Raw genomic sequence first — 49,770 nt, forward strand, 5'->3', positions numbered from 1 at the left:
CGCCGAATTTCGTGCGGGGCGGGTTTTACGCGCTGGTCCATGTCCTGCTTACCTGTCTGCCTTGTCTGGTTCGTCACTTGTTGAGGATCAGCTTGCCCTGACGGGTGATCTTCAGCCGATAGAGCGCGCCATGGTGCTCGATGCCGATCTCGTGCTCGCCCTGGAACAGCGTGTTGGACGACAGCGTCCTCACCGCCAGCGGCACCCGATCGAAACGGGTCGGCGTCTCCTCGGAACGGCGGACGCGGTAACGGAAGTCATTGGGATTGTGGGTGTTCATTTCTGTCTATCCCTTTCCTGTGCCGGGCGTCTGGCTAGGCGTTGCAAAATGCCGATTCATTTCTTGACTTGAATAATCATGTTTAATAGTCAGTGCAATACCGGACTAAATGAGTCAACATTTAAGACGCCGGACAGAATGAAAAATGCCAGCGAGCGCCGCCGCCAGCCAGCATCGAACCTGGATTTGGAGTTGGGGCAATGGGGTTGGCAAATCGTGGACGACTGGGTCTGGCAAATGCCGATCCGGTGCATCGGCCTATGGCAAAGGCGATGGCAGCCTTGCTCGCGGGAGTGGCAGCGGTCGCGCTGCTGACGCCGCCGGCCAGCGCTCAACAAGCCGCTGATCAGCAGCAGGCCGACCAGACCAGGAAAACCGAGGACACCGAGCCCGCCCCTGCCGGCGTCACGTTGCTCGACAAGATCCTTGTCATCAGCCGCACCGGCGAGACGGCGATCGAATCGCTGGCCTCGGCCAGCCATGTCGACCAGGAACAGCTCGACCGTCGCATGGCGACGACACCAAACGAAATGCTGCTCGGCGTGCCGGGCGTCACGGTGCAGGCCGATGCGCGACGCGTCAGCTCCAGCATCAACATTCGCGGCCTGCAGGATTTCGGTCGCGTCGCGGTCATCGTCGACGGCGCCAGGCAGAATTTCCAGCGCTCAGACCACGGCACGCAGTCGACATTCTATGTCGATCCCGAGCTCATCAAATCCGTCGACGTCATCCGCGGACCGACTGCCAACACCTATGGCTCCGGCGCCATTGGCGGTGTCGTCTTCTTCGACTCCAAGGATGCTGAGGACTTCTTGAAGCCCGGCGAGACCTGGGCCGGCTCTGTCACCGGACGCTATGAAAGCAATGGCAAGGGCTGGACCACCAGCGCCAGCGGCGCCTACAAATTCAACGAAAACTGGGATGTGCTGGGCAACATCGTCTATCGCGACTACGGCGACTACAAGAACGGCAGCGGCGACACTGTCGCCGGCACCGGCTTCGACGTGCTGAGCGGCCTGCTCAAGACCACCATCCGCCCGAGTGAAAACAGCGAGTTGAAGCTCGGCTGGGTCGGCTCGAGTGATGGCTGGACGGAAACCAGCGGCAGCGTACCGGCAAACGACGTCGACCTGAAGTCGAACACCTTCACCGCCCGCTACAACATCACCGACGACGCCAAGAGCTGGCTCGATCTCCACATCAACGCCTCCTACAACAAGACCAATCTGGACCTGACGACGCTCGTGCCGCAAAACCGGTTCGATCCGGTCACCGGTCTTCCCGTGGTGCTGCCGGCAGGCTCGACATCGACCTTCGATGTCGGCACCACCGGCATCGACATCTGGAACACGTCGCGCTTCGAGACCGCCGGCATCGCGCACGAGCTGACTTATGGCGGCGACTGGGTCGGCGACAATGTGGAGACCGGCGGCACGTCGGGCGGCGACAGTTTTTATACGCCGTCGGGCAAGCGGAACGTTTCGGGCGCCTATATCCAGGACAAGCTGAGCTGGGACTGGCTCGAAGTCATCACCGGCCTGCGTTACGACAATTACAGCCTGAAGGATTCGGATAACGAAACCTCAGGCGACAGGCTGTCGCCGCGCATCACCGTCGGTGTCTCGCCCTTCGAAAGCGCCAGCCTTGCCGGCCTGCAATTCTACGGCACCTACGCGGAAGGCTACCGCTCGCCGTCACTGACCGAAACGCTGATCAGCGGCAACCATCCGGCCGGCGTCACCTTCCCGTTCTTGCCCAACCCGAACCTGCGGCCTGAAACCGGCAAGACCACCGAATTCGGCATCAACTACAAGCTGAACGACATCATCGAAGCCGGCGACGCGTTTCGGCTCAAGGCCGCCTACTTCCACAACGATGTCGACGACTACATAGAAGGCGTCACGCTGTCGCCATTCGACCCGGCCAGCGGCTGCCCGTTCGGCCCGGGTATCCCGATTTGCTTCCAGTACCAGAACTTCGCCCAGGCCAAGATCAGCGGCTTCGAACTGGAAAGCGTCTACGATGCCGCCTGGGGTTATGCCGGGCTATCGGCCTCGATCATCAACGGCCACACCATCTCCTATGAAGGTGAGCGCGCCGACCTTGCCACCATCCCGTCCTCGCAGGTCACCGGCCAGCTCGGCTTCCGCTTCCTCGAAGACAAGCTGACCGTCGGCGGCGAGGTGCAGTACAACGGCAAGCCGAAGGGCAATCCCGTGGCCAAGGATTATACGCTGGTCAACGCCTTCGCCAGCTACCAGGCGACCGGCAATTTGAAGGTGGACTTCCGCGCCGACAATTTGTTCGATGTCAAATACACCAACCCGCTGAACGGCGGCACCACCGCCGTCGTCTACGAACCCGGCATCACGCTGAAGCTGGCCGCAACCATGCGCTTTGGAGGCTGACGTCAATGACCAGCTTGACGGCATCGCTTCGTCTGTTGACCTCGACGCTGGCGATGTCGCTCGGCTCGGTGCCGGCGTCGGCTCAGTCCGCGCCGGCTCCGCAACTCAGCCTTGAACTCAATGCCGCGCAGCCTTCCGACAAGGGCTGCCGGCTGACCTTCGTCGTCAACAATGCGCTTGGCGCCGATCTTTCCAAGGCGGCCTTCGAGATTGCGCTGTTCAACGAGGCTGGCGTCGTCGACCGCCTGAGCGTGCTCGACTTCAAGGACCTGCCGGCCGGCAAGACCAAGGTGACCCGCTTCGATCTCGCCGGCACCGACTGCACCAAACTCAGCCGCGTGCTGATCAACAGCGCCACCGAATGCGCCGGCGCCGGTGTCGAGCCGGGAGCCTGCATGCGCGGCCTGAAGACGCAGACCAAGACCGGTATCGCATTCGGCGTCTGAGGTGGGCCTGCATCCCGCCTTCCTGCAAGATAGTTCGGCGCGGACCGTCCCGGACCAGCGTCATGGCCGGCAACCGATCTTGATTTGACAATCCCACCGCACTCGCGGCAGGTCTCGCCGCGAGACATGCAGGACATCACCCCCCTCCCCAACGCTGGCAGTGAACTGGCGATTACGCCAGCCGAGCCACTTGCGCAGCCATCGGCCGCGGACCGCAAATGGACGGTGGCGATCATCGCGTCCTGCCTGCTCCATGCCGCCGCCGCGGGAGCGTTCCTGATCGCACCCGCCGGGACGTTCGATACCGGGGATGCGATACAGTCCGAAGGCACCGATCAATCGGGCGCCGACGTCCTCGGCACCGCTTTGAAAAACCCGGCACCTGACGCGATCGATGTTACCCTGGTGGCCGATCCGCAGCCGGCCAAACCCGAGGCCGTTCAACCCGCGCCGTCTACCGAGGCCGCCCAACCTGTAAGGCAGGAGGCAACGCCCGAGCCTCCCTTGGAAGCCGTCAAAGAGGCAGCGCCGGACACACTGACGGCCGCCATCCCGAATGACCAAAGTGTTGCCCCAGAGGCTGAGACGTTGGCTCCGTCAGCCGTTCAAACGCAGAGTTCAGAAGCGCCTCCCGCCGATGAGCCTGCTGTTGATTTGCCCGCCGCAAGGCCACCGGTCCCAAGCCCGAGGCCAAGCGCGCCAATATCGGGAGAGACTGGCGGCACCGCAGATGGCGAGGAGCGCGAAGCACCGGCGGTTGCCAGCAGGGGTGAAAAACAGGGCGCGGCCGGCAATGCGATGGAATCCGGCTATAGCGTTGAAGTTCAGAACAAGCTTGTCCGCGCCAACCGCCACGTTTCGAAAAAGATTCAAGAGAAGGCTCGCAACAATGCCAGGGTCGTTTTCGTCGTCATGGCCGATGGCAGCATCAGCGACTTGCAGCTTGCCGAAAGTTCAGGGTCCGCCGAGCTTGACCAATTCGCTTTGAAACTGGTGCGCCAACAAGCCCCGTTCCCGCCCATTCCACCCGAGACCGGACTATCAAGTTGGGTGTTCAGGGCGCGGATCGGTCCGTTTTAGGCGCCTCGTAGTTCACCAAATGTCGCCATCCACCAATTCGAGAGGACGCCAATGTACATCGCCATGAACCGCTTCAAGGTCCAGAACGGCTCGGAGACTGCCTTCGAGGATGTCTGGAAGAACCGCGATTCCAGCCTCTCGGAGATGAAAGGCTTCAGGGAATTCCACTTGCTGCGCGGCCCGGTCAACGAGACCGAGGGCTACACGCTGTTTGCCTCGCACACGGTGTGGGCAAGTCACGAGGATTTCGTCGCCTGGACCAAATCCGAGAATTTTCGCGCCGCCCACCGCAACACCGGCACCTCGAAGGTGCACTATCTCGGCCATCCGCAGTTCGAAGGCTTTTCTGTTGTCGAAGGCGCCTGACGCCCGGCGAGGCAGTCCTCTACGCCGCGGCCAACAGGCTGGCATTACCGCCGGCAGCCGTCGTGTCGACGCAGACGGCGCGTTCATGCGCATAGGCCGCGGGATTGAGCACCTCGCTGACCAGCGGCACGATCGGACCGCTCCGATTGGCGATCACCTTGCGCACGATGCGCGCCGCTTCCGGCTTACCCGAAAAGGCAACCACGTCAACGCGCAGCGAACGCGCCTCGACCGGATCGGGTCGGCCGTCAATGGCTGCCAGCGGCAGTCCCTTGCCGGTCAGCGCCGACAGTGCTGACGGCGCACCCGGTGCCACGGCCAGCACGGCATTGCCGGCGGCAAGCGCCTGGATCGCCTGAGCCAACAACGTGTCGGCGTCCGGCCCGAGGCACAGCACCCGGCCGCGCGGTGACAGCGACAGCGTGTTGGCCTCGCCGGTCGGGCCGGGCAGGTCGACCTGGCCGAAATCGATGCCGGCGGCAGCGCCGATCGCCGCGGCGCCCTTGCCGCGCAGATGTTTTCTGAGGATGGCGATACGGTCCGGCCGCGTCGACCAGCCGCCAAGTGTCGGATCGGGCAGATTGTCGGCGAGTTCGGTCGCCGTCACCTTGTGGCCCTCGGCAATCTCGGTGCCGGCCTCCGGCCCTTTGCGGAACCGCCGGAGATAGTTTGGACCGCCGGCCTTCGGCCCGGTGCCCGAAAGCCCCTCGCCGCCGAAGGGCTGCGAACCGACAACGGCGCCGATCTGGTTGCGGTTGACATAGATGTTGCCGGCATGGATGCCGTCGACGAAATGCTGGACACGGCCTTCGATGCGGGTGTGCAGGCCGAAGGTCAGGCCGTAGCCCTTGCGGTTGATGGCGGCGATTACGGCGTCGATCCCGTCGGCGTCGAAGCTCGCGACATGCAGCACCGGCCCGAACACCTCGCGCTCCATCTCCTCGATGCCCTTGACCCGGAACACATGCGGCGCCACGAAGCGGCCATCCCCAGGCGCCTCGAGCTTCGCGATCAACCGGCCCTGCAGGCCCATCGTGGTGCAATACTCGCGGATCGAGCTTTGCGCCTCGTCGTCGATGACCGGCCCGACATCGGTCGAAATCTGCCAGGGATCGCCGATGGTGAGCGCCTCCATGGCGCCCTTCAGCATCTCCAGCATTTTCTTCTCAACGTCCTTCTGCACATAGAGCACGCGCAGCGCCGAGCAGCGCTGGCCGGCACTCTGGAAGGCAGACGCCAGTATATCGCGCACCGCCTGTTCGGGCAGTGCTGTGGAATCGACGATCATGGCGTTGAGACCACCGGTCTCGGCTATCAGCATGGCGTCCGGCGCGGCTGTCTCGGCCAGCTGTCTCTCGATCAGCTTTGCGACCTCCGTCGAGCCGGTGAAGCAGACGCCGGCAATGCGTGGGTCCGCAGTCAAGGGCGCGCCGACTGACGGGCCGTCACCCGGCAGAAGCTGGATGACATCCTCCGGCACGCCGGCCTCGCGCAGCAGTTCGACGGCGCGGAAAGCGATCAGCGGCGTCTGCTCGGCCGGCTTGGCGATGACGGAATTGCCGGTGACGAGTGCCGCCGCGATCTGGCCGGTGAAGATGGCGAGCGGAAAATTCCATGGCGAGATGCAGACGATGGCGCCGCGCGCTTCAGTACCCGCTTCGTTGTTCGCCGCTTCGGCCGCGTAATAGCGCAGGAAGTCGACGGCCTCGCGCACTTCGGCGACGCCGTCGGCCAGCGACTTGCCGGCTTCCCGCGTGGCGAGCGCAAAGAATTCGACGGCATTGGCCTCATAGAGATCGGCGGCGCGGTTGAGGATCGCGGCGCGCTCGGCGACGGGGCGTTTTGCCCAGGCCGGCTGCGCCTCGACCGCAAAGCGGACGGCCGTCGCGACCTGCTTGGCGGCGGCTTCGGCGACCGTGCCGACGATTTCGGCAGGCTTCGCCGGATTGACCACCGGGCGCTGCTTGCCGTAGCCGGCCGCACGCGTGATCGGCTTGGCATGCCAGCGCTCAGGCCCGGCGAAGGCCGCCTTGGCCTTGTCGATCGCCGCCAGCGTCACCGGATCGGTAATATCGAACCCTTTCGAATTGCGGCGGCCAGCACCGAAGATCGTCGCGGGGCGAGCGATTGCCGGATTGGCGGCAGACCCCTGGCTCTCGACCGTTTCGAGCGGATCACGCGCAATATCCTCCGGCTCGACGTCCTCGTCCGTCAGTTGATGGACGAAGGAGGAGTTGGCGCCGTTCTCCAACAGGCGGCGAACCAGATAGGCCAACAGATCGGAGTGCGCGCCGACCGGCGCATAGATGCGGCAGCGCGTGCCTTCGCTCTGGCGCACCGTCTCATGCAACGCCTCGCCCATGCCGTGCAGACGCTGGAATTCGAAGGCGTCGCGATTGTCTGCCATCGACAGGATGGCGGCGACGGTATGGGCGTTGTGGGTGGCGAATTGCGGATAGATGCGGTCGGTCATGCCAAGCAGTTTTTTGGCGCAAGCCATGTAGGAAACGTCGGTGTTGGCTTTGCGGGTGAAGACGGGATAGCCGGAAAGCCCGAGCGTCTGCGCCCGCTTGATCTCGGTGTCCCAATAGGCACCCTTGACCAGCCGCACCATGATGTTGCGGTTGTACTTTTTCGCCAGCGCATAGAGCCAGTCGATGGTGAAGGCCGCACGCGGGCCGTAGGCCTGCACGACGACGCCAAAGCCGTTCCAGCCGGCAAGCTCCGGTTCGGCCAGCACGCGCTCGATCACATCGAGCGAGAGGTCGAGGCGATCGGCCTCCTCGGCGTCGATGTTGAGACCCATGCGCGAATGCCGCGCGGCGAGCGCCAGCGACAGCAGCCGCTCGGCCATCACCGGCAGCATCTTTTCCTTCTGCGCCTCTTCATAGCGCGGATGCAGCGCCGACAGCTTGACCGAGATGCCGTGGTTCTGCCTGATATCGGGACCGTTCGAGCCTGAATCGAGCGAGGAAATCGCGTCGGCATAGGCCTTGAGGTAGCGCAGCGCATCGGCCTCGGTGCGGGCCGCCTCGCCCAGCATGTCGAAGGAATAGAGATAACCTTTCTGGATCATCGCCTTGCCGCGCTTGACGGCTTCCGCAATGGTGCGGCCGAGCACGAACTGCTCGCCCATTTCGCGCATGGCGGCGGCGACCGCCTTGCGGATCACCGGTTCGCCCAGCCGGCGCACCATCGAGCGCAGCGTGCCTTCGATGCCGCCCTCGCCCTCGTCGAGCACGCGACCAGTCAGCATCAGCGCCCAGGTCGAGGCATTGACGAAGATCGAGCTCGAACCGCCTGAATGCGCCGACCAGTCGTGCGGCGCGATCTTGTCGGCGATCAGGTCGTCCATGGTCTCGGTGTCCGGCACGCGCAGCAGCGCCTCGGCCAGGCACATCAGCGCCACGCCTTCCTTGGTGGAGAGGCCATAGGCCGAGAGAAAAACCTCCATCAGCCGTGGATCTGAGGAGCCGCGCACCGCCCGCACCAGATCGGCGGCACGGGCCGAGATCGCGTCGCGGTCTTCGGTGGAAAGCCCGGTTGCTTCGGCCAACCTCTTCACCGCCGCGTCTTCGTCGGGCAGGTAGTTGGCGCGGATCTGCTGGCGGATGGTGTCGAGCGGCATGGCGGTCCCTGCGGAGCGAGCATCTGGGAGCGGGCCGGCGGTCGCCGGACCGAATGGCGCAAGCTAGCACAGAGCCGAATTTTCGGTCGGTCCAAAGAAATCGACAAGGCAAGCCGAACGATCTATGATTGCGTCCAATTCCACATCAATTGGACTGCAATACCCGTGACAGAAGACCCATTGGACCGCATCGATAAAAACATCCTGTCGTCTCTGGCGCGCGACGGACGGTTGTCCATGTCGGAACTGGCCGGCAAGGTCGGCCTGTCGAAGACGCCGGTGCAGGCGCGGGTAAAGCGCCTGGAAAAAGACGGCTATATCAGGGGTTACCAGGCCATCATCGACCGCGAGCGCATGGGTGAAGGCCACGTTGCCTTCGTCCAGGTCAAATTGTCCGACACGCGCTCGGCCGCCCTCGACGCCTTCAACCGCGCGGTGCAGGCGGTGCCGGAGATCGAGCAGTGCCACATGATGGCATCGAGCTTCGATTATCTCCTGAAGGTCCGCACCACCGACATCGCCGCTTATCGCCGCGTCCTCGGCGAGCGCATCTCGGCACTCCCGCACGTCGCCCAGACCTCGACCTTCGTGGCGATGGAGACGGTGAAGGATCGGTAGATTTTCAGTGACCGGTGCGCGACTTCGGCTTGCCAGTCTCGAAGCTAATGCGAAGCCTCGATCCTGTCGCCTTGGCGAAGCGCTGCAGTGTTCTGGTTGAAGGCATGTTTCGACCGCTCTCCAGCCGGGCGATCACAGCCTGTGTCGTCCCCATGGCGGCGGCAACCTCTTCCTGCGTCATATCGGCTTCGCCGCGAGCCCTGATCAAGGCTTCGGCGATGGCGAACTCCTCCTCCAAGGCTTCGTATTCGGCAACGAACTCCGGATCCTTGAACCAGTCCTTGGCGGCTTCTTCCACGGGAATTGCTTTCCGGCTCATAGAACCTCCTTTGCTCTCTTCAGAGCCAGTTCGATTTCGCTTCGTGGCGTTTTCTGGGTCTTCTTGGTGAAGACCCGCACGATAACCACGCGGCGCTCTCTCGCCGTCACATAGACCGCGCGCACAATGCCGTCGCGGCCCTTCATCCGCATTTCCCAAAGCCTGCCTTCCAGATGCTTCACATAAGGCTCATGCACTTTCTGCAAGCCATGAGCTTCGATCAAACGCGATATCCGCAGAAAGCTGGCAAGAATGTCTTTCGGCTGAGCCTCAAGCTCCTGACGAACTTCGACATTGAGAAACTCGACCACCCATCCCATCGAGTTGGAATATACCTTTTTTGCAATATTCCTTCAACGACAATTATTGGACGAATTCTGACTCACTCCGACAACGTCTTCAAAAATGCCACCAGCGCCGCGCGCTCGCGGTCGGACAGTTGCAGCGGGTGGACTTCGGAGGTGCCTTCAACGGCCGCCTCCGCTTTCGCGTAGTGCGCCACCACCTCCTCCAGCGAGGAGAATTGTCCGGCATGCATATAGGGCGGCCGTGTCGCCGCGCCCCTGAGCGAGGGCGTCTTATAGGCGCGCATAAGTTCGGGGCCTGCCTTGACCATGAAGCGCAGTTCGCCGCAGGCGCCCGCGTCACCATCGCGGAAGGCGCCGAAGCAGTTGAACGGGTCGGCCTGAACTTGAGCCACGGCATCGAAACGGCCGCGATCCAGCGGCAAATCCTTGACTGGCGGCACGCCGGTGTTGTGGAAACTGTTGTCGGTGAAGCGCGGACCGTTATGACAGGTCACGCAATTGGCCTTGCCGATGAACAGTTTCAGCCCGAGCATCTCCTCAGGCGAAAAGGCATCGTCGGCTTTCGGCTTGGCGCCCGATGCCAAATCGATGGCAAAGCGGTCGAAGCGCGTCTGCGCCGGTTCGATCGACCGTTCGAAGGCAGCGATCGCCTTGCCGATGTTGGAAAAGACGCGATTGACGTCGTCCATCTGGGCCGCGCTCATCGTCTTCCATGCCGCCTGCTCGGCCTCATTGCCGAGCGGGCTGGCATTGGCCGGCACGGCGGAAAGGTCGGGCAGCGGCCCGAAGATGCGCTCGTAGCGCGCGCCGAACCGCTTCTGGATGTAATGCGCGAAGGCGACGCGGTTTCCCGCCTGCTCGAGCGGGTTTTCCAGCGGCGTCAGCGCCTGCGCCCACAGGCTGTCGCGCCTTCCATCCCAGAAGAACCATGGATTGCGCGCCACGCCGGCCAGCGGCATGCTACGCCTGTTGGTGCGGCCGACGCCGACGGCCTGCGGCAGGTCGTCCTGGAACTGGCGGTCGATCTTGTGGCAGGTCGAGCAGGACACGTTGCCGTCATGGCTCATGCCCTGGTCGAAGAACAAAGTGGAGCCCAAAGCCGCCGCGGCCGGCACGTCGGCGAAGCGGTTGGTGGTGTCGGGCTTCAGCGCCGGCAAAGCGTTCAGCGCCAGCGAAGCAATGGTCTTCTTCTCGGCGTCGGAAAACTGCGGCTTGCCGCAGCCGGCAACCAGCAAAACCGCCGCCAGTGCCAGAAGACGCAACAGGTTCATCTGGTCACAGCACCACGTTGAAGACGACCGTATCGGAACCGGCTGCCGCCGAAATGGCGAACCGCAACTGCCACACGCCGCTCATCGTGAATTTCAACCCTTCGATGCGGTAGCGTCCCTCGCCCAGATAATCGGTCGCCTGCGGACTGGTCGGCAGGCCATGATTGTGCTGCGGCATGCCGCCGGAGACCGAGATCGCCGCACCTTCCACGGGGGCGCCGGCAACCGTCTTCAGGGTGAGCAACCAGGATTGCAGCTCGCCTTGTTTGATAATGCCCCGCTCCGGCTGAAAGCTGGCGACAAACAAGCCGTTCGCCGTTTTCTTCGAGCGCGAAATATCCGGACCCGGCGCCGACTGCGGCGCGGTCAGATAGACGATGGCCAGTATGCCAGCCAGCAAGGCGGCCAGACCAAGGCCCGCAAGAAGATAACGCCATAGTGATGCCAAACCGGTTCCTCTTCCAAACATAACGTCTCGGGAAGCAATTCGCGTCCCGCCGCTTCTGTGGGAAAACGCTTCTGGCGCAAAAATCCGCCGCCGCCAAGCATGGCGCTGCCGCTCGCAAAAAGCTACAGGACCGAAACCAAGCCCCGAGGGAGAGTTATGGCAGCAGACGGCGTCGCTTCGATCGGTGAATGCATGCTCGAACTGTCCGGCCAGGCCGGACCGAACTGGCGCATGGGCTTTGCCGGCGACACGTTCAACACGCTGTGGGCGCTGCACGCGCTGAGCGGCGAGAGACCCGCCACTTACGTCTCTGCCTTCGGCGACGATCCGTTCTCGCAGGGCCAGATTTCCTTCTTCGCCGAAAACGGCATCGGCATCGGCGCCAGCCCGGTCATTTCGGGCGCGCGGCCCGGCCTCTACGCCATCATTCTGACCGGCGCCGAACGCGCCTTCACCTATTGGCGCAGCGATGCGGCCGCCAGGCGGCTTGCCTCGGACCCAGCGGCCTTGGCAAAAAGCCTTGAAAACCAGGCGCTTGTCTATTTCAGCGGAATCACTTTGGCAATTCTGGACGCCGCCGCTCGGAAGACACTGCTGGCAGCCGTCGCCAAGGCGCGCGCCGCCGGTTCGCGCATCGCCTTCGACCCCAACTACCGGCCGCGCTTGTGGCAGAGCCGCGACGAGGCGCAAGCGGCGATCCTCGATGCGCTTGCCATCACCGATATCGCGCTGCCGACCTTTCCCGACGAGCAGATGCTGTTTGGCGATACGGCACCCCAGGTGACCGCCGAGCGGATGGGAAAACTGGTCGGCGAAGTCATCGTCAAGAATGGCGAGGAACCGGCGCTGATCGCCACTGGCGGAACCCTGCAGCCGGTTCCGGCCCAGCATGTCGCCACCCCCGTCGACACCACCGGCGCCGGCGATTCCTTCAATGGCGGCTATCTCGCCGCCCGGCTCGCCGGCGATGCGCCAGCCGAGGCCGTGCAACGCGCGCATCGCGTTGCCGCCGCCGTCGTGCAGGTGCGCGGCGCGCTGGCGCCGTTCGAGGTTCTAAGAACCGCTTTCGAGGGCTAAGACCTTAAGGAAGTCGGAAGCGATATTCCGTGACCTGATGATAGATCTGCCCCGGCCATAGCGTGGCCTGCGGGAAATAGGGCCGGTTCGGCGCGTCGGGCCAGGCCTGTGCTTCGAGGCAAAAGCCTGAAAACGCCTTATAGCGCCGTCCGTCCAGGCCGCCCGGGGTCGGCGCGACATACTGGCCGGTGTAAAGCTGGAGGCCGGGCTCGGTGGTCCAGACTTCCATCTCGACGCCTGAATTGGCGCCTTGCGCCCACGCCACCTGATGAAGCGGCCCTCGGCTGGATGCCAAGCAGAAATTGACATCGTAAGGAAGCTGCTCGCCTTCCGTTTCCATGCGCAGCGGCCGCGCCTGGCGGAAGTCAAACGGCGTGCCGTCGACAGGCTTGACCACGCCGGTCGGGATCATCTCGGCATCGACCGGCGTGTAGGCGCCGGCATTCAGCATCAGCCGGTGGTCGAGGATGTCACTGGCGCCGCCATCGTCGAGATTGAAATAGGAATGCTGCGCCAGATTGCACAGCGTCGGCTCTTCGCAGGTGGCGGTCAGCTCCATGCTGAGCGTCCCGGGAATCTTCAGCCGGTAGGTGCAGGTCACGTCGAGCGCGCCGGGAAAGCCCATCGTGCCGTCGGGATCGTGCAGCGTCAGCGTGACAAAATCCCTGCCGTGCAGCGAAACCGTCCATGGACGGTGGAAATAGCCTCGCGAACCGCCATGCAGCGTGTGCTTGCCGAGAAAATTGCGCTCGGTCTGGTAGCGCTGGCCGGCGATGGTGAAGCGGCCGTCGCGGATGCGGTTGGCATAGCGGCCGACAACCGCGCCGAAGAAGGCACGGTCGGTCTCGTAGGGTTCGAAGCGGTCATAGCCGAGCACCAGCGGCGCATCGTGACCGGCAAGCCGAAGATCCTGAATGATCGCGCCGAGCCCGATGATGTTGGCGCTGATGCCGCCGCCACGGATGGTGAACCGGCGGACGGGTTCGCCCGCCTGCGTCGTGCCGAAGACTTCGCCGTCCTTCATCGCTATGCCCAAACGTTGGTTCGTCGATCTATGGACTTAGAGCAATTCCGGGAAAAGTGTGAAGCGGTTTTCCGACAGGAATTGCGTCGAAACAAAAAGATAGAGCGGTTCGGCGTTTCCTTGAAACGGTGAACCGCTCTAGGCCGGCTGAATGTCGTCTGGCAAGGCGCGGCCTGCCCCACCTGTCTACGCTGTCAGAGGCCGAGGCCGCCGATGCAGACATATTTGGTGTCGAGATAATCCTCGATGCCCTGATGTCCGCCTTCCTTGCCGAGGCCCGATTCCTTGACGCCGCCGAACGGCGCTTCCGGCGTGGTGATGAGGCCTTCATTGACGCCGACCATGCCGTATTTCAGGCCTTCCATGACGCGGAAGGCGCGGCCGAGATCGCCGGTGTAGAAATAGGCGGCAAGGCCGAACTCGGTGTCGTTGGCGAGTGCGATGGCTTCTTCCTCGGTCTCGAACTTGAACACCGGGGCGATCGGGCCGAAAATCTCTTCCTTCATGAAGCGCATGTTAGGCTTCGCGTTGGCGATGACAGTCGGCTGGAAGAACGAGCCGCCAAGCGCGTGGCGCTTGCCACCGGCAACAACCTTGCCGCCCTTGGACGTGGCGTCGGCGATGAACTCCTCGACCTTCTCGACCGCCTTCACGTCGATCAGCGGTCCCTGCTGCACGCCCTCTTCCAGGCCCGAGCCCACCTTCAGGCCATTGCTAGCGGCGACCAGCTTCTCGACAAACTTGTCGTAGATACCGGCCTGCACGAGGAAGCGGTTGGTGCACACGCAGGTCTGGCCGGAATTGCGGTACTTCGCTGTGATGGCGCCGGCGACAGCGCGATCGAGGTCAGCGTCGTCGAAGACCACGAACGGCGCGTTGCCGCCGAGTTCCATCGACACTTTCTTGACAGTCGCGGACGATTTCTGGATCAGGAGCTTGCCGACCTCGGTCGAGCCGGTGAAGGTGATCTTCGAGATCAGCGGGTTGGCGCAGATCTCATCGCCGATCTCACTGGCCGAACCGGTCAGGATGTTGACGACGCCCTTGGGGAAGCCGACTTCCTCGGCCAGCGCGCCCCAGGCAAGACCGGAATACGGTGTCTGCGAGGCCGGCTTGACCACGGCGGTGCAGCCGGCGGCGAGCGCCGGGCCGAGCTTGCGGGCAAGCATCGAGGACGGGAAATTCCACGGCGTGATAGCGGCGATGACGCCGACCGGCTCCTTGGTCACCAGGATGCGGCGGTCGCCCCACGGCGACGGCACCACGTCGCCATAGGTGCGGCGACCCTCTTCCGCGAACCACAGGATGTAGGACGCGGCTGAGCCGATCTCGCCCTTGGATTCGGACAGCGACTTGCCCTGCTCGATGGTGAGCAGTTCGGCCAGCACGTCCTGATTGTCCATCATCGCGTCATGCAGCTTGCGCAAGAGCTTCGAGCGTTCGAGCGCAGTGGTCTTGCGCCAGGTCTTGAAGGCTTCGGCGGCGGCCTCGATGGCGCGGCGGGTTTCCGCCTTGCCCGACTTCGGCACGGTGCCAATCTTGAGGCCGGTGGCCGGATTGTTGACGTCGACTGTCTGGCCGCTGTCGGCCTGCACCCATTCGCCATTGATGAGATTGGCCTGGCGCATGAAATGGCTGGTTTTCTGAAGCATGGTCTAGCCTCCGTTCGGCGCGCTGACGGGCCGTCGCTGGATTTGATCGATGAGCGTGCGCATCGGTGCCGGCACGCCAAGTCATGAATTCATGACTTTGAGCCACTGCTCTTTACCTAGGGCAAGCCCCGCAAGCAATTGCAAGATGGCATATAGGGGTTGGGCCAGCGCAAGACGAGAGCCAGTTGGCAAGGTATGTTGAGATTCACGTCAGGCCGAGCCGAGAGCGACGGATGCCGAGAACCGGAACGGAGCGGACATTTGGTCCGTGAGTACCGGAAGCGCAGGAAGCCTTCGCTCGCAGGCCGGCATCACCTGAATATCGACATACCTTCAACCGAAGACATGAACCACCACCGCCAGCCAGAAGGTCGTGGTGAGAGCGGCACAGGCGGTGGCAATGGTCATCTGGTTCGACGCTAGCGCCTGGCCGGTGTTGAACTGCACCGCGATCAGATAGGAATTAACGCCGGATGGCATCGCTGCCACCATCACGGCCACCTTGGCCGTCAAGGGCGGCAGGCCGAGCAACCAGACGAAGACCAGCACCAGCGCCGGCATCAGGAACAGCTTCAGCGCCGAAAGCACCAGCGCTGGACGGACGTTGCCCGAAATGCCGAAGCGGCGCAGGCTGAGCCCCATGGCGAACAACGCCACCGGCCCCGCCGTACCGGCCAGCGCATCGACCAGGCGCGTGGCGACATCAGGCAGCGGCGCACCGGTGATGCGCCATGCAAGCCCCGCCAGAATGCCGATGACCAGCGGATTCATGAACAGCCGCCTGAGGAAGCGACGGATAACGCGCAAAGGATGCACGGGGTCGCCGCTGCCGCGCCCGAATATCTCGAACAGCACGATCGAGGCCATCAGCATGATCGGCAGATGCACCGAGACCAGCAGCGACAGGACCTCGAAGCCATCATTCCCGAATATGCCCAGAATGAAAGGCGCGCCGAGCAGCACGACGTTGGAAAACGCCGACGACACGCCGCCGACGACACCGGCGCGGGAATCCCGGCCGAAGACACGGGTGGTGACCAGATGGCCGGCGGCCCAAGTGATGGCGACCGCCGCGAAATAGGCGAACCACAGCGGCCATGGCGCCACCCCGTGGAAGTCCGACCTGACCATCGTCTGGAACAGAAGCAGCGGCATCGCCACGTTGACGGCGAATTCCGATATGCCCTCGCCGCTTGCCGGCCGGAGATAACCGGTCCACCCTGCGATATAGCCGAGCGCGACGAGGCTGAAGACGAAGAGAACGGTTTCGATAAGCGGCGACATTTCCCGAGGGATAAGCGAGCCATGCTCGCGGCGCAATCGCGCCCGAATTTGATCATCGTCGGCTGGCAGGCTTATAGAGGGTTTGGATCATCGGGCGGACGACGCGACAAATGGCCTTTGTCGGCATCTCGAAAGGCAATCTTGTCCGGCGGCTGGCGGCTTTCGTCACCGTGCTGCTTTGCTTTGCCGTATCAGCGGCTCAGGCCGCCGAGACGAGAAGCCTCAAAGGCGTGGCGCTGATCATCGGCCAGTCGAAATACGAACACATCGCAGCCTTGGCCAATCCGGCCAACGACGCCCGCGACATGGCCAAGATGCTAACCGACCTCGGCTTCGACGCCCGCAACGTCACCGATCGTGATGCCGCAAAGCTGAAGCGCGACCTCGACCGCTTCGTCGAGGATGCCGAAGGCGCCGACGTCGCCTTCATCTACTATTCCGGCCACGGTATCGAAGCCGGTGGTGAGAACTATCTGGTGCCGGTCGACGCGGATGTTTCGTCGCTGAAGAATGCCGGTGAGGCGCTGGTGCCGATTTCCGCCGTCATGGATGAATTGAAGAAGACGGTGCCGGTGACGATCGTGCTGCTCGACGCCTGCCGCACCAACCCGTTTCCGCCGGACGCGGTCGTGCGCCAAGCGCCGACGGCTTCGGCCGAACCCATCGGCGCCGGCGGGCTGGAACCGGTGCGCGGCGCCAAGGCGCTCGGCAATGCAACGGCGGAGGATGCCAGCCTCGGCACAGTGGTTGGCTTTGCCGCCGAACCGGGCCGCCCGGCGCTCGACGGCGCCGCCGGCGAAAACAGCCCCTACGCGGCTGCGCTGCTGCGTCATCTCACGGCGATGAAGGGCACCGAATTCGGCTCGGTCATGCGCATGGTGACCGAAGAGGTCTATCTCGACACCAAGGCAAGACAGCGCCCCTGGGTCAGCGAGAGCCTGCGCCGGCTGCTCTATTTCGGCGTTGCCCCACCGGAGCCGACCGGCGACGACGGGCTGATCACAGGTGAGCGGCGGCAATTGCTGCTGACCATTTCCGACCTTCCCGATCCGAAGCGCGCGCAGGTGGAACTGGCCTCGCTCAAGGACGGCGTGCCGCTCGACGCGCTCTACGGCGTGCTCAGGGCGCTCGGCACGGAAAAAATCCCCGAAGATCCGAACGACCTGCAGAAGGTGCTGGATGGCCAGGCCGAGCGCCTGAAGAAGATGATGGCCGAACGCGCGGCGCTGCGCACCGACGACCCCGAAATCTCGCGCCTCGTCGCGTCCGCCGACAAGGCCATCAGCCAGGGCGCCATGGTGACGGCGCGCAAATTCCTTGATGACGCTGTCGGCCGGGTCGAGCAAAACAGCGCTGCGGTTGACGAGGCCGAGGATCTGGTCAAGCAAAAGCGCATCGCCGACGCCGCCATCTATGCCAAACGCGCCGACGCCGCCGCGCTGGTCTTCGACTACAAATCGGCCGCCAACGACTATGCCAAGGCGTTCTCGCTGGCCGAGAAGTGGGACGACAAGCTGCGCTGGAATTACAAGAACCAGGAGGCCGAAGCGCTGAACGCTTATGGCTATGCCTCGGGCGACCTCGATGCCCTGCAACAATCGATCGAAGCCTATCATGTCATCCTGAACCTCATCCCCAACGGTGAACAGAATCGCGATTGGGCAATCACTCGCAACAACATGGCTGTCGCGCTGCAAACCATCGGCGAACGCGAAACCGAGACCGCGCATCTGGAAGAAGCGGCGCAGATCTTCCGCGATTCGCTTGTCGTCTTCGAGCGCGAGAAAGACGATCGCAACTGGGCCGCGGCGCAGAACAACCTGGCCAACGTGCTCTTGAAGATCGGCGAACGCGAAAGCGACCCGAAGCGCTTGAACGATGCGGCGGCGGCAATGCGTGCCACGTTGGAAAAGCGTCCGCGCGACAAGCTGCCGCTCGACTGGGCCGCGTCGCAGAATAATCTCGGCCTGGCACTCTATGCCCTTTCCGAGCGTCAGCCCGCCGGCGAGCATCTGAAGGACGCGGAAGCCGCCTACCGGCTGGCGCTCGAGGAGTACACGCGCGACAAAACGCCGGTGGAATGGGCGATGGTCGAGAACAATCTCGGCAACACGCTGGTGACGCTTGGCATCCAACTCAACGACAAGGCCAAGATCAATGAGGCGGCCGACGCGTTCCGCGCCGCACTCGAAGTGCGAACCCGCGAAACCTTTCCGGTGTCGTGGGCCACGAGCCGCCTCAACCTTGGAAATGCGCTGAGCGGTGTCGCCCGCTACGATATGGGCACGGCTATGCTCGAAGAAGCAGCGGCTGCTTACGACGACGCGCTGACAGTGTTCACCCGCCAGCGCTTCCCGATGGACTGGGCGTCGGTGCAGAACAATCTCGGCTCGATCTACCAGACGCTGGGCCAGCGCACGCGTGATGCGGCCAAGCTGGAACAGTCGGCGGCAGCCTTCCGGGCGACACGGCAGGTCTATCTCAGGCGGAAGTTCCCGCAAGACTGGGCGATGAGCTACTACAATCTCGGCAACACGCTGCAACTGCTCGGCGGCGTGACCGACAAGCCCGAGCACTATAGCGATGCGGTCGACGCCTACGGCAATGCGTTGCGCGAGTACAAGCGCGAGACGAACCCGCGGCAATGGGCACTGGCCCAGGCTGGCCTGGGCTCGACGCTGCACTGGTTGAGCATGAGCAATGGCGATGCCAAGACCTTGCAGGATTCGATCGCGGCACGGCGGGCAGCGCTCGAAATACTCACCATCGAGGCCGCACCGGTCGACTGGGCCAATGCTCAAAATGGCATCGGTATGAGCCTGCTCAATCTGGGCAATCTCCAGCGGACCGACAAATATCTCAACGACGCCGAAGCGGCGTTCACGGCGACGCTGAAGGTGTTTACGCGCGAAAGCCAGCCGCTTCAGTGGGCCTTCGAACAGAACAATCTCGGTGACGTCCACTGGAACCGCGCCAGCTATGGCGCAGGCAAGCCGGAATATCTCAAGGCAATCGAATTCTTCGAGAACGCCAAGCAGGGCTTTACCGAAGCCGGCTACACGATCCCCATCCCGCTCACCGACCAGAAGATCGATCTGGCGAAGAAGCAGATGGCGAAAAAGTGAAGCTGCGGGCGCCAATGCATGTCGCCCAAAAGTGACCCCGGTTTTGGGACAACGACATGCATAAAAACAAAATCCAAAGCGCGTCGCATGAATCCGTTTCGGGCGCGACGCGCTTTGGTCCGCCTTTCGCTTGTCTTTGTGCCGGCTTTCCGATCCCTATATGCGAATAACCGGGGCCGACATCCGGCTCTCGGAAGGTATCAGATGATTCGATTTTTGCTGGCTCTGTTCCTGATTGCCGTTCCTGCCGTCGCCCATGCGACGGACGCCGGCTGGGCATTGCTGCGCGACGGCGGCCGTGTCGTGCTGCTTCGCCATGCGCTGGTCACCGGCACCACCGACCCCGCCAATTTCGACATCGGCAACTGTGCGACCCAGGTCAATCTGTCGGCACGCGGCAAGCAGCAAGCAAACAAGATTGGCGCCTTGTTCGGCGCTCGTTCCGCCCCCGTGGAGCGCGTGCTGTCCAGCCGCTATTGCCGCTGCCTCGACACCGCCCGCATTGCCTTCGAAGCGGAACCGGAGCTTTTTGCACCGCTCGACCTCCTGAAGAACGATCCCACTGAAAAGGCGGCGCAACTCGACGCGGTCATGAAGGAAATCCGCAGCTATTCCGGTTCCGACAATCTGGTCATGGTCACGCATCTCGAAAACATCCAGGCGTTGACCGGCGTGTCGCCGCGCGAAGGCGAAGCGGTGGTGGTCGAACCGCAAGGCGACGGCCTGCGCGTGCTTGGCCGCGTCACCTTCTGAGCAGCCCGTCAGCCCCCGCGCACTGTTGCCGAAATACCACCGCCGAAAGAAGCCGCAAAGTCGCCGCCACAATGCCGCTTGCGACAACCCGTCGCAGGGTCTATAGGCGCGCTCCTGGTCACGAAAACCGAAGCGAGCACAACGGTTGGAGCTTTCGTCTCCGCCCGTGCAGGCGGCTTTGCCGCCCTGTATACGGCGCCGCTTTGGGGATTGGGATCGCGGATGTAGCTCAGTCTGGGAGAGCGCCGGATTTGGTTCCGGAGGTCGCAGGTTCGAATCCTGCTGTCTGCACCACGGATAGCTCAGTTTGGGTAGAGCATCAGACTCATAATCTGACGGTCGAAGGTTCGAATCCTTCTCCAATGGCTGACAGGCCACCACCCTTTCACGGTGTTATCTGAAAAACGGTCCGGGGACCGGAATGCTGAAGACCTGACGAGCCGCCGAAGCCCACGGGCCAAGGCCGGTTCGAAACGGTCTGACGCCATCGGCTCGCGGCCAGACCCGCGGTGATGGTCAAGGCGCAGTGTCGCCGGCAAGGGAGGCCAAGGCCTCCGGCGCCCGCTTCGCTGCCCCGCGATCCGCTCCCGAAGGTCCGCCGCGAATGGACGCCACCGGTCCCCGGATCATTCGTGCCGGGACGACGACGAAGTGAAACGAGAAACGAAGGGAAGATCGACGCATGACTTGACGCCTCGCATGGGGCCATGCCCGACAGGAGTAAGACAATGACGACTATTCTCGACAAGGTTCTTGGACGCGAGCGCGTCCTCGTAAAGGAAAACGAGCGTGCCCTCACCCTCCACAAGGGGGAGATCAAGGCTGTCCTGCTGCCGGGCGAGCATTCGCTCGCCAACCGGCGCGGCAACCTCGAAGTGTCGCGGCACGACCTGAAGAACCCGGAATTCGTTTCGGCGTACGAGAAGGCGTTGTTCGACAAGCTCCCGGATGTGGCCGCGCGTCATTTCACCATCGTTCGCACCGGACGCACCGACGTCGCCGTCATCGAGCGTGACGGCAACCTGCATGCCGTTCTGGCGCCGGATCGCAAGCTGGTGCTGTGGACGGATGCCGGTCCGTGGAAGGTGGCGTCGGTCGACACTGCGACCGATCTTGCCATCGACCCGGCGCTGATGCGCCGGCTCGGCCAGGCCCGGAAGACGGAATTGATGTCCGTCCATCCGGTGGTCGATGGTCAGGCCGGACTGCTGTTCGTCGACGGCGTGCTGGTGCGCACGCTGGCCGCGGGCGTGCATGCGTTCTGGAACGTCGGACGGATGGTGCAGGTGAAGGTCGTCGACCTCAAGCGCCAGTCGCTCGATGTCGCCGGGCAGGAAGTGCTGACCAAGGATCGGGTCACGATCCGGGTCAACATCGCCGCTGAGTACCAGGTCGTCGACCCGGTCAAGGCGGTGAGCACGGTGAAGGACTTCTCGGAAGCCCTCTACCGCGCTCTCCAGTACGCCTTCCGCAAGACGCTTGGCGCGCTGACGCTCGACCAGATCCTTGAAAAGAAGGTGACGGTCGACGAGGAGGCGGCGGCCAAGGTCCGTGCCGACATGAGCGCGATCGGGGTCGAGGTCAGCGATATCGCGCTCAAGGATGTGATCCTGCCGGGCGAGATGCGCGAAATCCTCAACCAGGTGGTTTCGGCCGAAAAGCAGGCCGAAGCCAACGTCATCCGCCGCCGCGAGGAGACGAACGCCACGCGTTCCCTGCTCAACACGGCCAGGGTGATGGCCGAAAACCCGGTGATGCTGCGGTTGAAGGAGCTCGAGGCTCTGGAAACCATCGCCGGCAAGGTCGAGCGGCTGACCGTCCACAACGGGACGGGCGGACTGCTCAACGACATCGTCAAGCTCCGCGAAAACTGAGCTGACGTGACGTCAATCGGAAGGGCCGCCGGCTTATCGGGCGGCCCTTCTTGTCTTTATGGGAAGGCCATCCCATCTGCGCCCGGCGCATCAGGCCTTTTCCTGCCGGGAAAAACCGATTAGACAGCGCCCAAACCAGATGCGGACAGATTCCGCCCGCAACCGAAGGAAGAGCCCTTGTCCACCACGTTCGAGAAAGTCGCCAAGATCATTGCCGACACCAGCGAGATCGATATCGACACCATCACCCCCGAGAGCCACACGATCGACGATCTCGGCATCGACAGCCTCGATTTCCTCGACATCGTCTTTGCCATCGACAAGGAATTCGGCATCAAGGTGCCGCTGGAAAAGTGGACCCAGGAAGTCAATGACGGCAAGGCTTCGACCGACGATTACTTCGTCATGAAGAACCTGTGCGCCAAGATCGACGCGCTGGTCGCCGCCAAGACCGCCTGAGATCGGGCAAGCGCGCGGCCTTGACGGGCTGCGCCGCCTGACCCACAAAGCCGCTCATGAGCAGCCCCCGCGACGTCGTCATCACTGGTATTGGCCTTGTCTCCTCGCTGGGAGAAGGCCCTGACGCACACTGGCAGAAGCTGGCGCAGCCAGGCCTGCAGCCGGTGATTGAGGCTGCGCGCTTTGCGCCCTACACCGTGCATCCGTTGCCCGAGATCGACTGGAACCTGCAGATCGCCAAGCGCGGCGACCAGCGGCAGATGGAAACCTGGCAGCGGCTCGGCACCTATGCCGCCGGCCTTGCGCTGGACGACGCCGGCATCAAAGGCAATGACGAGCTCTGCACGACCATGGACATGGTGGTGGCCGCCGGTGGCGGCGAGCGCGACGAGGCGGTCGACGCCGCCATCCTCGCCGCTTCGGAAAGCCGCAACGACCGCGACGTGCTGCTCAACGAGAAGCTGACCACTGAGTTGCGGCCGACGCTTTTCCTGGCACAGCTCTCCAATTTGCTCGCCGGCAACATCTCCATCGTCCACAAGGTGACGGGATCGTCCAGGACCTTCATGGGCGAGGAAGGGGCTGGTGTCGCTGCCGTCGAGACGGCCGCCGCGCGCATCCGCTCGGGACAGTCGACGCACATTCTGGTCGGCGGCGCCTTCCAGACCGAACATTCCGACATGCTGCTTGGCTATGAGTTGGCCGGCTATCTGCATCGTGGCCCATGGAAGCCGGTCTGGCAAAGACAGGGCGCCGAGGGCGGCGGCCTGGTCTCCGGCTCCGGCGGCGCCTTCCTGGTGCTGGAGCAGCGCGAGCACGCGCAAAGCCGTGGCCGCAAGATCTATGCCGAGCTTGGCCCAGTCGTCTCCGGTCGCGCCCGGCGCTCGCGCGGCGAACTCGACGCCGAGATCGCGGCGCTGCTCAAACAGGCGGCGCTCCCCAACGGCAAGCTGCTTGCCCTGTCGGGCGCATCCGGCGCGCATGTGGCGACATCGGCCGAGAAGGCGGCGCTCGATGCCAATCCGGCGATATCGGCGCGCGGCTTCGCGACGCTGACCGGGCACATGAAGGAAGCGCAGTTTCCGTTCGCCGTGGCGCTCGCCGCTCTGGCCGTCGATCGCAAGGCCGCCTATCCCGTTTTCGATACCGCGGCCGAGAAGCCGTTCGAAGGCATTCCGCAAACCGTTCTTGCAACGGCGATCGGCTATCACCAATTCGAGGGCATGGCGCTGGTCAACGCCGCTTGAAGCGGCGCTGCGTGGTCGTGCAACAGGGATAAGAGGGCTCTTATGGCCAATCTCCGAGATCACATGGGCAGGCCGATCGTCGCCGTCACCGGCATCGGCGTGGTGACCTCGCTCGGCATCGGCAAGGCAGACAATTGGGCAGCGCTGACCTCCGGCAAATCGGGCATCCACCCGATCACCCGTTTTCCCGTCGACCACCTCAACACCCGCATCTCCGGCATGGTCGATTTCCTGGATTCAAGCTCGAAGGGCGCCAGCCTGCTGACCTACGAGCTGGCAGAAACCGCTGCGAATGAGGCCGTGGCCGAATCCGGCCTCGATTCCTCCGATTTCGGTGGCCCGCTCTTCCTCGCCTCGCCGCCGGTCGAGCTCGACTGGCATGATCGCTTCTCGCTCTACAATTCCGATAGCCAGGGCGCCGGCGCCGAAAGGCTGCTCAGGGTGGCGCGCGGGCTGAAGGAAACGGACATCTTCGAGACCACGCAGTTCGGCTCGATCGCCGACCGGCTGGCCGACCGGTTTGGTACGCGGGGGCTGCCGATTACGCTGTCGACCGCCTGTGCCTCGGGCGCCACCGCCATTCAGCTCGGCGTCGAGGCGATCCGCCGCGGCGAATGCGACCGGGCGCTGTCGATCGGCGCCGACGGCTCTGCAACCGCCGAGGCGCTGATCCGCTTTTCGCTGCTGTCCGCGTTGTCGACTCACAACGACATCCCGGAAAAGGCCTCAAAACCCTTCTCCAAGGACCGCGACGGGTTTGTGCTGGCCGAAGGCTCCGGTGCGCTGGTGCTGGAATCGCTTGAGGCTGCCCTTGCCCGTGGCGCCAGCGTGCTTGGCATCCTTCGCGGCTGTGGCGAAAAGGCCGACGATTTCCACCGCACCCGCTCCAAGCCGGACGGTTCGCCGGCGATCGCCGCGGTGCGCGCCGCCCTCGCCGACGCCGGCTTGAGCAAGGACGAGATCGATTACGTCAATGCACACGGCACCTCGACGCCGGAAAACGACAAGATGGAACATCTGTCGCTGTCGACCGTATTCGGCGACCGCATCGGCTCGATGCCGGTCTCGTCCAACAAGTCGATGATCGGCCACACGCTGTCGGCGGCAGGCGCCGTCGAGGCAGCGTTTTCGCTGATGACGATGCGCGAAAGCGTCATTCCGCCGACCATCAACTACGACAATCCCGACCCGGCAATCGTGCTCGACGTGGTGCCGAACAAGAAGCGCAATGCCGAAGTCGGCACGGTTTTGTCGAACTCCTTCGGCTTCGGCGGCCAGAACACCTGCCTTGTCATGGCGCGGGAACCGGTCTAAGCGAGCCACTTCAGCTCCAACAGAACCGACAGGCCTTATGCGCGCACTGCAACTTATCGAGGACCGCCGTCTTGAAACGGTGGACCTGCCGCCGCCGCCGCCCCCAGCACTGGGCGAGGTCACGCTGCGGATCAAGGCGGTCGCGCTGAACCATATCGACGTCTGGGGCTGGCGCGGCATGGCCTTCGCCAAGCGCAAGCTGCCGCTGGTCGTCGGCGCCGAAGCCTCCGGCGAGGTCGAGGCCGTCGGCCCCGGCGTTTCCAGCCTGCTGCCAGGACAATTGGTGTCGATCTATGGCGCCCGCACCTGCGGCCTCTGCCGCGCATGCCGCGAAGGCCGCGACAATCTCTGCGAACATGTTTCGGGCGTGCACGGCTTCCATCTCGACGGCTTTGCCCAGGAGAAGATCAACCTGCCGGCGCGCTTGCTGGTCCCCGCCCCGCCCGGCGTGACCGATGTCGGCGCCGCTGTCGCGCCCGTCACCTTCGGCACGGTCGAGCACATGCTGTTCGACAATGCGAAGCTGCAGCCGGGCGAGACGATCCTTATTCATGCCGGCGGTTCCGGCATCGGCTCGGCGGCGATCCAGCTGGCCAAACGGATGGGCTGCACCACTATCACGACGGTCGGCTCGAACGACAAGATCGACAAGGCAAAGGCGCTCGGCGCCGACCATGTCATCAACTACCGCGACGATCGTTTCGAAGGCGTCGTGCGCAAGCTGACCAAGAAGAAGGGCGTCGATGTCGTCTTCGAACATGTCGGCACCGACACTTTTGCCGCCTCGATGCTGTGCCTGAAGCGCGGCGGCCGCCTGGTGACTTGCGGCTCGACCTCTGGCGTGTCGACGCAGATCAATCTGATGCAGCTCTTTCAGCAGCAGCTGAAGCTGCTGGGCTCCTTCGGCTGCCGTATGGAGAACATGGCCAACGCCATGCAGAAGATGGCGGCGGGTCAGGTCACGCCGGTCATCGACACCGAAGTCGACTTCGACGGCATCGACGCCGCGTTGAAGCGCATGGAAGGCCGCGACGTGTTCGGCAAGATCATCCTGCGCGTTTCCTAGGACAATGGTCGGCAAGGTGTTCAAGAAAGCCCGCCGGGACTTCATGTTCCGCTATGGCCGCCGGCTGCGCCAGCTGGACCACTGGGTGACGGCGCGCGCTGCGATGCTGATCATCTCGCTGCTGCGCTTGCTGCCTGCCGACAAGGCGCTCAATTTCGCCGACCGTGCCGCCCGGCGGATCGGTCCGCGTGTCGGACGCCACCGCGTCGCCATCAACAATCTGCGCCTCGCCTATCCCGAAAAGAGCGACGTCGAGATCGAGGCCATCGCCTCCGACATGTGGGGCAACATGGCCCGGCTTGCCGCCGAATACATCTTCCTCGATGCGCTTTTCGACTATGATCCGAATGCGACGACGCCCGGGCGCGTCGAAGTCGGTGGCGCCGATCACTTCAAGCACATCGCCACCGAGCAGAAGCCGCACATCCTGTTCACCGGCCATCTCGGCAATTTCGAGCTTTTGCCGGTAGCGGCCGCCACCTTCGGCATGCAGATCACCGCGCTGTTTCGGCCGCCCAACAACCCGTACCTCGCCGACTACATCCACTCGACACGTCGTTCGAGCATGGGCGCGCTGTTGCCGTCCTCCACAGGCGCCTCCTTCGCGCTGGCGTCCATTCTCGAGAATGGCGGCAATATCGGCGTTCTGGTCGACCAGAAATTCTCAAGCGGACTGGAGACGACCTTCTTCGGCCGCCCGTGCCAGAGCAATCCGGTTCTGGGCATGCTCGCCCGCCACTATGATTGCGACGTCTATCCGGCGCGCTGCGTCCGGTTGCCCGGCAACCGCTTCCGCCTCGAGATCGAAGACAAGCTCACCCTACCGCGCAATGACAGCGGCAGTGTCGACGTCCCCGCCACCACGCAACTGCTCGCCGACGTCGTCGAGCGCTGGGTGCGCGAGGACCCGGGACAGTGGATGTGGTTCCACAAGAGATGGGAAATCTCAGGCCGGCGTCGCCGCCGGCGCGGACAGTCCAAGGACGCTGCCGGCCAGCGGCAGCGTCAATCTTAAGTCGTCAGTTCGTAACCACGATCCGGGTGTTGCCGAAGCCGACTTCCCGCACCATCGAATAGAAGGCCGCGGCATTGGCCGTGTGCAGCCGCACGCAGCCATGCGAGGCCGGGCGCCCGAGCTGCCTCACCGCATTGGTGCCGTGGATGGCGTAGCCGCCATGGAAGAACACCGAATAAGGCATTGGCGACATGTGGTACTTTTTCGAATACCACATCCGCGCCGTCCGCTGTGGCCGATAGGTGCCGCGCGGTGTGAAATAGCCGCTGCGCGCGGTGGAGACGTTCCACCGATAAAGCACCTGGCCATATTGGCTGACGGTCATGGTCTGCGACGAGACGTCGATGCTGGCCACCAGCGAAGCAGCCCTGCTTTCGATGGACGTGCCGAACAGCACCGCAGCAAAAGCTGCCGCCATGAGAACGATTTTATTCATGAGATCAAACCCCTTTGATGCCCCTTGCCTGCTCTGTCATCACGCGGTTTTTCATCTTTTTAACGACAGGTGAGTGATCTAACACACACTCCTTGATAAAATCGCCAATCTAAAGCAGCGAATTTGAACGATTTTCCCGCTATAGTTGCCGCTGCGACACGTAGTTTCGGCGCCAGTGGCGTGACCCTTGCAAAACCATCCCCTTGCCTGCTCAAATCCGGGAATGAACGAACGACTCTTCAAAGCGATCGACGACCGTTCCGATGAACTGGTCCAGCTTACCGCCGACCTCATCCGCTTCCCGACCATCAACCCGCCCGGCGAAGCCTATCGTCCCTGCGCGGAATATATCGGTGCGCGGCTAAGGAAACTTGGCTTCGAAACCGAATTCATCCGCGCCGAGGGCACGCCCGGCGACACCGACCGCTACCCGCGCGTCAATGTCGTCGCCCGCTTCGACGGCCGCTCGCCCGGCGCCTGCGTCCATTTCAACTCGCATATCGATGTGGTCGAAGCCGGCGAAGGCTGGAGCGTCGAGCCCTTTGCCGGCGTGGTAAAGGACGGCAAGGTCTACGGGCGCGGCGCCTGCGACATGAAGGGGGGTCTCGCCGCCTCGATCATCGCAGCCGAAGCCTTCATGGAAGTCTTCCCCGACTTTCCCGGCGCCATCGAAATCTCGGGCACCGTCGACGAGGAGTCCGGGGGCTTCGGCGGCGTCGCCCATCTGGCCAGGCTCGGCTATTTCTCGAAACCCAAGGTCGACCATGTCATCATCCCGGAGCCGCTGAACAAGGACCGCATCTGCCTTGGCCATCGCGGCGTCTGGTGGGCGGAGATCGAGACCAAGGGCGAGATCGCGCATGGCTCGATGCCGTTCCTCGGCGACAATGCGGTACGCCACATGGGCGCCGTGCTGCAAGCCTTTGAGGAAGAACTGTTTCCAGCGCTCGACCGCAAGGTGACGCGCATGCCGGTGGTGCCCGAAGGCGCAAAGCGCTCGACCATGAACATCAACTCGATCCATGGCGGCCAGACCGAGGATTTCCGCCCCGGCCTGCCCTCGCCCAACGTGCCGGATGCCTGCCGGCTGACCATCGACCGCCGCTTCCTGCTCGAGGAAGACCTTGCCACGGTCAAAAGCGAGGTGACCGATATCCTCGACCGGCTGAAACGTGAGCGCAAAAAGTTCGACTATGAAATCCGCGACTTGATGGAGGTGCTGCCGCTGATGACCGAGCGCGATGCGCCGGTGGTCAAGGCGGTGGCGCAAGGTATCATGGCGATCTTCGACCGCGAACCGGATTATGTCATTTCGCCAGGCACTTACGACCAGAAGCACATTGCCCGCATCGGCCACATCTATGACTGCATTGCCTATGGTCCGGGCATTTTGGACCTCGCCCATCGGCCTGACGAATGGGTCGGCATCTCGGACATGGTGGAGTCGGCGAAGGTGATGGCGGTCGGGCTGAATGTGCTGCTGAGGGGCACGGTTTCGGGCTAAGCCACCGACCTCGCTGAAAAAACATTTCCCCTGGCACCCCTGGGGAGCACGAAACGCAATTTACTCCATCTCGAAATCACGCTTCTATCCCAGCGTTTCGAGCATTTGGGAGTTGCACGATGAAATTGTGGAAAGCCATTCTTGCCGCCGCGCTGTTGGCGCTGGCCACCAGCGCTCAGGCATATGCCGCGCGCACCGACCTGGTGATCGGCATTACGCTCGAACCGCCGCATCTCGATCCGACCGCCGGTGCGGCCGCAGCGATCGACGAAGTGCTCTACGCCAACGTCTTCGAGGGCCTGACCCGCATCGGCCCGAACGGCGAAGTCCTGCCCGATCTCGCCGAAAGCTGGGCAATTTCCGACGACGGCAAGATCTATACATTCAAGCTGCATACCGGCGTGAAATTCCATGACGGCACCGATTTCGACGCCAGCGATGTGAAATTCTCGCTCGACCGCGCCCGCGCCGACAATTCGGTCAACGCGCAAAAGGGCCTGTTCGCGGCAATAGACACGGTCGACGTCGTCGATCCGGCGACTGTCAAGGTGACGCTGAAGAACCCGCAAGGGTCGTTCCTCTACAATATGGGCTGGGGCGACGCGGTGATCGTGGCGCCCGAGAGCGCCGAGACCAACAAGGAAAAGCCCATCGGCACCGGCCCGTTCAAATTCCAGAGCTGGGCCAAGGGCTCGTCGATCACGCTGGTGAAATCGGACAACTACTGGGGCGCCCCGGTATTCCTCGACAAGGCCGAGTTCCGCATCGTTCCCGATGCCGCTGCCGCCGTGCCGGCGCTGCTCTCCGGCGACATCCAGGCCTTCCCCTTCTTCGATCCCGACAGCGTCGCGCAGGTCAAGGACGATCCGCGTTTCAAGGTCGTGATCGGCTCGACCGAGGGTGAAACCATCCTGGCGATCAACAACAAGAAGCCGCCTTTCGACAAGCTCGAAGTGCGGCAGGCGATTGCCTTCGCGCTCGACCGCAAGGCGATCATCGACGGCGCCTCGGCCGGCCTCGGCGTGCCGATCGGCTCGCATATGTCGCCCGCCAGCAAGGCCTATGTCGACCTCACCGGTCTCTATCCGCACAATGTCGACAAGGCCAAGGAACTGTTGAAACAGGCCGGCCTTGAGAGCGGCTTCAAGGCAACGCTGAAGCTGCCGCCGCCTTCCTATGCCCGGCTTGGCGGCGAGATCATCGCCTCGCAGTTGCGCGATGTCGGCATCGATCTGGAGATCATTCCGGTCGAATGGGCGCAGTGGCTGGATCAGGTGTTCACCAAGAAGGATTACGACCTGACCATCGTCTCACACACCGAGCCCAACGACATCGATATCTATTCGCGCAAGGACTATTATTTCAACTACGACAACCCGGCCTTCGACAAGATCATCGCCGAGCTGAACCTCACCTCCGACGACGCCAAGCGCAACACGCTGCTCGGCGAAGCCCAGAAGATCCTGGCCGACGATGCCGTGGTCGGCTTCCTCTACGAACTGCCGAAGGTCGGCGTGTGGGACGCCAAGCTGCAGGGCCTGTGGGAAAACGCGCCGATCCAGGCGAATGATCTGACCAAGGTGAAGTGGACGGATTGACCGCCTACCTCCTAAAACGCCTCGCCATCGCCATCGCGACCTTGATCCTGGCCTCGATGGTCGTCTTCGCCGTGCTCGAAATCCTGCCCGGCGATCCGGCGCGGCTGATGCTTGGCCTCAACGCCAGCGCCGAACAGGTCGAATTGCTGCGCAATCAGATGGGCCTCAACGCGCCGCTTGTCCTGCGCTACCTCCATTGGGTGGGCGGACTGCTCAGCCTCGATTTCGGCCGTTCCTACACCTATTCGGTGCCGGTCATCGACCTTGTGCGCGAGCGCATGGCGGTTTCACTGCCGCTGGCGCTGATCGCGCTCGCGCTCTCTACCGTCATCGCCATCCCTGTCGGGCTTTATTCCGCCAGCCGGCGTGGCCGGGCCGGTGACACCATCGCCATGGGCGCCGCCCAGCTCGGCGTCGCCGTGCCGAACTTCTGGTTTGCGCTGATGCTGATCTACCTCTTCGCCGTCTGGCTGCGGCTGGTGCCGGCCGGCGGCTTTCCCGGCTGGAGCGCCGGTGTCTGGCCGGCGCTGAAATCGCTGCTGCTGCCGGCCGTAGCACTTGCTCTGCCGCAGGCGGCGATCCTGGCCCGCGTTGCCCGCTCGGCGTTGATCGAGGTGCTGAACGAGGACTATATCCGCACCGCCCGCGCCAAGGGCCTGCCCTACCGCGCCGTGCTGTGGCGGCACGCGCTGCGCAATGCGATGATCCCGGTGCTGACCATTCTGGGCCTGCAATTCGCCTTCCTGCTCGCCGGCACCATCATCATCGAAAACGTCTTCTATTTGCCCGGCCTCGGCCGGCTGGTGTTCCAGGCGATCACCCAGCGCGACCTGATCGTCGTCGAAAGCATCGTTATGCTGCTGGTCGTCGCCGTCATCGCGGTCAACCTCGTCGTCGATGTCTCCTACGCGTTCGTCGACCCGCGCCTGCGAGGCCGGCAATGACGCTGCACATCGACATCCCCGAGGAGACGCTGGGCAGTATTCTGGCCAAGGCGTTTCGCAACCGCTCCTTCCTCATCGGCTTCGTCATCACGGTGTTGGTGGTGGCAATGGCGGTCGTCTCCTACCTCTGGACGCCTTACGACGTGACCAAGCTGGTGATCTCGGACAAGACGCTCGCGCCCTCTTTGGCACATTGGTTCGGCACCGACCATTTCGGCCGCGACATCCTGTCGATGATCATGGTCGGCGCCCGCAACTCGATCGCCGTGGCGCTGGTCGCGGTCGGCATCGGCATGGGCGTCGGCGTGCCGCTCGGCGCCTTTGCCGCGGCGCGCGGCGGACTTGTCGACGAGGCGCTGATGCGGCTGAACGACCTCGTCTTCGCCTTCCCGGCGCTGTTGTCGGCGATCATGATCACCGCCATCTTCGGGCCGGGCGCCGTCAATGCCATCATCGCCATCGGCATCTTCAATATACCGGTGTTTGCGCGCGTCGCCCGCGCGGGCGCGCTAGCGATCTGGCCGCGCGAATTCATCCTCGCCGCGCGCGCCGCCGGCAAGAGCAAGACCCAGATCAGCATCGAACATGTGTTGCCCAACATCTCCACGCTGCTTCTGGTGCAAGGCACCATCCAGTTCGCGCTTGGCATCCTCGCCGAAGCCGGACTCTCCTATGTCGGCCTCGGCGCCCAGCCGCCAATGCCGAGCTGGGGCCGCATGCTGTTCGATGCGCAGACACGCATGGTGGTGGCGCCGTGGATGGCAATCTTTCCCGGCATGGCCATCGTCATCGCTGTGCTAGGGCTCAATCTGCTCGGCGACGGCATCGCCGATATCCTCGACCCGAAATCGCGGCGGCAGCGATGAGCCTGCTGGAAATCGAAAACCTGTCACTGGCGATCGGCGACACGCCGATCCTGAAGGGGGTCGAGCTCTCTGTCGCGTCCGGCGAGGTGATGGGGCTGGTCGGAGAATCCGGCTCGGGCAAGTCGATGACGGCGCTGACCATCATGCAGCTTCTGCCCCACGCGGCGCGCGCCAGCGGGCGCGTCAGCTTCGACGGCATCGACATCCTGGCGGCCACCGAGGACCAGATGTGTGCGCTGCGCGGCGACGACATCGGCATGGTCTTCCAGGAACCAATGACGGCGCTCAATCCGGTAAAAACCATCGGCGAGCAGGTCGCCGAAGGCATTCGCTGGCACACCAGAGCGAGCCGTGCCGAAGCCGAGGACCGGGCGCGCAAAATGCTCGACCGGGTCGGTCTGCCCGAAGCAAAATTCCCGCTGTCACGCTATCCGCACGAACTGTCGGGTGGTCAGCGCCAGCGCGTCGTCATCGCCATTGCCTGCGCGCTGAAACCGAAGCTCTTGATTGCCGACGAACCAACGACGGCGCTCGACGTGGTGCTGCAGGCGCAGATTCTCGACCTGTTGCGTGGCCTTGTCAGCGAAAACCGCATGGGCCTGCTGTTGATCTCGCACGACCTCGCCGTCGTGACCGAAATGGCCGACCGCATCACCATCCTGCGTCATGGCGAGGTGATGGAGGCCGGCGACACCGCACGCACGCTGTCGGAACAGCTGCATCCCTACACGCGCCAGCTGGCGCTGGCCTCGATGCACGTGCCGGCGCGCGCCAAGATCCATGCCGCCGGATCGGCCAAGCCGTTGCTTGAGGTCGAAGGCGTGACGCGCGACTATCCCGGGCGGCGCACCTCCCTGTTCAAACCCGCGTCCTCAATTCGCGCCGTCGACGACGTGTCCCTCTCGTTGGCGCCCGGCCAATCGGTGGCGCTGGTGGGGCGCTCCGGCTGCGGCAAGTCAACGCTTGCCCGCATGATCCTTGCGCTCGACAAATCCACCTCGGGAACGATCCGCTTCCGCGGCGAGACCATCACCGGCAGGAGCGAAGGAGAGCTGAAGCCAGCGCGACGCGACATGCAGGTGGTGTTCCAGGATCCTTACGGCTCCTTCGACCCACGCCAGAAGGTCGAAAAACTGGTGGCTGAGCCATTGCATGTGCTGGAAAAGAAACCGACACCGGCCGAGCGCCGCGAGATGATCGCGCATGCGCTGCACGAGGTCGGCCTCGGCGTTAGCGACATGGACAAATATCCGCATGAATTTTCGGGCGGCCAGCGCCAGCGCCTGTCGATCGCCCGCGCCATCATCACCCGCCCGAAGCTGGTCGTTGCCGACGAACCGGTCTCGGCGCTCGACGTCTCGATCCGCGCCCAGATCCTCGATCTGTTCGCCGAGCTCAACCAGAAGCTCGGCATCGCCTATCTCTTCATCACCCACGATTTGACCGTCGCCCGCGCCATAACCGACGAGGTTCTGGTCATGCATGACGGCCGGATCGTCGAGCGCGGCAAGACCAACGACGTGCTCGACCGCCCGCAATCCGAGGCGGCTAAGGCACTGGTCGCGGCTGCGCCCGATCTACACCGGGCGATCGCACGCCGGATGCAGGAGCAGGGGTGAGCAGCCGCAGCCGGCTCACTCCTCCGGCTTCACCACATCGACCGGGCTGATGTCGAGCAGGTCGAGCGTGCGGCGCAGCAGCCGCACCTCGCTCTCTGCCAGTTTCGAATCCGCCTTGGCGATCTCCGCCATATGGCGTGCCAGCAGCTTGCGCCGCTCGACATCGAGATCGCGAAACAGCGCGATGGCCTGCGAGCCGTTGGTCTCGTAGCCGAACTCGTTGAGATATTCGATGACCGCGTCGATGCTGGTTTCCGGGATGCCGAAGGCGTCCTTGCAGATGCGCCGGAAGGCGACCATTTCGCTCTCCGACACCGAGCCGTCGGCCAGGATCATACGAAACAGCATCAACAATTCCGCCGACAGCACCGGATCGTCGGCCACCTTGCGCACGCCGGGATCACCGTCGAAGATCGAAAGAATCTGATCGAGCAAAGCCATCGCCAACAGTGTCCCCTTCCCAAGTCCGCCTAGCGGTATTGGGATAATGACATGCACCACAGAAAATCCAAGCGCAACGCGCCTGGATAGACGTAGCGCTGAATCGGCCTTGCGCAAACCAGGTCGCCATGATCGAAGGCGCGGCATCTCTTTCCCGCCGGAATGCTCAGAAAATCCCGATGCTCGAACTCGCCGCCCAGACCGTCATCATGCTCGCCTTCGCTGCTTTCGCAGCCGGCTTTGTCGATTCGATAGCCGGCGGCGGCGGCCTGATCACCATCCCGGCGCTGCTGCTTGCCGGTTTCCCGCCCGTCGCAGCACTTGGAACCAACAAGCTGCAAGGCATCTTCGGCACCGCTTCGGCGACCATCCACTATGCCATGAATGGCCATGTCGATCTGCACCGCCAGTTGCCTTCCGCCGTTCTGGCCCTTGCCGGCAGTGCCGTCGGCGCCTTGCTGGCGGCCTTCGTGCCCGGCGATCTCCTGCGCGCGCTGCTGCCGCTGCTGCTGATCGCCATCGCAATCTACTTCGCTGTGAAACCCAACATGAACGATGTCGACCGCACCGAGCGCCTGTCGCCCTTCCTGTTCGGGCTGACCGTGGCACCGGCGGTCGGCTTCTATGACGGCCTGTTCGGGCCGGGAGCCGGCTCCTTCTACATGCTCGCCTTCGTCAGCCTCGCCGGCTTTGGCGTACTCAAGGCGACGGCGCACACCAAGCTGCTCAATTTCGCCTCCAACATCGGCGGCTTTATCGTCTTTGCCATAGCCGGCGTCATCTACTGGAAGATCGGCCTGATGATGGGCGTCGCCCAGTTCCTCGGCGCGCGTCTCGGCGCCAGCCTCGCCATCCGCATCGGTGCCCGGCTGATCAAGCCGCTGCTGGTGATCATCTGCCTGGCGCTGGCGATCAAGCTGCTGGCCGACCCGGCAAATCCGCTTCGCCAGCTAATTGGTGTATGAGCCTYACGCCTGATAGAATGCGCTTGTACGAATCATGTTGGAGGGACCAGACATGAATCTTAGTGCACCCACTCAGCTTATTTTCATCATATCCCTTGTCATCGCCATCATCGGCGTTCTCGCCGCGCTTGGCGTTCTTGCGTTTATTCCCTTGGCATCGGTCTGGATTATGCTCATCGCCTACATCGTGCTTGCCGCCGGCTGTATGATGCGCGGCGCCTGAGCACGCATATCTCAGGTAACCGAAGCGCCCGGCCAAAAGCGAACAGGACCACTCCATCGCCGGGCGGTTCGAGATGCGCCGGCGGGGGCCGCCTTCGGCACTCGAAGGCATTGTGTCGGACATTTGCGGCTACCGCGAAACCGCGCCCGGCCATTTCCGCAACATCGAATACGCCTCGCTGACCGTGCCACTGGTGATCAGCTTCGCCGAACCCTTCGCCATTGGCCTCGGCAAAGACCCTGGCGACAATGATCGTTTCGCCAGTTTCGCCGCCGGCCTGTTTGCCGGCCCGGTGATGATCGAATCCTTTGGCGGCGCCTGCTGCGTGCAGATCAACTTCACCCCGCTCGGCGCCCGCCGCTTCTTCGGCCTGCCGATGAGCGAGCTGACCGACAGCATGGTCGTGCTCGACGATGTGCTTGGCGCCGAGGGCATGGCGCTGCGCGAAAGGCTTGGCAACGCGCCGGACTGGGCTGCGCGCTTCGATCTTGCCGAGGTCTTCGTCGCCACGCGTCTCCGGGATGCGGCTGATACGCCGCCTGAAATCGCCTGGGCCTATGACCGCATCGTCGCATCGGGTGGCCGCACCCGCATTGCCTCGATCGCCGAAAAACTGGGCTGGAGCCGCAAGCATCTCGCCGGCAAATTCTCCGACGCGACCGGCATCGGGCCGAAGACGCTGTCGCGCATCGTGCGCTTCAACCGCGCGCTCGGCCTGTCGCGGCAGGACCAAAGCGATTGGGCCGATATTGCCGCCGACTGCGGCTATGCCGACCAGGCGCATCTGGTGCGCGAGTTCCGCCAACTCGCCGGCGATCCGCCGACGGCGCTGAGGTAACATTTCTTCAAGACGACGGAGCGGCCTTCGAACAGACTGGGTTTATCGACCAACCCAATGAAGGAGGTTTCCATGCCCGCCACCACTGAAGCGCCCCGGCTCTACCCGGCCCTGCGTTACAAGAACGCAGGAAAAATGATTGACTGGCTGTGCGAGGCCTTCGGCTTCGAAGTGCGTGCCCGCTATGGCGAGGGCGACATCGTGCACCACGCCGAACTCACTTTCGGCTCCTCGATGATCATGCTGGGCTCTGCGCGCAGCGACGACTACGGCAAGATGGTCGGCGAACCGGGCTCCGGCGGCGGCAAGTCGATCTACGTCGCCGTCGACGACGCCGACGCCGCCCATGCCAGGGCCAAAAAAGCCGGCGCCACGATCATCCAGGACCTGATCGACCGCGACTATGGCAGCCGCGAATTCATTTGCCGCGACCCCGAGGGCAATGTCTGGTCGTTTGGCACCTATTGGCCGAAGGCGGGCGAGAAGGCGTGAACCAGCCTGAGGCGTGTTAGCGCGCCAGCCCGAAAATGGCATCGCAATCGAGATGGATCTCCAACTCGGCTGCGACCTCGTCCAGCGCCTTTTCCACCTCGGCGCGATAGTCGATGCCGCCGCCTTTGACGCCGAGGCTTTCCAGGAATTTTGCCCGGAAAGCGTCGGCGGAAAACAGGCCGTGCAGATAGGTGCCGAAAACCTTGCCGTCGGCGGAGATGGCGCCGTCATCCGCACCGTTGATGACGGCGGACGGCCGCGCCATGTCTGGCCCGGTGGTGCGGCCGAGATGGATTTCGTAGCCCTCAAGCGGCAGGCCGAATGGCACCGAACGTGCCCTGACATTGCGCACCGTCTTTTCCGGCTCCATGACCGTCTCGATATCGAGCAGGCCGAGCCCTTCGGCCTCGGTGACGCTGCCTTCGATGCCGTCGGGATCGCGCACCATGCGGCCGAGCATCTGGAAACCGCCGCAGATGCCGACGACATGGCCGCCGCGCTTGCGGTGGCCGAGGAGATCGCGATCCCAGCCATTCTCGCGAAACTTTATGAGATCGCCAATCGTCGATTTCGAACCGGGAATGACCACCAGGCCGGCATCTTCCGGCAAGCGCTGCCCCGGCGGCACGAACACCACCTCGACCTGCGGCTCGGCCTTGAGCGGGTCGAGGTCGTCGAAATTGGCGATGCGGCCAAGCATCGGCACCACGACTTTCAGCGCCCGCTTCTCGCCGGACGCGAGACGTTCGAGCACGACGGAATCCTCCGAAGGCAATCGTGCCGCCGCCTTCAGCCAGGGCACGACGCCAAAGCAGCGCCAGCCGGTGAATTTGTCGATCGCCTTGATGCCGTCGTCGAACAGCGAGGCATCGCCGCGGAACTTGTTGATGAGATAGCCGACGATCATCTTCCGGTCTTCCTCCGGCAGGATCAGATGCGTGCCGGCGACCGAAGCGATGACGCCGCCGCGGTCGATGTCGCCGACCAGGATCACCGGCACATTGGCCCGCGTCGCAAAGCCCATATTGGCGATGTCGCGGCTGCGCAGGTTGATTTCGGCCGGCGAGCCCGCGCCCTCGACGATGACCAGGTCCGCGCCTTCGCCGACCTTGCTCCAGGAGTCCAGCACTGCGTCCATCAAGCGGCTTTTCAGCGCCTGGTAGTCGCGCGCCCGCGCCTCGCCGAACACCTTGCCCTGCACCACCACCTGTGCCCCGACATCGGTCTGCGGCTTGAGCAGCACCGGGTTCATGTGGACGCTGGGTGCGACACCGCAGGCGATCGCCTGCAGCCACTGCGCCCGGCCGATCTCGCCGCCGCTTTCGTCACCCGGAATGTCGGCGACGGCGGCATTGTTCGACATGTTCTGCGGTTTGAATGGCCTGACCTTCAGCCCGCGATTCCTGGCCGCACGGCAAAGCCCCGCCACCAGCACGGTCTTGCCGACATCCGAGCCCGTGCCTTGCAGCATGATCGCCTTGGCCATGGCTCAGCCTCTGCCCTGCGCGCCGGGAATGGTCGACTTCTGCGACAGCGGCCCGCCGCGCCAGATGTAAAGTGCCAGCAGCGGCTCGCTGCCGGTGCGCATGGCATGGCTGACATTGGAAGCGTGATGGATCACTTCGCCCGCCTGGCGGACATGAAAGCCCCCCTCGCCCATGCGCCACTCGGTGCCACCGGTCAGCGGAATGTAGATCTCCTCTGCAATGTGATGGTGGTCGGGATAGGTAATGCCGGGCCCGAGGATCAGCAATCCGGCCGCGACCTCGTCATTGGCAAAATGGCCTCGCAGCCCAAACACCTCCAGCCAGCCATATTTCTGCAGGAACGCTTCACCGAAATCCGCCGCGTTGTAGGTTTGCCCCCAGCGGAGATCGTTGCGGTGCTCCGCCAGCAGCCGCACCAGACGCTGCGCGTCTGGCGGCGCCAGTTCAGCGATACGGTCGAGCAGGTTGAGGCAAGGTAGCGGATGCGGTTCGAGCGGGCGCGCCAGCATATTCCAGTCGATCCGGCCTACGGCGTCACGCACCAGTGCATTGTCCACGCCCCGGAGATAGGCATGGAAGCGGTCGAGCAGCTCATCGAAATTTGTCGGCACCCAACACTCCGTTGATCCATTCATGCACAGCGGCTGCGCGGCGAGCCGGGTTGCGCGGCGGCATCATTGGTCTAGATTGGGCGGCGCGCAAAGCCAAAAACAACAGGCCAGCAAGCCAACCCCCAGCTAGGGAAACACAGGGAGCACGCCATGGACGCCGCGGTCGATGCGAGCACCAGCCAGTTCGAACTCAACGAGGAGCAGCGCGCCATCCAGGAGATGGCGCAGGCCTTCGCCGCCGATCGCGTGGCGCCCAATGCGCTCCAGTGGGACCGGGAAAAACACTTTCCCGCCGATGTGATCCGGGAGACAGGCCCGCTTGGCCTCGGCGGCATCTATGTCAGGGACGATGTCGGCGGTTCGGCGCTCGGCCGGCTCGATGCCGTGCTGATCTTCGAGGCGCTGTCGCACGCCGATCCGGCCTTCTCCTCCTTCATCTCGATCCACAACATGGCGGCTTCGATGATCGACCGCTTCGGCAATGACGAGCAGCGCCAGCGCTTCCTGCCGAAGCTGACCTCGATGGAATGGCTGGCAAGCTACTGCCTGACCGAGCCGGGCTCGGGCTCCGATGCCGCGGCGCTGAAAACGCGCGCGGTAAAGCGCGGCGACGACTATGTGCTGAACGGCGCCAAGCAGTTCATCTCCGGCGCCGGCGACAGCGACCTCTATGTCGTCATGGCGCGCACAGGCGCCGACGGTCCGAAAGGCATTTCCACCTTCGTCGTGCCCAAGGATGCGCCCGGCCTCTCCTTCGGCGCCAACGAACACAAGATGGGCTGGCACATGCAGTCGACCCGCCAGGTCATCTTCGAGGACTGCAAGGTGCCGGCGCAAAACCTGCTGTCGGGCGAAGGCGCCGGGTTCGGCATCGCCATGGCCGGGCTCGACGGCGGCCGCCTCAACATCGCCGCCTGTTCGCTCGGCGGCGCGCAGTCGGCGCTCGACAAGGCGCTGGCCTACACCGGCGAACGCAAGGCTTTCGGCTCGAAGATCAACCGGTTCCAGGCGCTGCAGTTCCGGCTGGCCGACATGGAGACGGAGTTGCAGGCGGCCCGCATTTTCCTTTACGCCGCCGCCTCGAAACTCGACCGCAAGGCGCCCGACGCCGGCAAGTGGTCGGCCATGGCCAAGCGCTTCGTCACCGATATCGGCTTCAACGTCGCCAACGAGGCGCTGCAACTGCATGGCGGCTATGGCTATCTGCACGGCTACGGCATCGAGAAACTGGTCCGCGACCTGCGCGTCCACCAGATCCTCGAAGGCACCAACGAGATCATGCGCGTGATCATCGCGCGGGCCTTGATCGGCCGCTGAAGCCAGCAATACCGGGAGTGATGCTATGACCACCATTGCCTTCATCGGCCTAGGGAACATGGGCAATCCGATGGCCGCCAATCTGGTCAAGGCGGGGCATACAGTGCATGGCTTCGATCTGATGCCGGAGAATTTGACCGTTGCGCGCGAGCATGGCGTCGTCGTCATGGCGAATGCCATTGCCGCGGTGAAAGACGCCGATGTCGTCATCACCATGCTTCCCGCCGGCAAGCATGTGCTCTCCGTTTACGAGGACATCGCGCCCAAGGCCAAACAAGGTGCGCTCTTCATCGACTCCTCGACCATCGACGTCGAGTCGGCCCGCAAGGCGCATGCCGTCGCAAAGAAGCACGGACTGCATTCGATCGATGCCCCCGTCTCCGGGGGTACCGGCGGGGCTGCCGCCGGCACCCTCACCTTCATGGCCGGCGGCTCGGGCGAAGCTTTTGCTGCCGCAGAACCGATTCTCAAGCCGATGGCCGGCCGCATCGTCCATTGCGGCGACGACGGCGCCGGCCAGGCGGCAAAAATCTGCAACAACATGATGCTCGGCATTTCGATGATCGGCGTCGCCGAGGCCTTCGTGCTGGCCGAAAAGCTTGGCCTCTCTCATCAGGCGCTGTTCGACGTCGCCTCCACCTCGTCGGGCCAGTGCTGGTCGCTGACCACCTACTGCCCGGTGCCCGGCCCTGTGCCGGCATCGCCGGCCAACAGGGATTATAGACCTGGCTTTGCCGCGGCACTCATGCTGAAGGACCTGAAGCTGGCGCAGGAAGCCGCCCAAAGTGCAGGCGCGGTGACGCCGATGGGTGCCGAAGCAGCCCAGCTTTATGCGCTGTTCAACGCGCAGGGAAATGGCGCTGCCGATTTTTCCGGAATCATAAATTTCCTTCGCGGCAATTCTCTATAAGTTTCGAATTTTGCAGCGTTTTTATCGATTTTTCTCATACGGGAAAATTGCAAATTTAGATTTGCTTAAGCTCTCGATAACCCGACGGTAACGATGTGCCTATACAACGGATGGCGAGGCGGACATATCGCATCCGCCCGGCGCTCCGGATCAGGTCTCGCGTACCGGAGCCCGTAAGTTTCGCAAGTGTATTGTTAGCGAAACGCCATGCGTATCTGGCAAAGCCGCGTTCCCGATGGGACGCGGTTTTTGCGTTTCTGGGGATTATTCCAGCGTCGTCCAATTATATTTTGGTTGCCGCACCTGGACTGCCGATGTGATCCTCGTCAACCAGCACGATCGGCGCCCCTCCGGCCATGACGACAAGCAGGCGCAGGTTCCATTTTCCCGCACTGCGCACGGCATGCGACATCACCCAGGCCGATCCATGGCTGCCATGAATGGGCATACTAAGCTGGGCATCGCCCAAGCCGTTTCCAAAGATCTGAACGCTGCCGACCACCCAATAGCCGGCGTCAATATCTTCACCCAGCGCGGCCTTGACGCGGTCATCGGCGCGTACCGTCTCCATGGTTAGCCGGTAGGCGTCGCTGTTCTTCATCAGACGAGGGACGACGAGAGCCACGGCGGCGATACTGACAAGCCCGAAAACGAACAGGATGAACCCGGCGATCGCCCAGTTGCGTTGCACCCTTCGGAAATGCTCGGCATCGCGCCAAGACACATTCTGCCACGCCCAACGGCTTCCCTTGGCGCCCAGCACGAAGAGCATGACGATGTTGACCAGCGGGACGAACATCAGCAGCGCGATGAAGGTGTTGTTGGCGATGCCCCAGATCCAGTTGAGGAAAAACGCGCCCCAGTTCCAGCGGTCGAGTTCGGGCGGAATTTCAGCGGGCTGGTTGAGCGGCTGTACGGCCATGATGTCCCCCATCGGCAAATATGCCTCAGCGGGTTTAGCCTATGGCCCCGAAAATCGGAATCGGTTTTCGCTTAGCCCTAAAGCCGTCATCAGCCCTTTGTCGACAGCCGGCGAAAATTTGCCTTCACCGCGCGGCTGGCGGGCTTCAGTGCCGCACTGATCGACCGTTCTGCCGCGACACCGCTGAACAGCGACGGCATGCGGCCCGAAAAGACCTCCGGCCAGAAGCGCGCCGTCGATTGCAGCAGCGCCATTTGCGCGGCAAACGCGCCCTCAGCCACGGCGGTGGCCTTTTCCTGCACCGCACGAGCGGTTTCAGGGCTCCACCCCCGGCCGTTTTGTGCGTCCGCAGCCATCAGCGGCAGGCGCATCATCGCCACCAGCGGCGCCAGCATCAAATCCTGGCCTATCCCGGCCGCTTCCAGCGCCCGCCGACCCTTGCTTGACTTTGTCATGGAAATCTTGACCCCAATGCAGCCGGTCTTGGCCGGTCCCGCAACACTACGCGCGACAAGGGTTATTCGTTCCCTCTTATTCACCACGGAAGTTGCATTTGAGGCCGGGCGCCCTGGTCGCAGGGCACCCGGCATCGTTTTCGCCTACTTCTTGCGCAGATCCGCTTGTGCCAGATCCAGCGCCTTGGCGATGCGATCGCAAGCCATGTCGATCGTCTCACGCGTCCAGATCAGCGGCGGCGACAGGATCATCGTGTCGCCGGTGGCGCGCAGCATCAGGCCCTGGGCGATAGCGTGGTCACGGACGGTGACCGCGGCACTGCCCGCCGGAAGGAAGCGCTCCTTGGTTGCCTTGTCCTTGACGATCTCGATCGCCCCCATCAGGCCGATCGAACGCACTTCACCGACCAGATCGTGGCTGGCGATGCGCTCCTGCAGCGCCTGGGCGAAATACGGGCCGGTGTCATTCTTGACCCGGTCGACCAGACCTTCGCGCTCCATGATCTCGAGGTTCTTCAGCGCCACCGCGCAGGCCACCGGGTGGCCCGAATAGGTGTAGCCGTGATAGAACTCGCCGCCCTTTTCGACCAAAGTCGCCGCGATGCGGTCGCCGACCAGCAGCGCCGAAAGCGGCTGGTAGCCTGATGTCAGCGCCTTGGCCGTGGTGATGGTGTCGGGCTCGATGCCGAAGGTCTGCGCGGCGAACCACTCGCCGGTGCGGCCATAACCGGTGATCACCTCGTCCAGCATCAGCAGCACATCATATTTGCGGCAGATGCGCTGCACTTCCGGCCAGTAGCTCATCGGCGGGATTTTTACCCCGCCCGCCCCCATCACCGGCTCACCGATGAAAGCGGCGACCTTGTCGGCGCCGGCTTCGAGGATGGCGTCCTCGACGGCCTTGGCCGCGCGCAGGCCGAAATCATGGTCGCTCTCGCCAGGCAGCGCCAGCTCATAGGCATAGGGCATCATCACATGGACGATGTTGGGGACGGCGCCGCCAAGCTGTTTGTGCATCAGGTCCATGCCACCGAGCGACGTGCCGGCGATAGTCGAGCCGTGATAGCCCATCTTGCGCGAGATGATGCGGTTCTTCTCCGGCTTGTCCTCCAATGCCCAATAGTGGCGCACGAGCCGCAGCGCTGTGTCGTTGGCCTCCGAGCCGGAGGAGCCGTAGAACACTTGGGCGACGCCCTTGGGCGCCAGCTCCGCCAGCTTCTTCGACAACAGAACCGGCGTCGGCGTCGAGCATTTGAAGAAGGAATTGTAGTAGGGCAGTTCCTTCATCTGCGCATAGGCCGCATCGGCCAGCTCGTCGCGGCCATAGCCGACATTGACGCACCACAGCCCGGCCATGCCGTCGAGGATTTCGGTGCCGTCGGCATCGTAGATGAACGGGCCGTTGGCGTGGGTGATGATGCGCGAACCGGCCTCGCGCAATTCCTTGTGGTCGGTGAAGGGATGCAGATGATGAGCGGCGTCGATCTGCTGAAGCTGCTTCAGCGAATAATTCTGGTAGGTCATGGATGTGCTCTTTCCTCAGAAATCATTCCGGCGGTGCCGGGGCGAATTCGTCAGAGGACGGCAGGAGGTGAATAGCCGATGCGGGCGCACAGCCGCAAAAGCTCGGCACGCAGCGTGCGCGGTGACGGCGTCACCGCGACGCGAAATACGCGAGCCCCAAAGGCGCTAACCAAGATCCTGACGAGAGCCATGGCCGCACCTTAGAGCAAAGGCTGGTCGAGGTGAACCACCCTTCGCTTGGCCCACGAGGGATCTGTCTAGGCCTTGGCGGACAACGACTTTTGCAGGAAGACGTATTTCATCGCCGTCTGCGTCGCCTGAGGCCGGCGATCGCCGCGCCCGCCATGGCCACCTTCGGTTTCCTCGAAGAACAAAGTCGTTCCGTGCCCGGCTTCCTGCAGCCGCGCCGCCATCTTGCGCGCATGGCCGGGATGGACACGGTCGTCGGCAGTCGAGGTCGTCAACAGCACCGGCGGATAGACAGCATCGCCCGACACATGCTGGTAGGGTGAATAGGCGCCCAGCCACTTGGCCTCTTCCGGTTTCGACGGATCGCCATATTCGCCCATCCACGAGGCGCCGGGCGGCAGTTCGGTGTAGCGCAGCATGTCGAGCAGCGGCACTTCGATGATGACGGCGCCGAACAGTTCGGGATGCTGCGTCAGAGAAACGCCGGTCAGCAGGCCGCCATTCGAACCGCCCTGGATGCCGAGCGAGCCGGCCGTGGCGATGCCACGTTGGACGACATCCTGCGCCACCGCGGCGAAATCGTCGAAGGCATTCTGGCGATTGCCCTTCAGCGCCGCCTGATGCCAGGCCGGCCCGAATTCGCCGCCGCCGCGGATGCACGCCTGCACATAGGCGTTGCCCTTTTCCAGCCACAGCCTGCCGCGCACGCCGGCATAGCCAGGCAGCAGCGGCACTTCGAAGCCGCCATAGCCGTAGAGCAGCGTCGGCACCGGACCCTTTTGATCACGTCGCCTGACGACGAAATACGGGATCATTGTGCCGTCCTTCGACCGCGCCTCGAACTGTTCGGAAATCAGCAGCGCGGCATCGAAACGCGCCGGCTGCGATTTTACGGTGGCCAGCGTCTCGCTATCGTCGTCCGACCAGATGATCGAGCTCGGCGTCAGGAAGTCGGTGAAGGAGAACGAGACGCTGGAGCCGAAATGCTCGGCATGCGCGATGCCGACATTGCCGTTTTCGGGCAACGCGACCGGTTTCATCGACCAGCCGTCCGCCTTGCGCTCGCAGACGATGACCTTGCCGCGCACATTGTCCATCAGGTTGATGAACAGCCGGTCCTGCGTGCGGGCGAGACCCGCGATCGACACCCGATGCGCCGGCTCGAGCATGGTTTCGACAGGCCCCAGTTCGCCGGTGTCGATCCAGCGTTCGAAATCAAGCGAATAGAGGCCGTCCGGCAAGCATTCGGTGCCATCCGGCGCCGTCCACGGGCTGCGCACGCCGAACACAAACCGACCCTTGAACAGCGTAGTGTCGGTGACATCGTCCGGCAGCGGGATGCGTCGGTTTTCGCCCGATGGCAGGCGCAGGAAGCTGTGCGAGGAGAAGAAGGCGATCGCGCGGACCAGGAACAGATACTGCTTGTCGCCGTCATATTCGACACCAACGCCCGCGGCGAGGTCCTGCTTCTCGGCCTCGAAGATCGGCGTCGCGTCTTCCAGGCGGGTGCCACGCTTCCACAGTTTGACGACGCGCGGATAGCCGGACTGGGTCTTGTCCTCTTCCTCGAAGGCGGCCGAGACGAGGACAGTGTCCTTGTCCAGCCAGGAAAAGCCGGATTTGGAGGCGGGAGCGCTGAAGCCGCCCTCGACAAAGGAGTTGGCTTCAATGTCGAATTCGCGCATCTCGCTGGCATCGCCGCCGTCCGGCGACATCGCCACCAGGCAAAGGTTGAAATCGGGGTAGAGGCGGCTGGCACCGCTGAACACCCATTTCACGCCCTCCTTGGCCGAGAGCACGTCGAAATCGATGATTGTCTGCCAATCCGGCTTCTCGGTCTTGTAGGAGGCGACGCTCGTGCGGCGCCAGAGGCCGAGCACATTGGTCTTGTCCTGCCAGAAATTATAGACATGGCCGTTGAGCGCGGCACCGACGGCGATGTTGTCTTCGGCCGTCATCAGGTCGAGCGCCGTCTCGAACGCCGCCTGGTAGGACGGATCGCCTTGCAGTTCGCCGACCGTCAGCTCGTTCTGGCGATGCACCCAGTCGAGCGATTGCTTGCTGGTCCGATCTTCCAGCCAGAGGAAATTATCCTCGGCGGCGGCCTCGGTCTGGCGTTTTGTCGTCGATTGGGTCACGCGTGGTCTCCAAGCTATTGGCGGGCGGCCCCGCCTACATCGCGTCCCGGGTTGTTTTATTCAAGATGGTGACGTCAGGTCATTGGCCTTGATGGGAGTAAGCCCTGTCTCCGGGAAAAGCCTGTCAGGCGTTTTGGCGCTTGAACGAGCGGTAGAGCGCGAAACTCACCAGCAGCGCGTCGAGGGCGGCGATGACCACTGGCAGGCCGAGCGGACCGATGACTTGCATCAGCGCGCCGGCGCCAGGCGGGCCGACAATGCCGCCGGCGCCCCACATCAGCGCGAAGGCGGCGTTGCCGGCGACCAGCACCGTCCCCTTGAAGCGGCTGCCGAGCTCGACCAGCGCCATGGTGTAGACGCCGTAGCCAACCGCGCCCATGACGAGGAGGACGACCCAGATCGCCGGCGTGGTAATCAGCAACGGCAGCAAAACCGCGCAGATCGTTGTCGCCAACGCGCAGAAGATGATCATCGCCCGCCCGCCGAAACGCTCGGCCAGCAGGCCGAGCGGGATTTGCAGGAAGATGTTTCCCAGCGACAGTGCCATCACCAGGGCTGCCAGCGTCCTTTCGGGCAGGCCATAGGCAGCACCGAACACCGGCATCAAGGCGTAGGTGCCCTGCTGGACCGCCGCCGAAACCAGCACGGCAAACAACAGCGCCGGCGCCAGCCTGGCGAAACCTAAAAATCCGCCGGACGACTGGCCGTCGTCCTCGAAGCCGGCAAGGCTTGACGAAACAGCGCGCAGGATCACGGCGCACAGCATGAACCCTGCCGTCCCGACCAGGAAAGGAACCCAGCCCGAAATGCCGACTGCGGTCAGGACCAAAGGCCCTGCGGCATAGCCCGCGCCCAGCACAGTGTTGAATGCACCCATCACCCTGCCGCGGCGCGACGGCGGCGCCAGTGACAGCGCCCACACTTCGCCCAGGATATAGAGCGGGTTGATAACGATGCCGATGATGAAGCGGATGACGAACCAGCCCACCCAGTCCTGCAGATAGCCGATGCCCAGGAAGCACAGCGCCCCAATCAATGAGCAACCGATAGCCAGCGTGCGTGCGCCGACCAGCCGAACGGCTGCCGGCACGAACGAGGCCGAAAGGATCAGGCCAAGCGGCATCATCGCTGCCGACAAGCCGATCAGCGCCGGCGACATGCCTTGCTTCTGCATCAGCAGCGTAAACAGCGGTGAACTCAGCCCTTGTGCCGCGCCGAACATGGCAAGTGCGGCGGTAACGCCGGCAAGCGCTGCCCATTGCGTCCCCGCTTCGCCATCGCTCGAACCGGTCGCGGCCATGCTGCCTTCCCAATGAAATGCCGGCCCAGCGGCAAACCACCTGAGCTAGCGGTTCGATTCAGGGAAAGGAAGAGCCGCGGATGAAATCCCCTTGCTCCAAGGGCCGTGGTGGGCGCGTCCTGTCCGCCAATCTCCCGCAAGGTTGTCAGCTATCCAACTGCCGTTCCGGCATGTCGCTTCCCTCGTCCTAGTGGTCGCCGCCTCCGCAATGGCCGGACAGCCGCCGGTCCATTATGCCGCCCGCTACCCGCATCGTACGAGGACCATCATGACCGCCGCCCTGCATCCAGCCGAACCGCCTTTGGCAACCGACCGCGCCCGTCGCGGTGGCCGTGCGGGCAAGCGCGCCGGCGGCTCGGCCGCCTTCGAACAGCCGGCTTTCCGGCAGCTGAGAAACCCGCTGACGCCGACCAAGCTGGTCTCCGACGACGAGCTGGAATCGATCCACCTCGCCTCGCTGCGCGTCTTGAGGGAAATCGGCGTCGACGTGCTGCATGACGAAGCCCGCCGCATCATGAAGGAAAATGGCGCTGACGTGACCGCGGGCAGCGAGCGGGTGCGCTTCGACAGCGACATGATCCTCGATCTGATCTCGAACTGCCCGTCGGAATTCACGCTGAATGCCCGCAACCCGGCGCACAATGTACGCTTCGGCGGCAACAATGTGATCCTGTCGATGATGGCCTCGGCGCCGAACTGCTCCGATCTCGATCGCGGCCGCCGCCCGGGCAACCAGGCCGACTATCGCAACTTCCTGCGCCTGGCGCAGATGCACAACATCCTGAACTGCACCGGTGGCTATCCGGTCGAGCCGACCGACATCCATCCGTCGGTGCGCCACCTCGAATGTATCCGCGACCTTGCCACGCTGACCGACAAGGTGTTCCACATCTATTCGCTCGGCAAGGAACGCAATGTCGACGGCATCGAGATCACCCGCATCGCGCGCGGCATCAGCCATGAGCAGATGCTGGAAGAGCCGTCCGTCTTCACCATCATCAACACCAATTCGCCGCTGAAACTCGACGTGCCGATGATGGAAGGCATCATCCAGATGTCGAGCAAGGGCCAGGTCGTCGTCGTCACGCCCTTCACCCTGTCGGGCGCCATGGCGCCGGTCACCATCGCCGGCGCGCTGGTGCAGCAGAATGCCGAAGCGCTGTCCGGCATTGCCTTTGCCCAGATGGTGCGCAAGGGCGCGCCGGTCGGCTATGGCGGCTTCACCTCCAATGTCGACATGAAGTCCGGTTCGCCGGCCTTCGGCACGCCCGAATACATGAAGGCACAGCTTGTCGGCGGCCAGCTTGCCCGCCGCTACAAGATCCCCTACCGCACCTCCAACACCTGCGCCGCCAACACCGTCGACGCGCAGGCGGCCTATGAAAGCGTGTTTTCGCTGTGGGGCGCCATCCAGGGCGGCGGCAATCTGATGATGCACGGCGCCGGCTGGCTCGAAGGCGGCCTGCGCTGCTCCTACGAAAAGACCATTCTGGACATCGACCTGTTGCAGATGGTGGCGGAGTTCCTGACCCCGCTCGACCTTTCCGAAGAGGCGCTCGGCTTCGACGCCATCCAGTCTGTCGGCCCCGGCGGCCACTTCTTCGGCACCCAGCACACACAGGACCGCTACAAGACCGCCTTCTATTCGCCGATCCTCTCCGACTGGCGCAACTTCGAGACCTGGGCCGAGGCCGGCTCGCCGACCGCGCTGGAAAAGGCCAACAAGGTCTGGAAGGAACGGCTGGCGTCCTACGAAGAACCCTACATGGACCCGGCAATCCGCGAGGAGCTCAACGACTTCGTCGAAAAGCGCACGTCCGAAGGCGGCGCGCCGACCGATTTCTGATCATCTTTGTTGGCTTGATGAACTGATCATTTCGTATGGATTTGATGAACGGGCGACCCCCACTCCGTCGAGCTGCGCTCGAC

46 protein-coding genes and 2 tRNA genes (1 of these 48 only partly in view) are annotated in these 49,770 nt (G+C 63.5%); 28 read left to right on the forward strand and 20 right to left on the reverse strand.

Annotated features, from left to right (window positions below):
- Positions 1–41: the beginning of a hemin-degrading factor gene (locus AC1DYO_RS18345; RefSeq protein ID WP_477265580.1), read on the reverse strand. The gene continues 1,018 nt to the left of window position 1, outside the view; the window shows 41 of its 1,059 coding nt (coding positions 1–41); the start codon lies at positions 39–41; the stop codon falls past the left edge of the window.
- A gap of 32 nt (positions 42–73) precedes the next feature.
- On the reverse strand, positions 74–280 hold the full coding sequence (gene hemP, locus AC1DYO_RS18350) for a hemin uptake protein HemP (RefSeq protein WP_023673860.1): 207 nt from the start codon (positions 278–280) through the stop codon (positions 74–76).
- Positions 281–552: 272 nt separating this feature from the next.
- On the opposite strand from hemP, the gene AC1DYO_RS18355 reads away from it, so the two are divergent.
- The 4 genes from AC1DYO_RS18355 to hmuQ all read left to right on the forward strand — a co-directional run bounded on the left by AC1DYO_RS18355 (position 553) and on the right by hmuQ (position 4,580).
- On the forward strand, positions 553–2,688 hold the full coding sequence (locus AC1DYO_RS18355) for a TonB-dependent hemoglobin/transferrin/lactoferrin family receptor (protein ID WP_477265583.1): 2,136 nt from the start codon (positions 553–555) through the stop codon (positions 2,686–2,688).
- Between the two features lie 5 nt (positions 2,689–2,693).
- Positions 2,694–3,134: a hypothetical protein gene (locus tag AC1DYO_RS18360; protein ID WP_477265585.1), complete on the forward strand. Its 441-nt coding sequence runs from the start codon at positions 2,694–2,696 to the stop codon at positions 3,132–3,134.
- Positions 3,135–3,260: 126 nt separating this feature from the next.
- Positions 3,261–4,214: an energy transducer TonB family protein gene (locus AC1DYO_RS18365; RefSeq protein ID WP_477265587.1), complete on the forward strand. Its 954-nt coding sequence runs from the start codon at positions 3,261–3,263 to the stop codon at positions 4,212–4,214.
- Between the two features lie 51 nt (positions 4,215–4,265).
- Complete coding sequence (gene hmuQ, locus AC1DYO_RS18370) at positions 4,266–4,580, forward strand: heme-degrading protein HmuQ (protein ID WP_023714379.1); 315 nt, start codon at positions 4,266–4,268, stop codon at positions 4,578–4,580.
- Between the two features lie 19 nt (positions 4,581–4,599).
- Here the strand turns inward: hmuQ and putA are convergent, their stop codons facing one another.
- The gene (putA, locus tag AC1DYO_RS18375; protein ID WP_477265589.1) at positions 4,600–8,208 is read right to left on the reverse strand and encodes a bifunctional proline dehydrogenase/L-glutamate gamma-semialdehyde dehydrogenase PutA; all 3,609 of its coding nucleotides are present in this window, start codon (positions 8,206–8,208) and stop codon (positions 4,600–4,602) included.
- 165 nt (positions 8,209–8,373) lie between these two features.
- Between putA and AC1DYO_RS18380 the strand changes: the two genes are divergently transcribed.
- The gene (locus AC1DYO_RS18380; RefSeq protein WP_477265591.1) at positions 8,374–8,826 is read left to right on the forward strand and encodes an Lrp/AsnC family transcriptional regulator; all 453 of its coding nucleotides are present in this window, start codon (positions 8,374–8,376) and stop codon (positions 8,824–8,826) included.
- Between the two features lie 4 nt (positions 8,827–8,830).
- Here the strand turns inward: AC1DYO_RS18380 and AC1DYO_RS18385 are convergent, their stop codons facing one another.
- The 4 genes from AC1DYO_RS18385 to AC1DYO_RS18400 all read right to left on the reverse strand — a co-directional run bounded on the left by AC1DYO_RS18385 (position 8,831) and on the right by AC1DYO_RS18400 (position 11,172).
- Positions 8,831–9,145: a helix-turn-helix domain-containing protein gene (locus AC1DYO_RS18385; protein ID WP_477265593.1), complete on the reverse strand. Its 315-nt coding sequence runs from the start codon at positions 9,143–9,145 to the stop codon at positions 8,831–8,833.
- Positions 9,142–9,465: a type II toxin-antitoxin system RelE/ParE family toxin gene (locus AC1DYO_RS18390; RefSeq protein WP_477265595.1), complete on the reverse strand. Its 324-nt coding sequence runs from the start codon at positions 9,463–9,465 to the stop codon at positions 9,142–9,144. The genes AC1DYO_RS18385 and AC1DYO_RS18390 overlap by 4 nt, the downstream gene beginning before the upstream one ends.
- A gap of 62 nt (positions 9,466–9,527) precedes the next feature.
- A complete protein-coding gene (locus tag AC1DYO_RS18395) occupies positions 9,528–10,724 on the reverse strand; it encodes a cytochrome-c peroxidase (RefSeq protein WP_477265597.1) in 1,197 nt (398 codons plus the stop codon).
- 4 nt (positions 10,725–10,728) lie between these two features.
- On the reverse strand, positions 10,729–11,172 hold the full coding sequence (locus AC1DYO_RS18400) for a FixH family protein (protein ID WP_181056014.1): 444 nt from the start codon (positions 11,170–11,172) through the stop codon (positions 10,729–10,731).
- A gap of 156 nt (positions 11,173–11,328) precedes the next feature.
- Between AC1DYO_RS18400 and AC1DYO_RS18405 the strand changes: the two genes are divergently transcribed.
- Positions 11,329–12,249 (forward strand): sugar kinase, encoded by a 921-nt coding sequence (locus AC1DYO_RS18405; protein ID WP_477265600.1) that lies wholly within the window; start codon positions 11,329–11,331, stop codon positions 12,247–12,249.
- Between the two features lie 4 nt (positions 12,250–12,253).
- On the opposite strand, the gene AC1DYO_RS18410 is transcribed toward AC1DYO_RS18405, so the two are convergent.
- The 3 genes from AC1DYO_RS18410 to AC1DYO_RS18420 form a co-directional block, all read right to left on the reverse strand.
- The gene (locus tag AC1DYO_RS18410) at positions 12,254–13,279 is read right to left on the reverse strand and encodes an aldose epimerase family protein (RefSeq protein WP_477265671.1); all 1,026 of its coding nucleotides are present in this window, start codon (positions 13,277–13,279) and stop codon (positions 12,254–12,256) included.
- Positions 13,280–13,467: 188 nt separating this feature from the next.
- The gene (locus tag AC1DYO_RS18415) at positions 13,468–14,925 is read right to left on the reverse strand and encodes an NAD-dependent succinate-semialdehyde dehydrogenase (RefSeq protein ID WP_477265602.1); all 1,458 of its coding nucleotides are present in this window, start codon (positions 14,923–14,925) and stop codon (positions 13,468–13,470) included.
- A 333-nt stretch (positions 14,926–15,258) separates the two neighbouring features.
- Entirely contained in the window at positions 15,259–16,209 is a 951-nt protein-coding gene (locus tag AC1DYO_RS18420; RefSeq protein ID WP_477265604.1) for an AEC family transporter, read from the reverse strand.
- A 110-nt stretch (positions 16,210–16,319) separates the two neighbouring features.
- Here AC1DYO_RS18420 and AC1DYO_RS18425 point away from each other — a divergent pair, with 110 nt between their 5' ends.
- The 10 genes from AC1DYO_RS18425 (at position 16,320) to AC1DYO_RS18470 (ending at position 27,062) form a co-directional block, all read left to right on the forward strand.
- Entirely contained in the window at positions 16,320–19,334 is a 3,015-nt protein-coding gene (locus AC1DYO_RS18425) for a caspase family protein (RefSeq protein ID WP_477265606.1), read from the forward strand.
- 204 nt (positions 19,335–19,538) lie between these two features.
- Positions 19,539–20,087: a histidine phosphatase family protein gene (locus tag AC1DYO_RS18430; protein ID WP_477265608.1), complete on the forward strand. Its 549-nt coding sequence runs from the start codon at positions 19,539–19,541 to the stop codon at positions 20,085–20,087.
- A 218-nt stretch (positions 20,088–20,305) separates the two neighbouring features.
- Positions 20,306–20,381, forward strand: a tRNA-OTHER gene (locus tag AC1DYO_RS18435).
- Position 20,382: 1 nt separating this feature from the next.
- A tRNA-Met gene (locus tag AC1DYO_RS18440) sits at positions 20,383–20,449 on the forward strand.
- A 366-nt stretch (positions 20,450–20,815) separates the two neighbouring features.
- Positions 20,816–21,961, forward strand: coding sequence for a slipin family protein (locus tag AC1DYO_RS18445; RefSeq protein ID WP_477265610.1), 1,146 nt, complete (start codon positions 20,816–20,818; stop codon positions 21,959–21,961).
- Positions 21,962–22,138: 177 nt separating this feature from the next.
- Positions 22,139–22,420 (forward strand): acyl carrier protein, encoded by a 282-nt coding sequence (locus AC1DYO_RS18450; RefSeq protein WP_181056006.1) that lies wholly within the window; start codon positions 22,139–22,141, stop codon positions 22,418–22,420.
- Between the two features lie 56 nt (positions 22,421–22,476).
- Positions 22,477–23,667, forward strand: a complete 1,191-nt coding sequence (locus tag AC1DYO_RS18455; protein WP_477265612.1) for a beta-ketoacyl-ACP synthase — start codon at positions 22,477–22,479, stop codon at positions 23,665–23,667.
- Between the two features lie 42 nt (positions 23,668–23,709).
- Positions 23,710–24,981, forward strand: a complete 1,272-nt coding sequence (locus AC1DYO_RS18460; RefSeq protein WP_477265614.1) for a beta-ketoacyl-ACP synthase — start codon at positions 23,710–23,712, stop codon at positions 24,979–24,981.
- A 37-nt stretch (positions 24,982–25,018) separates the two neighbouring features.
- A complete protein-coding gene (locus tag AC1DYO_RS18465) occupies positions 25,019–26,047 on the forward strand; it encodes a zinc-binding dehydrogenase (protein ID WP_477265616.1) in 1,029 nt (342 codons plus the stop codon).
- 4 nt (positions 26,048–26,051) lie between these two features.
- The gene (locus AC1DYO_RS18470) at positions 26,052–27,062 is read left to right on the forward strand and encodes a lipid A biosynthesis lauroyl acyltransferase (RefSeq protein ID WP_477265618.1); all 1,011 of its coding nucleotides are present in this window, start codon (positions 26,052–26,054) and stop codon (positions 27,060–27,062) included.
- A 4-nt stretch (positions 27,063–27,066) separates the two neighbouring features.
- Here AC1DYO_RS18470 and AC1DYO_RS18475 read toward each other — a convergent pair whose 3' ends face one another.
- The gene (locus AC1DYO_RS18475; protein WP_477265620.1) at positions 27,067–27,498 is read right to left on the reverse strand and encodes a L,D-transpeptidase; all 432 of its coding nucleotides are present in this window, start codon (positions 27,496–27,498) and stop codon (positions 27,067–27,069) included.
- A gap of 223 nt (positions 27,499–27,721) precedes the next feature.
- Between AC1DYO_RS18475 and AC1DYO_RS18480 the strand changes: the two genes are divergently transcribed.
- From AC1DYO_RS18480 to AC1DYO_RS18500, 5 genes are all read left to right on the forward strand, one after another.
- Entirely contained in the window at positions 27,722–29,002 is a 1,281-nt protein-coding gene (locus tag AC1DYO_RS18480) for an acetylornithine deacetylase/succinyl-diaminopimelate desuccinylase family protein (protein ID WP_477265622.1), read from the forward strand.
- A gap of 119 nt (positions 29,003–29,121) precedes the next feature.
- On the forward strand, positions 29,122–30,600 hold the full coding sequence (locus AC1DYO_RS18485; protein WP_477265624.1) for an ABC transporter substrate-binding protein: 1,479 nt from the start codon (positions 29,122–29,124) through the stop codon (positions 30,598–30,600).
- Positions 30,597–31,544 (forward strand): ABC transporter permease, encoded by a 948-nt coding sequence (locus AC1DYO_RS18490; RefSeq protein ID WP_477265626.1) that lies wholly within the window; start codon positions 30,597–30,599, stop codon positions 31,542–31,544. The genes AC1DYO_RS18485 and AC1DYO_RS18490 overlap by 4 nt, the downstream gene beginning before the upstream one ends.
- The gene (locus AC1DYO_RS18495; RefSeq protein WP_477265628.1) at positions 31,541–32,410 is read left to right on the forward strand and encodes an ABC transporter permease; all 870 of its coding nucleotides are present in this window, start codon (positions 31,541–31,543) and stop codon (positions 32,408–32,410) included. Before AC1DYO_RS18490 ends, AC1DYO_RS18495 begins: the two co-directional genes overlap by 4 nt.
- Positions 32,407–34,029: an ABC transporter ATP-binding protein gene (locus AC1DYO_RS18500; RefSeq protein ID WP_477265630.1), complete on the forward strand. Its 1,623-nt coding sequence runs from the start codon at positions 32,407–32,409 to the stop codon at positions 34,027–34,029. The genes AC1DYO_RS18495 and AC1DYO_RS18500 overlap by 4 nt, the downstream gene beginning before the upstream one ends.
- 15 nt (positions 34,030–34,044) lie before the next feature.
- On the opposite strand, the gene AC1DYO_RS18505 is transcribed toward AC1DYO_RS18500, so the two are convergent.
- Positions 34,045–34,476 (reverse strand): TerB family tellurite resistance protein, encoded by a 432-nt coding sequence (locus AC1DYO_RS18505; RefSeq protein ID WP_181055995.1) that lies wholly within the window; start codon positions 34,474–34,476, stop codon positions 34,045–34,047.
- Between the two features lie 173 nt (positions 34,477–34,649).
- On the opposite strand from AC1DYO_RS18505, the gene AC1DYO_RS18510 reads away from it, so the two are divergent.
- The 4 genes from AC1DYO_RS18510 (at position 34,650) to AC1DYO_RS18525 (ending at position 36,988) form a co-directional block, all read left to right on the forward strand.
- Complete coding sequence (locus AC1DYO_RS18510; protein WP_477265632.1) at positions 34,650–35,435, forward strand: TSUP family transporter; 786 nt, start codon at positions 34,650–34,652, stop codon at positions 35,433–35,435.
- A 52-nt stretch (positions 35,436–35,487) separates the two neighbouring features.
- Positions 35,488–35,658, forward strand: coding sequence for a hypothetical protein (locus AC1DYO_RS18515; RefSeq protein ID WP_112565466.1), 171 nt, complete (start codon positions 35,488–35,490; stop codon positions 35,656–35,658).
- A gap of 73 nt (positions 35,659–35,731) precedes the next feature.
- Positions 35,732–36,496, forward strand: coding sequence for a helix-turn-helix domain-containing protein (locus AC1DYO_RS18520; RefSeq protein WP_477265635.1), 765 nt, complete (start codon positions 35,732–35,734; stop codon positions 36,494–36,496).
- 72 nt (positions 36,497–36,568) lie between these two features.
- A complete protein-coding gene (locus AC1DYO_RS18525) occupies positions 36,569–36,988 on the forward strand; it encodes a VOC family protein (RefSeq protein WP_477265637.1) in 420 nt (139 codons plus the stop codon).
- A 16-nt stretch (positions 36,989–37,004) separates the two neighbouring features.
- Here the strand turns inward: AC1DYO_RS18525 and AC1DYO_RS18530 are convergent, their stop codons facing one another.
- Positions 37,005–38,474, reverse strand: a complete 1,470-nt coding sequence (locus AC1DYO_RS18530; RefSeq protein ID WP_477265639.1) for a cobyric acid synthase — start codon at positions 38,472–38,474, stop codon at positions 37,005–37,007.
- Between the two features lie 3 nt (positions 38,475–38,477).
- On the reverse strand, positions 38,478–39,086 hold the full coding sequence (locus AC1DYO_RS18535) for a dimethylsulfonioproprionate lyase family protein (protein WP_477265641.1): 609 nt from the start codon (positions 39,084–39,086) through the stop codon (positions 38,478–38,480).
- Between the two features lie 150 nt (positions 39,087–39,236).
- On the opposite strand from AC1DYO_RS18535, the gene AC1DYO_RS18540 reads away from it, so the two are divergent.
- Together AC1DYO_RS18540 and mmsB are read left to right on the forward strand one after the other, a co-directional pair.
- On the forward strand, positions 39,237–40,403 hold the full coding sequence (locus AC1DYO_RS18540; RefSeq protein ID WP_477265643.1) for an isobutyryl-CoA dehydrogenase: 1,167 nt from the start codon (positions 39,237–39,239) through the stop codon (positions 40,401–40,403).
- Positions 40,404–40,428: 25 nt separating this feature from the next.
- Positions 40,429–41,313, forward strand: coding sequence for a 3-hydroxyisobutyrate dehydrogenase (gene mmsB, locus AC1DYO_RS18545; RefSeq protein WP_477265645.1), 885 nt, complete (start codon positions 40,429–40,431; stop codon positions 41,311–41,313).
- A 283-nt stretch (positions 41,314–41,596) separates the two neighbouring features.
- On the opposite strand, the gene AC1DYO_RS18550 is transcribed toward mmsB, so the two are convergent.
- The 6 genes from AC1DYO_RS18550 to AC1DYO_RS18575 all read right to left on the reverse strand — a co-directional run bounded on the left by AC1DYO_RS18550 (position 41,597) and on the right by AC1DYO_RS18575 (position 47,841).
- Complete coding sequence (locus AC1DYO_RS18550) at positions 41,597–42,235, reverse strand: cytochrome c oxidase assembly factor Coa1 family protein (protein WP_477265647.1); 639 nt, start codon at positions 42,233–42,235, stop codon at positions 41,597–41,599.
- Between the two features lie 89 nt (positions 42,236–42,324).
- On the reverse strand, positions 42,325–42,690 hold the full coding sequence (locus AC1DYO_RS18555; protein ID WP_477265649.1) for a hypothetical protein: 366 nt from the start codon (positions 42,688–42,690) through the stop codon (positions 42,325–42,327).
- Positions 42,691–42,834: 144 nt separating this feature from the next.
- Positions 42,835–44,214 (reverse strand): aspartate aminotransferase family protein, encoded by a 1,380-nt coding sequence (locus AC1DYO_RS18560; protein WP_477265651.1) that lies wholly within the window; start codon positions 44,212–44,214, stop codon positions 42,835–42,837.
- A gap of 50 nt (positions 44,215–44,264) precedes the next feature.
- The gene (locus tag AC1DYO_RS18565) at positions 44,265–44,405 is read right to left on the reverse strand and encodes a capsid protein (RefSeq protein WP_112565294.1); all 141 of its coding nucleotides are present in this window, start codon (positions 44,403–44,405) and stop codon (positions 44,265–44,267) included.
- A 66-nt stretch (positions 44,406–44,471) separates the two neighbouring features.
- The gene (locus AC1DYO_RS18570; RefSeq protein ID WP_477265653.1) at positions 44,472–46,541 is read right to left on the reverse strand and encodes a prolyl oligopeptidase family serine peptidase; all 2,070 of its coding nucleotides are present in this window, start codon (positions 46,539–46,541) and stop codon (positions 44,472–44,474) included.
- 124 nt (positions 46,542–46,665) lie between these two features.
- The gene (locus AC1DYO_RS18575) at positions 46,666–47,841 is read right to left on the reverse strand and encodes an MFS transporter (protein WP_477265655.1); all 1,176 of its coding nucleotides are present in this window, start codon (positions 47,839–47,841) and stop codon (positions 46,666–46,668) included.
- 268 nt (positions 47,842–48,109) lie between these two features.
- Here AC1DYO_RS18575 and AC1DYO_RS18580 point away from each other — a divergent pair, with 268 nt between their 5' ends.
- Positions 48,110–49,687, forward strand: coding sequence for a trimethylamine methyltransferase family protein (locus AC1DYO_RS18580; RefSeq protein WP_477265657.1), 1,578 nt, complete (start codon positions 48,110–48,112; stop codon positions 49,685–49,687).
- The last annotated feature ends 83 nt before the right edge of the window (positions 49,688–49,770 follow it).

The sequence above is a fragment of the Mesorhizobium sp. P2_F5 genome (assembly GCF_056403715.1).

Coding starts and splice junctions, on each gene's coding strand:
- hmuQ (WP_023714379.1), top strand. CDS start 4,266: ATGTACATCGCCATGAACCGCTTCAAGGTCCAGAACGGCTCGGAGACT.
- AC1DYO_RS18530 (WP_477265639.1), bottom strand. CDS start 38,474: ATGGCCAAGGCGATCATGCTGCAAGGCACGGGCTCGGATGTCGGCAAG.
- hemP (WP_023673860.1), bottom strand. CDS start 280: ATGAACACCCACAATCCCAATGACTTCCGTTACCGCGTCCGCCGTTCC.
- AC1DYO_RS18555 (WP_477265649.1), bottom strand. CDS start 42,690: ATGACAAAGTCAAGCAAGGGTCGGCGGGCGCTGGAAGCGGCCGGGATA.
- AC1DYO_RS18550 (WP_477265647.1), bottom strand. CDS start 42,235: ATGGCCGTACAGCCGCTCAACCAGCCCGCTGAAATTCCGCCCGAACTC.
- AC1DYO_RS18470 (WP_477265618.1), top strand. CDS start 26,052: ATGGTCGGCAAGGTGTTCAAGAAAGCCCGCCGGGACTTCATGTTCCGC.
- AC1DYO_RS18420 (WP_477265604.1), bottom strand. CDS start 16,209: ATGTCGCCGCTTATCGAAACCGTTCTCTTCGTCTTCAGCCTCGTCGCG.
- AC1DYO_RS18560 (WP_477265651.1), bottom strand. CDS start 44,214: ATGACCTACCAGAATTATTCGCTGAAGCAGCTTCAGCAGATCGACGCC.
- AC1DYO_RS18580 (WP_477265657.1), top strand. CDS start 48,110: ATGACCGCCGCCCTGCATCCAGCCGAACCGCCTTTGGCAACCGACCGC.
- putA (WP_477265589.1), bottom strand. CDS start 8,208: ATGCCGCTCGACACCATCCGCCAGCAGATCCGCGCCAACTACCTGCCC.
- AC1DYO_RS18515 (WP_112565466.1), top strand. CDS start 35,488: ATGAATCTTAGTGCACCCACTCAGCTTATTTTCATCATATCCCTTGTC.
- AC1DYO_RS18405 (WP_477265600.1), top strand. CDS start 11,329: ATGGCAGCAGACGGCGTCGCTTCGATCGGTGAATGCATGCTCGAACTG.
- AC1DYO_RS18415 (WP_477265602.1), bottom strand. CDS start 14,925: ATGCTTCAGAAAACCAGCCATTTCATGCGCCAGGCCAATCTCATCAAT.
- AC1DYO_RS18445 (WP_477265610.1), top strand. CDS start 20,816: ATGACGACTATTCTCGACAAGGTTCTTGGACGCGAGCGCGTCCTCGTA.
- AC1DYO_RS18475 (WP_477265620.1), bottom strand. CDS start 27,498: ATGAATAAAATCGTTCTCATGGCGGCAGCTTTTGCTGCGGTGCTGTTC.
- AC1DYO_RS18425 (WP_477265606.1), top strand. CDS start 16,320: ATGGCCTTTGTCGGCATCTCGAAAGGCAATCTTGTCCGGCGGCTGGCG.
- AC1DYO_RS18355 (WP_477265583.1), top strand. CDS start 553: ATGGCAGCCTTGCTCGCGGGAGTGGCAGCGGTCGCGCTGCTGACGCCG.
- AC1DYO_RS18360 (WP_477265585.1), top strand. CDS start 2,694: ATGACCAGCTTGACGGCATCGCTTCGTCTGTTGACCTCGACGCTGGCG.
- AC1DYO_RS18365 (WP_477265587.1), top strand. CDS start 3,261: ATGCAGGACATCACCCCCCTCCCCAACGCTGGCAGTGAACTGGCGATT.
- AC1DYO_RS18390 (WP_477265595.1), bottom strand. CDS start 9,465: ATGGGATGGGTGGTCGAGTTTCTCAATGTCGAAGTTCGTCAGGAGCTT.
- AC1DYO_RS18500 (WP_477265630.1), top strand. CDS start 32,407: ATGAGCCTGCTGGAAATCGAAAACCTGTCACTGGCGATCGGCGACACG.
- AC1DYO_RS18525 (WP_477265637.1), top strand. CDS start 36,569: ATGCCCGCCACCACTGAAGCGCCCCGGCTCTACCCGGCCCTGCGTTAC.
- AC1DYO_RS18480 (WP_477265622.1), top strand. CDS start 27,722: ATGAACGAACGACTCTTCAAAGCGATCGACGACCGTTCCGATGAACTG.
- AC1DYO_RS18520 (WP_477265635.1), top strand. CDS start 35,732: ATGCGCCGGCGGGGGCCGCCTTCGGCACTCGAAGGCATTGTGTCGGAC.
- AC1DYO_RS18455 (WP_477265612.1), top strand. CDS start 22,477: ATGAGCAGCCCCCGCGACGTCGTCATCACTGGTATTGGCCTTGTCTCC.
- AC1DYO_RS18575 (WP_477265655.1), bottom strand. CDS start 47,841: ATGGCCGCGACCGGTTCGAGCGATGGCGAAGCGGGGACGCAATGGGCA.
- AC1DYO_RS18565 (WP_112565294.1), bottom strand. CDS start 44,405: ATGGCTCTCGTCAGGATCTTGGTTAGCGCCTTTGGGGCTCGCGTATTT.
- AC1DYO_RS18395 (WP_477265597.1), bottom strand. CDS start 10,724: ATGAACCTGTTGCGTCTTCTGGCACTGGCGGCGGTTTTGCTGGTTGCC.
- AC1DYO_RS18460 (WP_477265614.1), top strand. CDS start 23,710: ATGGCCAATCTCCGAGATCACATGGGCAGGCCGATCGTCGCCGTCACC.
- AC1DYO_RS18385 (WP_477265593.1), bottom strand. CDS start 9,145: ATGAGCCGGAAAGCAATTCCCGTGGAAGAAGCCGCCAAGGACTGGTTC.
- AC1DYO_RS18465 (WP_477265616.1), top strand. CDS start 25,019: ATGCGCGCACTGCAACTTATCGAGGACCGCCGTCTTGAAACGGTGGAC.
- AC1DYO_RS18430 (WP_477265608.1), top strand. CDS start 19,539: ATGATTCGATTTTTGCTGGCTCTGTTCCTGATTGCCGTTCCTGCCGTC.
- mmsB (WP_477265645.1), top strand. CDS start 40,429: ATGACCACCATTGCCTTCATCGGCCTAGGGAACATGGGCAATCCGATG.
- AC1DYO_RS18485 (WP_477265624.1), top strand. CDS start 29,122: ATGAAATTGTGGAAAGCCATTCTTGCCGCCGCGCTGTTGGCGCTGGCC.
- AC1DYO_RS18495 (WP_477265628.1), top strand. CDS start 31,541: ATGACGCTGCACATCGACATCCCCGAGGAGACGCTGGGCAGTATTCTG.
- AC1DYO_RS18510 (WP_477265632.1), top strand. CDS start 34,650: ATGCTCGAACTCGCCGCCCAGACCGTCATCATGCTCGCCTTCGCTGCT.
- AC1DYO_RS18540 (WP_477265643.1), top strand. CDS start 39,237: ATGGACGCCGCGGTCGATGCGAGCACCAGCCAGTTCGAACTCAACGAG.